The following is a 54,915-nucleotide window of genomic DNA, read 5'->3' on the forward strand; positions in this document are numbered from 1 at the left end:
AGGAATAACATCGCCAGTGGCGGCAAAGCCCTGATGCAGAGACAGTGCGGCCTGATGTGCAGCCTTCTGACTGGCAATGTACACCGCATCCACGCTGTCGCTCGAAGCCGCATTGATATCGTCGAGCATCGATTGCTGGTCCGGCATCAAAATAGGCGGTCGCACCGTCAGCTTCGCCTGCGCCGCAGCATCTTTGAGCTTAGCGGTCGAGCCTTGATGCGCTTTTATCATCATCTGGGCAAAGTTGCGGATCTTGGGATTTTGCGTTTTTTCCAAGACCGCCTTTGACGATTCAGTCTCGAACAGGTCGCCAGCGCCAGCCTGCGCCAGATAATCAGACGAGCTCTGGGACGAGATGGCTGAAACTGGTGGGGCGGGAGCCATCGCGTTGTTGGCCGCGGCTGCGTTTCGGGACCCAGAGTCGCCCATTCCTGCCGCGGTTGGCTTTTCATTGCAGGCGGCCAGCAGCAGAGCTGGCATTATGCCCAAGCCCAGGAATTTGGTGGATGACATTTTCTCTCTCTCCTTATTCCTCCGGCGCAAAGTCCATGCCCGGCTTCAGAACGATCTTCGTCACTTCATTCTGCTTGTCGTGAAACAGCTTGTAACCCTCGGCTGCCTGCTCGAGCGGCATGCGATGGCTGATCAGAAAGGTAGTGTCGATTTTCTCTTCCATGATCGCATTGAGGAGGGCAGGCATGTAATGCTGCACATGGGTCTGGCCGGTCTTCAGCGTCAGCCCCTTTTCCATGAAGGCGCCCAGCGGGAACTTGTCGACGAAACCGCCATAGACAGCCGGCATCGAAACACGGCCGCCCTTGCGACAGGCGAGGATCGCTTGCCGTATCGAATGCGTTCGGTCCGTGCCGGTGAAGGTAGATACCTTGATCTGGTCCCAGACATTATCAGCAAAAAAGCCATGAGCTTCGAGACCTACAGAGTCGATGCAGGCATCCGGACCGATACCGCCGGTCATCTCCATCAGCGCTTCATAGGTCTTGGATTTTTCGAAATTGATTGTCTCTGCCCCAAACTTGCGGGCCAGTTCCAGCCGATGGGGGAAATGGTCGATGGCGATGACCCGCTCGGCCCCCATCAGGAAGGCGGACTGGACAGCGAACAAGCCGACCGGACCACAGCCCCAGACCGCGACCGTATCGCCCGGCTCGATCTGAGCATTTTCAGCCGCCATCCAGCCGGTGGGCAGGATGTCGGATAAGAACAGCACTTTGTCGTCCTCGATGCCATCGGGGATGACGATCGGCCCGACGTCGGAGAAAGGCACGCGGACATACTCCGCCTGGCCGCCGGCATAGCCGCCGGTCATGTGGCTGTAGCCGAACAGGCCGGACATGGGCTGGCCATAGGCGGCTTGCGCGATATCCTGATTGTCAGCGGGCAGTCCATTGTCACATGCTGAGTATTGATGTTTGGTGCAATGGAAGCATGAGCCACAGGCAATGGTAAATGGTACGACGACCCGCTGACCTTTGATCAGCGTCGATTTGGAGCCGGTCTCGACGACTTCCCCCATAAATTCATGACCTAATATGTCGCCGGCCTTCATCGTGGGAATATAGCCGTCATAAAGATGAAGGTCCGATCCGCAGATGGCGGTAGAGCTGATCTTGATGATAGCGTCGCGAGGATTAAGGATTTCAGGATCGTCCACGGTATCGACCCGAACGTCGTGCTTCCCGTGCCATCTCAAAGCGCGCATCACTCATTCTCCTCGGCAAATTGTGCCTGGGTTCGGGCGCCGGTCGCGATCTCCCCAGTCTCCATCAACTGCTTGAAGCGGCGCAGGTCGCGCCTAGCCTGGATAGAAGGTTCACGCTGGAAAAGCTTTGCAACGACTTTGCCGATGAGACCAACTGGCGGATCATAGAGAATGGTCGCGGTAACCCATGTGCCACGCTCACCGGGCGCGTCGCGGAAGTCGATACGACCGCTATTGGGAACGTCTGCACCTTCCTCCGAGGCCCAGGCCAGAACCTCGCCGGGCACATCCTGGGTGATCGCCGCAGTCCACTCGACCGTTTTACCGGCAGGAGCCTTCACCACCCAATGATAGCGGCTGTCGCCCAGATCCTCGATCCGCTCGACGTTCTCCATGAACGACGAGAGATTTTCGAGCGCACGCCAATAGTCGTAAAGCTCCTGGCGCGGACGATTAATGGTGACGGTTTTGCTGGAGAGATTGTCGCCCTTCACATCCACCAGCGAGAGGGGCATATCCTCCAGTCCGTCGCCGTGCTTGGATGTGCTCAATGGCGCTTCATCATGCGCCGGCGTCCTGCTGTCGCCCACTTTTATCTCCTTGTCTGGATGTTTCGGCGAACCATCGGCCCCTCCTTGCCGTTCCACCATTTCCAACTAAAACGCGCCAAAGCGCCGCTTTACTAATCTGTGTAAGTCGCTTCTTTGGGGGCCCGGTCATGCAGAGCGAACAAAGCTGGGTAGCCGGTTTGCTTAGTCCACAGCGACCGCGTCCCATGATCGACATGTGCCAACGAGGCGTTTTTATTGGCGAACCACCGGCTAATTGTCAGCTTTCAGGCGGAGGAGCATTCACCCCAATCGCGTCGAGGAAAACCATATCCTCGGGCTCAATCATTATTGCGTGGCCATTTTTACCGCTGTCGACAGGTCATGTTCGATATCCGTTGACGAAAACTCACCGGTCGAAGGCAGCGGCCGTCTTTGCTCGCCTGGCCTGCGGCCTACCAATAGATCGAATATGGATGCGGCCGCGAACAGGGGATAGCGCCGCAGAGCCCAGAGCCCAGAGCCCAGGCCCCAGAGCCCAGAGCCCAGAGCCCAGAGCCCAGAGCCCAGGGCGCCCAGACGACCAGATCGCAGCCACACCAAGTGCGGCAAGATCAAGTCCATGACTTAGCCCGCGGTTCCATATGATGGCGGAACGCGCAGGGGTAGGCAGCAAAACTGCCGCAGCAAAGACCTCGCGGACACCAACGAAACGGAGCAGCCCGACCTGGCTGATTATTTTGACCAAGTGCGCTGGCAATGTGTTTGCTAGCAAGAAATTCAGCCGCTCCAAGAGCAATGCGAAATGCCGAGCCCAAGCCTCAACTTCGCGTCTTCATGACTTGGGTCTCTGCCATATGCCGCGCCGGGCCACACGTTCGGCACGGTCTGCAAAGCGGCGGGATGCAGCCGATTTGAGAAACGAGCGCCACGCGGCAGAAGTGCCCGGTCCCACCACCTCGTCGCTGCCTGGGCCACAGCTACCTTTTCATTCGCCACTTGTTCGGCTTGGTCGGCAGATACCAAATTTGCGCTTAGCGCGGAGCTGTCCTTATCGTTGGAAGCGATTTTGTCGCATTCCCTAATATGCCTCGATCCCCCGGCGCGTTTGTCGATCATGTCGAGATTTTTCAGTCGCTCGATTTTTCCCTACGGCCTGTCAGCATGTTTTCCAACCGCAGCCTTTGAATCGGGCGACTGTACGGCTCGCACCATTTTGGCGAGACCTTTGATGATATTCTTCTCGGTAAAACAAGTCGCGGAGCATATAGTGGAAAAGTCGTCGTTGATGACGACATCAGTGGTTTGTAAGAGGTCAAGGGGAACGAGCCGCTTTTCACGGCGCCTTCCGGATAAGCTCGGCGATTGCAAGCTCGGCCCTCAGGTGGCCGCACGGCGGACCTGGGGATTGCGGGATTAGACAGGGGGCCTGATTGTCGGCGCCCTGTGCAGGATCCTGCTCGAGATGTTGTTTCGACTTCATCGAACCGGCTCTGCTTGAAACTTTCACCACGCGCGTGCTCAGCGTGGGGATAATGGCCGACCGACCAGGCGGCTGCGGAGGCCTGGTTACATAGGTTGGCCCGTGCCGCGTCATGTCGACGCTCTGTATCCTCATCCTAATACACTAGGATAGCCAATAAAGCGCATCATTCGATCAAGTCACCCGCGCGAAGAGCCGCCACCTGTCGCAACAAATCGGGGTCGGGGATTCTGAGCCATCTTCCCTCAAGCTCGACCTGACCGCGGGCGCGCATACCCTGGATCGTCCGGTTCACATGCACTGACGTAAGACCAGTCAGGTCAGCAATTTCCGTTTGAGTCAGGTTGAAAGCACATTGCTGGCCATAGGCGAGGCCAGCCCGGCGCATCCGCTCGTGAATTTCAAGAAACAGATAGGCGATGCGTTCGCCTGCTGAGCGACGGCCCAATGTTAGAAGCCAGCGTTGCTGACGCCTTTCGACCATCGACAACGCCCGCCAGAATTCGCGCTCTTGTGCATCGCTGCCACCGGCGAGCCGGTTGGATAGAGGGATAGCTTTGATCGTGGTGAGTGTCAGGACTTCCTTGGGCTGATCCGAGCCGATGATCCAGCGCGGGTCGCAGATGTCACCTGGGAGGTAAAGACTGATGATCTGTCGACGACCGTCAGGCAGCAAAGCATAATGGCAGGCCCATCCCTCTTGGATCCGAAATATCGCTTCTTGAGCCATCTGGATGAATTGGTGTGGCTTGAATGATACGACCGCACGGACTGGCTCAAACTGAACAGACATTTCTATCCCCTGCTGCCCCGCTGGGATCACCATCAATGGTCAGATTAAGCGCGCAATAACCTATGTTGGAAGGGCGGCACTGTTGCGATGAATGGGAATATTATTCGGACCGACACGTTGGGCCAAGCTCAATACTAAAATGGATTAGCAAAAGGGCCTATTGCCTGGAACCAGGACAAGTTTCGTCCTCTTGTTCCTTAGATAGGAAAAGAAAGGAAGAAATCATGGTAGCGCCATGGCGTCGTCCAGACGACGGCGAACGGAAGCAACCCAAGCACACTGATAAAGGCGCCGAGGGCACGAGGAAGAAGGACAGTACCGAAGGAAGCAGCAACGTCAATCCGCTGGCGCCTCCGATCAATGTCGAACCGGGCAGCTGAGCCATGCACATGCTTAAAGGGCCAACTGATCCTACGTCCAGAATCCTCCCGGCCGATAGCAAATATGTTTGCGTCGATCGATATGATGAAGCGGAGTATTGGCGACGCGTTTTCGGAGTGACCCGGGATGAACTTGAGCGGGCGGTGGAAGCGGTGGGGCACGGCCATGCTGCGGTATCAGCTTTTCTCCAACATGTCTGAACGGGCCCGTGGGGGTGCTAAGAGCGCCTTCGGTCTAGCGGCATATCGATCCAGACGATGACTATAAGAACAGCCAGTGAGCCTGCGAGCTAGCTGTCCTTGGCAGCGAGGTAGGCTTCTCTGCTTCACACGCATTCAGTCGCTCGGGCGCGGCGATAGGCCAAACGCATGTCACAATATTGCTTCAGGAAATCTCTGCCTGCCGAGATTGAATTATGTCATGCTTCTTCGTCGATGAACGTTTCTAGTCGAACCGAATACATAGCGGGTTTCGGCCTGGGCTGGCGCTCTCACATCAGCTTGCCGCCCCAAGCTGCTCGCTGCCGAGTTTGTCGGCATTGTCCCACCGTTGATCGGCCCCAGCGTCTGGTCAACGCGAAGCCGCCAAATCAAGACGCAACAATCGACTTGGAGTCAGAACTACCGCGTTCTATTATCTCCTAAATCATGGCAGCCCCTCAATCGCTTACGCGTGAGAAGCTAGCGTCCATTCTAGATTACGGCGGACGCAGGCGTCCGGCATTTGAGTTGGCGGAAGGGAAAGGCCGGATCGCTGCCAAATGCCGCAGGAGTGATGGCCGGCTTACCTTGCCGCCAGTTTGTCACATAAGTCGGATCGTCGGAGCTGTTCCACTTGGCCGCGAACACTTCTGGCGGCTTTTATTGGCAGAAAAATATGGGACGAGCCCCAGCCAGGCGATGAAGTATGTGCGAGACGAGCTTTGAAAAAATGATCTGCCTATGCATGGATCACCATCGCCATCTTGCGCTCTCGATTGTAGGCCACCGGAACTTCGGCTGGCACGCCTATGTGAAAGAAACTCGGAGCCATTGCGAGCAAGTTGCCGGCCTTGCCGAATATTCCCTGGCGAGGTTGTCGGTGCTGAGCTCTCTATTCCATCAACTGATTGAGCTGGCTCGAAACGGCTTTGAAGGCCGGCAGTGCGAACTCCTTCAACTGCCATGGCAGGTGCTGGGATTCAAATTTCTATACCTCGGCTCGCCGGCTGGAAAGAGGGTGACGATTGCATTGAAGTGAAAATCGATGCGCTCATTCGCCTGAGGGGAGGTGCCGATGCCGAAAAGCTAATCGCTTACATTGATGCACGCCATCTGCATGGAAATGGCCAGGCCGAGCTTTATGAGTTTGACGATGAAAATGCCTGTTATCAACCGTGAGCGCGGATATCCGCTTCGTGCCTGATGCTGGTTGCGGCTCTCGCAAGAGAATAGTCATTTGAAATTTGGGTCATGGCTCATATGAATAAGTCCGCGACGTTTCGGCGACATGATGCGTTATGCACGGCATACGCTCGGTTGGGACAATGCATGACAATTGCAGCAAATGACAAATGGCCATTTTCCAAGGCCGATATGGCGAGATGTATACGCGAACGCGACTGGTCCGACACGCTGCTCGGGCCGATCGATCAGTGGCCGGCCCTTTTGCGCTCCACCGTGGAAATGCTGCTCAGTCACGGCTTTCCCATGATCATCTTATGGGGCCCGGATCTGCTGCAGATCTACAATGACGGCTATGCTGATCTCATGGTGGACAAACATCCTTGGGGCCTTGGCATTGCCAATCCGATATGCTGGCCCGAAGTCTGGCACATCAACGAGCCGATTTATGCTCGCGTGTTTGCTGGCGAAACCGTTACCATCGAAAACGGCCTATATCCGTTAGTCCGTCGTGGCGTTCGACAGGACATTTGGCTCAGCCTGACCTACAGCCCGGTTCTAGACACAGATGGAACAGTAGCGGGAGTCTTGGTCACGATCGTGGAGACGACTCGGCGCGTTCTCGCTGAAGCAGCCCTGGAAGAGCGCTCTCAGCAACTCAATATGGTTGTCGCAGAATTGCAGCATCGTGTGCGCAACATTCTCACGGTCGTAAGGTCGATATTCTCCCGAACCGTCGAGACGGGTACGGATTTTGAGGAGATCGCGGGTCACTTCAGGGGACGCCTCGACGCGCTGGCCCGCGTGCAGGTGATCGTGACGCAGAGCGCTGACGGAACTGCCGACTTTGAGAATCTTTTGCGTGACGAACTCGTCAGCGTCGGCGTTCAGGAGGGCCCCAATCTGGAAATCATCGGCCAGGACGTGCAGATGCCTGCCGAGATTTTCGAAACCATGGGCCTTGCAGTCCACGAACTGACCACGAATGCCGTCAAATATGGCGCTTTCAGGACAGAGACCGGAAAGCTAACGGTGACTTGGCAAATCGAGTCCGGCGGCGACGCTACGCCGATGTTGTCCTTTCTTTGGAAGGAAGAAGGTGTGCCGGCTGTGGGATTGGCTCCGCGGCACGAAGGCTTTGGACGCGAATTAATCGAGGAGGCGATCCCCTATCGACTGGGTGGCTCAGCATGCTTGGAATTTCTTCCGGGCGGCATACAATGTTCGATCAAGGTGCCGCTACCGGGCAAAAGTTGCGGGCAACAGACTGCGTTCGAGCATCGGTCATGAGCGGCATACTGGGAAGTAGACACATCCTCATCGTCGAAGACGACTATTTTATCGCATCTGATCTCAAGAAGATTCTTTTGGCTGAGGGCGCCAACGTTGTTGGACCGGTCGGTGATCTGTTCGGCGCAACGCGTCTGGCTGAGAGTGAAAAGATTGACATCGCGGTCTTAGACGTGAACCTGCGCGGCAGCAACTCCTATACCCTGGCAGACAGCCTCGCCAAACGCGCGATCCCGCATATGTTTCTCACAGGCTATGATGGCTGGTCTATGCCAGAAAAATATCGGCACACGCCGCGTCTCTCAAAGCCCTTTTGCGTGACGCAGGTCGTCAAGATGATCGAGGAGCTGCTTGAGACGAGAAGTTGATGGTGGGCGCACCTTTTTCGCGAAATATCGCTCCTGCCACAATATTGCGGTTAAAAACGGCACAACTTGATCGACGTTCATTTCGGCGGCCGTTGTGATCCTTCGGACTGATCGAGAAGCGTGGCAGCGAGAGTCAGTCTCAAGCCCAGGCAAGGGTTGGCAGTGTCAATCCTCGCGCGCAACATGCCCGACCTGCTCCGTAAATGGAAACCGCAAGCTGCAGCGGAAGCCCTCGGGATCAAAGCTGATTGTTACCTCGGCTTTCAACTCATATCCTAGAACCTGCCGGAGCAGTTCCATCCCAAACCCTTCGCGGACAGGTTCACGGGTTGTCCGCTGAGATTCTTCCTCCCAGTTGAAAGTCAGCCAAGGATTTGTGTCCTCGGTCACCCACCAACGGACCGATACCCGTCCGACTGGATCGAGATCGCCATGCTCAAGCGCATTGATCGTCAGCTCGTGAATGGCCATTGCCATCACCTGGCCGGCGCGCGGCTGAAATTCGACGTCCCTGCCGAGGAGCGAGACTCTTTCGCCTTCGGATACGCCGTAGTGCGCCAGTTCATCGGCCAGCAGATGGTGCAAGCTCACCGATCCGTTATCGTCAGCAGCAGCCTGAGCTCGCATAAGTGCATCGAGACGATCTTCCAGGTGCCCGACATAAGCATCAAAGTCCCGTTCGGTCTCGGCGGTGCGGCGAATAATCGTACGCAGCATAGCAACCGTGCTTCGCAACCGATGGCGCAACTCGCCTGGCGCGTCTCGCGTGTCCAAGAGTCGTCGCAAACGGCGATTGTCAGCCTCAAGCTCGGAAATACGCAACTGATCCTCGAGCCGATCTGTCATGTTCCCACCTCATATCCTTGCGCCCCCTCAGCCTCAACGGTTGCAGGAGAGCGGCTCGTCGAGCGATCTAAGTGAAGATAGGTCGGGTCGAACAAGGCCAAATCTCTTAGGCCAACTAGATCATGGATCATGAGACGCCGGCCTTTAAGGGAAATCAGCCCGGTCTCCCTCAGTATCTTCAAGGAACGGTTCACATGGACTGAGGTGAGGCCTAACATATCGCTCATATCGGTTTGGGTGATCAACAATTCATAGCCCTCGTTATCGGCTTGGCCGATAATCATGAGACGTACGTGAAGCTCACAGAAGAGATGTGCGACACGTTCCGCGGCCGAGCGGCGGCCGAGACTGACAAGCCGCTCTTGGTCAATGCTCGATGCCATGAGCAAATCCCACCAGAACGCTTCTCTCAAACTCGGACTCGATCGCGCTGCCGCCGCGACTGCGTCAAGCGAGGCAAGCGCAATCTTGGTTGGGGTTAAGGCGGCAAAAGTACTGTCTGGAAACCGAGGTAGGATCCCGAACGGTTCGCACAAATCACCTGGGATAAAAAGGCCTGTGATCTGCCGTTTACCGTTCTCCAACAAGCGGTATCGGCATGCCCACCCTTCAAGGATGATGGGCAAGTAACGGCAGGCACGGTCTTGTGAAGCGATGTCGCGCTGCGATTTTACATCTCGTACATGCTTGCAAAGATCTGCCAATATTTGCTTGTCGTTGAGCGTGAGTGACGCACCGTGTTGCAGCTTTGTGAAAAACGGTTCGGATACGGAACGAATTTGCACTGTAGCCGAGCCCTCCTTGATTCCCTGTTGTGAGCTGTGCACGGCCACTGTCGCCGTTAGCTAACTTCTGGTAGTGGTTCGCCAGCTGAAGCGAATTAACATTTGTTTGCCATAGGGGCGATTGCCAAGCTCGGACAAAAACTGATCGGTCCGCGCTGATCGAAGATGCGCCGATTGGAGTAGGCATTGCCTAGTTCACTGGCAATCATGGCCCCATAGAAGCTAAATCAAGTTAAAAAGACTCTCGATCACGGTTTCTAAAAACCGATATTCTTGTTGCGCGTGGCAAGTCAGTGACTAAATGTCATGCTGAAGCCGGCAAGTGCTTTACAGCTTGATCAATTTTTCGATCTATGTAGCGCCGCTTTAAGGGCGCTCCCGCAAGTATGTCGGCTTGGGGACGACTTCGGCGCGGCGCGAGCTAGGTGCGGGGAATTCAGGAAAGTCCGCAGGAAAGTTTGTGCGTATTGATGTTCAAGGGGCGACGGAGGCGGAGGGCATCGTGCGTCTGCCGGCGTGCCAACGCTTCTTTCCACTCCTACGCGAGCAAGGCGAACGATCCGGCGGTTGCCAAGGACATCACACAAGGGTGACGGGCCGGCGTCCCCCATTTTTTGAAACGGGCAGGCGGTGTCGCGCTGGTCAACGTCCCGATTTTGCTTTCCATATCAGTTCCCCGCCGTTGCGTGACGACAGAGGAGCTTGCCGAGATACTTTTGTTGCGCATGGCACCCTTTGCGGCGAGACCGGCGAGGCGATCGCATCTTTGTCAACGTGGTCATGTGCGCTCTCATTCCTGAGCGCGTTATTATGTTACTTCCGGTCAGAGGCAATCGGAGTGCGTCATCGGAACGCCCGCTTGACGACCAAGGTTGGACACTCACAGCGGTCGCGTTTTGCGCAGGGACCTCCCAGAAGCTTGCATGAACTATGGGACCGTGAAGATTGGGGTACCGTTTCTCGCTCCTTTCCCCACGGATTAACGGCACCCTGATATTCCCATCCGCCTGCACGAACCGCGCAGGATCATTCGTTACCCTCGTCCGCTTCAAGGCTGCTCGCGATCATTGCCGCCAGCGTTTCTTCGGCACGCCGTCGCGCGGTTTCTTCTTTCGCGCTCAGGTCGTGCCTGATCCAGATCGGAGCGCGTGCGAGGACCGCTAACACGCGGGTCATGACATTCGTCTTCATACCGAGGCCGGCCTGCTTTCTGCGTCCTGGCGCGGGTTCATATGCAGGGAGGTGGTTTGCAGCGGTGCGGTCCGCAAGCTGCGGGCGAACATATCTATTGCCTCGTCGAGCGAGGGCAGCAGCTTTCCCCCGTTGCTGTGCAGCGCTACGTTGGTCGGCCGTTTCGCGCGCCAGCCGGCTGCCGCGCCTGTGACGTCGTCGATCAGCGCAGGGTCGAGCCCAGTGGCCCGTGCTATTCGTCGCGCGAAGTCGGCCCATGACAAACCTTCTCCATGGGTGACGTGTCGAACTCCCCGCGCGCCGTCGATCGCCAAGTCTAGCACGGCGTCGCACAAGGAAGGGACATAGGTTGGACTAACGACATGATCACGCACGGCAGCAAACCGGCGGCCGCGCGACAGTGTATCCACGACATGCACGGCGAAATTTTGAGAATCGAAAGGGGAGAAGAAGGCGGCTGTCCGTACAACGAGATGGGAGCCCGGCAGCGTCCGGATCGCCGCCTCAGCCAGTGCCTTGCTGCGACCGTAAACGTTGAGCGGCGCAGCCACATCGTCTTCCGTCAAGGCGCGGCCCAGAAGCCCGTCGAACAGCAGGTCCGTTGAGAATGTGACTGTTGCAACGTCGCGATCTGCACAAGCACGGGCTAGCCGCGCTGCACCGTCGGCATTGACGGCCAGGCATGTTTGCGCATCATCTTCCGCCTCATCGACACGTACCCATCCCGCTGCGTTGATGACAAGCCATGGGCGATAATGCTCGAGCGCACCAATAATGGATCCCATGTCCAGCAGGTTGAGATCGGACCGACCGCTCATCGCGTGAAAAATATTTCGCTCCGCACAGGCCCGACCCATCGCCTGACCCAAGGTGCCGGTTGCACCGACGATTAAGACTGGCGGCAGGGCGCTAACGGACCGCAGCGAGCGAGTAAGGTCATGCTCGCGGGCCGAGGCCGGTCGGAAAATCCTCCCTTGCGTAAGCCGCGCCTCGCGGCGCCACCAGCCCTCGCCTTGAAGGACGACATGGTCGGGCGGTCCCGCTGTGGCGAGCGAACGCAGCAAACTACAGATGGCGGTCGGGCGTGGAATGTCTGCGCGACCGTCATAGGCGCCCGGTTCATAGGCGCCGCGCGCAGTCAAAAGGGTGTTCCAGCCCTGGCTTCCGAACAGCGCCCAGCTTGTTATCGCCCTGATGTCGATGCCTTGGGCGCGCAGGGCTTGGGCGTCATCCCAGGCAGCCTTCGTCCATCGCATCTGCTCCTCGCGCGTGCATCCATTATGAGCTTCAGTGACGGCAAGCGGCAGGCCGTAGCGCTCCCACGCCTCACGCAAGGCACCGCCGAAGCCGCCAGCACCCGGCTCGAGCACCCGGACTGCCTCGGTATCGACAAAAGCGCGTTGATCATTGCCGCCGCGCAGCTCGGCCGGATAGCGTCGAACGCGGTGATCCAGGAAACGATCGCTGGTCAGATAATGGTTGATGCCAATGATATCTGGGGGGCATGGGTCGTCGGCGATGGCCTCGAGACGACCGCGAAGCCCCATAGCGGCGAGGCGGTCGTGGAGGGGATGATCTTCGTTCACGCGCCCCAGCAGCAGATCCCACCCCATCCACCGGCGCTGATTGTCGAACGCCGCCTGCTCACGCATCGCCGCCGTGGCATAGGTCCTACCGAGATCGTCGGTTTGGATCAGTTGGGCTTGGGGATTGATGGCCCGGATTTGCCGCATCGCCAGGCGTGTGCCGTCAACCTGATTGAGGAGCGCGAGCCAGAAAGCGCGCTCGTCGCGAAGGTGTGGATACCAGTGGCCGTAAAGGCAGGAGAAGCGAGCTGTAGTGCAGGGCTCGTTCACCGGTGTCCACGCTTCCACCCACGGATAGCGCTCCGCCGCAGCCCGGGCGTGGCGCGCGAGGCCGGAGGCGAAATCTTCGCGCAAAAGGTTCGTATAGCGGGGGCCGCTGCCGTGGTGGATGAGGCCAACGATCGGGCGAATGCCCCTGTCGCGCAGGCCGGCCATGCGGCGATCGCTCCAGGACCAATCGCGCTTATCCGGATGCTCGGGGGCGACGCGTTCCCATAATATTGGATAGCGAACCGCCTTGGCACCGGTCTGTGCTATGAGGTCGAGGTCAGCGTCGCGATCATGATGACCAGTCAGGCGTAATTGGTCCGCGAAGCGGTCGCCAATGCGATTGACCGTACATTCCGGACCCGCCCAAAGTTCCAACATTGGCCTTCCTCCTATCGGCCGTCGCCGCGTGGCTAAACGCAGATTGTCCCCCGCACTGATATCATAGCCGTAAATATTAGAAAATAATCGAATACGCATAATGATATATGTTTCGTGAAAATAACTTGGGCGAGTTTTTCATGATAGTTATCGGAACCTATGAACAAATACGAATTTATACCTTTTTTAGATCGGAAAGATGTTCATGGTAGACCGCATGTCGATCCAAGATTTTTCGCATAAAAGCGGAAGCGGCAATATTATGCTGATCTGCTTCAGCCATTTGCGGTGGGATTTTGTCTATCAGCGGCCTCAGCATCTGATGAGCCGGTTCGCGCGAGGTGCCCAGGTTGTGTTCTGGGAGGAGCCAGCTGTGATGTCCGCTGAGCGGCCGCACCTCGCCATCCGCCGCTGCGAAACGAGTGGGGTGACCATTGCTACTCCCATATTTCCGCCCGCGTTCGACCTATCGACCCAGACGGCGACCCTTGCAGCCCTCCTTGAAGAGTTCATAGATCGTTTACCGGCGACCAGCGCCCTTGTGCGCTGGTACTATACCCCGATGATGTTGCCTTTTTCTCAGCAGATCGGCGCTGATTGCGTAGTCTATGACTGCATGGATGAGCTGGCCAACTTCAAGGGGGCCCCGCCGGAGCTTCTGTCGCTGGAACAACAGCTGCTAGACGAGGCTGATCTAGTGTTTACCGGTGGGTATAGCCTCTATGAGGCGAAAAGGGATCTTCATCCGTCGGTCCATCCTTTTCCTTCTAGCGTGGACGTTCATCATTTTGCAAAAGCGCGCCTCGAAGGGATCGATCCGCCGGACCAGGTCGGTCTGCCGGGCCCCCGGCTGGGCTATTACGGCGTCGTCGATGAGCGGATGGACCTGAGCCTACTTGCTCACCTCGCGGATGCCCGCCCGCAATGGTCCGTCGTCATCGTCGGGCCGGTAGTCAAGATCAGCGCAGACGACCTGCCACGCCGTCCCAACATCCATTATGTCGGCGGCAAGTCCTATGCTGCGCTGCCGGACTATCTGCGCGGCTGGGACGTCGCATTGATGCCGTTCGCCATCAATGATGCAACGCGCTTCATCAGTCCCACAAAGACACCTGAATATCTCGCTGCCGGCCGACCCGTCGTTTCCACCCCGATCAAGGATGTCATGCGCCATTATGGCGATTTGCAAGCTGTGCAGATCGCGGGTGACCCGGCAGCTTTTACTGAAGCGTGCGACCGCGCGCTCACACTTTCGCGTGGCAGGCGCGGCTGGCTGGAGCCAGTCGATCGGATGCTTGCGGGTCAATCGTGGGACGATACATTCCTCGCGATGGAGGCGTTGATCTGCCATACCCTCGACACCGCCAACTTGATCCAGCCTATAGTGTCGCCTACGGTATGGCCAGCGGAACGCCCCAAGCCCTATGACGTGATGGTGATTGGCGCCGGCTTCGCCGGGGCAGTCATGGCCGAACGACTGGCAGCGCACGGAGGCAAGCGCGTTCTGGTCGTGGATCGGCGGCCGCATGTTGCGGGCAATGCATTTGATCGGGTCGATGACGCCGGCGTGCTCATTCATCAATATGGCCCGCATATCTTCCATACCAATGCGCCTGATATTGTTGATTATCTTTCGCGTTTCACTGCCTGGCGCCCTTATGAGCATCGCGTGCTTGCCAGCGTGAACGGCATGCTGTTGCCGATGCCCATCAATAGGACCACTTTGACCCGCCTCTATGGGGTGGACTTGCGGACGGAAGAAGAGGCTGCCGCCTTTTTGCGCCAGCGTGCCGAGCCGGTAGAAACGATACGCACGTCCGCCGATGTGGTGATCTCGGCAGTCGGCAGGGATCTTTATGAGACCTTTTTCCAAGGATATACACGAAAGCAATGGGGAATGGATCCTAGCGAGCTCGACAGGGCGGTGACAGCCCGTGTGCCTACCCGCACCAATGTTGATGATCGCTATTTCACCGACAGCTTCCAGGCGATGCCGGCCAACGGCTACACCGCCATGTTCGCAGCCATGCTGGATCATCCCAATATCGATTTGTTGCTGGGGGTAGATTATCGCGACGCTCGAGAGGCGTATCCTCACAACCATCTGGTTTTCACCGGGCCGATCGACGAGTATTTCGGCTATTGTTACGGCAAGCTGCCTTATCGGTCTTTGCAGTTCCGTCACGAGACGCTGAACAAGGAGTTTTTCCAGCCGGTCGCCGTAGTTAACTACCCCTGCGAAGCGGTGCCCTACACACGCGTGACAGAATATAAGCATCTGACCGGCCAAGTTTCTCCCCTAACCAGCATAAGTTATGAATATCCGGTTGCCGAGGGCGATCCATACTACCCCATCCCGCGCGCGGAAAATCAGGCGTTGTTCAAGCGCTATGAGGCATTGGCACTTGCGCGGCAGGATGTGACCTTCGTCGGGCGGCTCGCGACCTATCGCTATTACAATATGGACCAGGTTGTGGGACAGGCTCTGGCAACTTATCGCAAGCGTTTTACTGATCCGATGCGGGTCCAGCCGCAGCCCGGCGCCCCTCCGATCCCGGCCGAATGACGTGCGCCACTCCGAGGTCGGTGCCACATTTCTCCTAAGAAATTCCGATCATGACCGAAGACGCCAATCATGTGAGGCTATCGTGGACGGCCAGCAAGGCTACCATGATGTGCCAGATCGCGGATGTAGAATTCACGCACATAGCGGAAGGTGGCGGCCGCCGCACGGACGTCATCTGCCGCATGGCCGCGGGAGCCGAGCGGCTGCGCCAGCTATTTCTTGAACGCATCGTCAGGTCGGAAAATCCTACATAGTTGGCTGCCCCTGCATTGAGGCAGCGGCGTACCCCCAAATGACGACCTGCCGTGGCTAGTTGCAATAAAAACGCAGTCCACTTCCCCGCTGCCGCCGCAGCAGCAGCGCGGGCAGATATCTCGCCTGTCGCTTTGGCGTTAGACGCGCCTTCATGGCCGAGCTTCCGTGGTGGCGAGGCGCGACTTAATCTTCTGCTTAGGGTGCGGCGCCACATCCGCGTGATAGGCCTGTTAAGATCCAACTCATAGCCGTGTTAATGGATTTAACCCGCGGGCGAGCCCTTGGTGGGCGGCGCAATATCATCGTCCCCTTCAGCCTTTTTGGGGGTCGTGGGCGCGGCATCGCTCCCGCCTGCGGGGTCGCTGTCGAAATCCTCGGGGTTACCGCCACCTCCGGCTCCCGCGCCCGAGCCCTTCACTTCTCCACTTCCTTCGGGTGGCCTCCGCCCGCGATTTTTTCCGCCTTGGTCGGTGTCGTTGGTCATGTGGATACCTTCCGCGTTTGTGGGGCCACGCAACATAAGGAGTGACCGCAACCATAACGTGGCATTGTGCTGTCTAGCTCCGCGAGCGGCGGCGCGAAGGCCATTTTCAAAGTGGCATAGGTTAGGTTTTTGACCGGAAAGTTCGGCAATACGGACGGAAAGTAACGCAGGATAGAACATTGCGAAGAGGTCGGGGCGCAAAACAGGTTCAGAAGGAGCCGGTAATTTCCCGGAGAATATCGTGACCGCCCGATCAAAGACAATCTCGGCGCCTGTCGAGGAGTTGCCCACGATGCCGGGTAACACCGCCATCCAGAACTTCACGATCAATTTTGGCCCCCAGCATCCGGCCGCCCACGGCGTGTTACGGTTGATTCTGGAGCTAGACGGCGAAGTGGTCGAGCGTGTCGATCCGCATATCGGCCTCTTGCATCGTGGCACGGAGAAGCTGATCGAGCATAAGACCTACCTCCAGGCACTGCCTTATTTTGACCGGCTCGATTATGTGTCGCCGATGTGCCAGGAACACAGCTACGTCTTGGCGGTCGAGAAGTTGCTCAATCTGGAAGTGCCTGCGCGCGGTCAGTATTTGCGCGTGTTGTTCGCAGAGCTGACGAGGATCAAGAATCATCTTCTGTCGATCGGCGCGCATATCATGGACGTTGGCGCAATGACACCCAACCTCTGGCTGCTTGAACTGCGCGAACAGCTACTGGGCTTCTACGAGCGGGTCTCGGGTGCGCGTATGCATGCAGCTTGGTTCCGGCCGGGCGGCGTGCATCAGGATGCGCCGCCCAGCCTTTTGGAGGATATCGGGAAGTGGCTGGATAGCTACCCGTCGATGTTCGAGGATGCCGTTGGGCTGGCCCAGAACAATCCTATCTTCAAAGTCCGCAATGTCGACATCGGCGCAGTTGGAAAGGAAGATGCCCTGCGCTGGGGATTTTCCGGGCCGGTGCTCCGGGCCAGCGGCGTTCCATGGGACCTGCGTCGCAGTCAGCCCTATGATGTTTATAATCAAATGGATTTTGAGGTTCCGGTCGGCGACAATGGCGACTGCTATGACCGTTTCCTAGTCCGGGTGGAAGAAGTGCGGCAGTCCGCCCGCATCATGCGGCAGTGCTTGAGCGCCATGCCGGGCGGTCCTGTGTCGAGCGACAACCGGAAGGTTGTGCCTCCGCTGCGTGGTGACATGAAACGGTCGATGGAAGCGCTGATCCACCACTTCAAGCTTTATACCGAAGGTTTCCACGTGCCCGCCGGGGAAGTCTATGTTGCAACCGAGAGTCCCAAGGGCGAATTTGGCGTCTACCTGGTCGCAGACGGCACGGACTCCCCTTATCGGTGCAAGATTCGTCCCACAGGATTCAGCCATCTTCAGGCAATGGAATTCCTTGCGCGGGGTCACATGCTGGCGGACGTCACCGCGATCCTGGGCTCGCTCGACATCGTATTCGGGGAAATCGACCGCTAGGTCAGCTATTTGTTTGGCAATGCTTTCATCCTCGACAGTCTTCTCGACCAAACGGAGGGTATGAAAGTTGATTTCCAATTGTCCCCGGACCGCAGGGCTGATCAGCTTTGGAGTTCGCTGCTCGCCGCGATGGGCCGCACGTTGCCAACCCCGGGCTGGGCGTACCCTCGTACAGATTGTGAATGCCGCGGGGATGATCCCCTCGCCAAACTGGTGCTCGCAGAAGCGATGCTTCTGTTTGAGCTTCCCTCCTTTGCGCAAACGCTGCGTCCGTCCCTCTTTCCGAGGCCAAGATGCGGCCGACCGCGTATGATTGGGGCGCGCAGAGCGATCTTTGCGAAATCGATGCAAGCCGGGCCGCGCGGCAGAAGTTTCAGATGATGGCGGTCCGCCCATTCGCGCACATGACAAATCATCATAAAATGACCACATCGGCCACCATGAAATCCGCATCAGCGGTCGCTATGCCCCAAAATGCCTCCAGCGCCCGACCCCCCCCAACCGCAGCTTCCATTGCCGAAGTGAGGCAGTGCCTCGATCACCTGTATCTTGGCCTGCAGGTAGGTTCTCATCGAGCTGCGCTCGATCCACAAAGAGCTTGCAGCTAACGGACATCGGCCACCTCTAAGCTTTTCTGCCAAAGCCGACGTGCCGTCATCGAGCTATATCTTGGCGCCGCCAACGAGGTCAAAGTGCCTGATCATCACCTCTTTGATGACCTTCCCTCACTTCCAAAGGGGCTCGCGACCAGATGCGCACGCAACATGCAGAGGCAATCGCCGATCGTTTCTGACGCCGCCTCTGCGGAAACCAGCGATTGCGACCAGCCGGCGATACCGCTTGAAACCTGCGGCAAGCGGGTATTGCCACCATTGGGCGGGAAGGCGATTTTTCGTATTAACTTCTGCAAAAAAAATCATTGAATTCAGCCTGACTTGGCCGTGCCGTCGACATCCTTGTCGACGTCCTTTTTGGGAGAGGCCGATTTCTTGCCACGGGCATTATTGCCACCTCCGCGACCGGTGCCAGTACTTCCATGTGCGCCGTCTCCGCCTTTGGCGGTAACCGCGCCGGGATTGCCGCCAGCGCCCTTTTGAGCCATCAGATTTCTCCTATTCGAGCAGTCAGTTAGCTTGACTTCGGCTTGTTTTTCCAGACAACCCCGGTGCTGCGGTGGGTGTGTCAGATGCGTTTACGGCGCCTCGCGTGCTTGTTTCGCCATCCGTTATTGTGCTGCCACTTCCCTGAGCGGGTGCACCGTCTGGGACCACGCCCTGAGTTGTATTGCTGGGGGCGAAGGTTTCGTCGCCGGCGTTGCTCTGGTTTGCCGGAGCGCACCCGAACAGCCCTATGCACAAAATAACAGGCGATAGTCTCATAGCTGGTCCCTTCTAACACTTGTGGCGTAACAGATAATGGCGCGGAAATATTCATGAAATGAATTATGTTAATCATATGTTATTTCTACCTAACGGAAGGTAGATTGTGGGAGGGGTATATATAAAATCGGCGGATGATACTTATACATGGTGAAACCAGAGGAGAAATAATAGAGGCACGTGCGGAATATAAGAATTTCTTCATCTTGGAACTCGCCCACGGTTGCGGATGCGCTCGTTTCGATCACAGCGTACTAAAGAAATTTCATCCTGCGGGTGAACGACCGGCGTATCGCCGGGCTTTGCCCTCGAAAGGTTCGGGGTTCTGCGGCGAACTGCCGAGACTTAAGACCTGATCGAGCCTGTGTGCCAAGGCGTCTCGGGCAAAGGCGATGCCGTTAGCCATCATAATATGGACTTTGCTCCATGATCCATGTTGTGGGGCAGGTGCTTTGTGCCTTGCGACTGGGCGTAATCTGGAGAGGATATGGTTCATGGCTGCGGCCAAAAGCGAGGTGCAAGTGCGTATTCATCACCTAAACTGCGGCACCGACTGCCCCTTAGGCGGCCGATTGTTCGATGGAGTCAGCAAGGGATTGACGGGGCGATTGGTCTGCCACTGTTTGTTGATCGAGAGCGATCAACATGGCCTTATACTGGTCGATACCGGCTATGGGCTGCAGGACGTGGCCTGCCCGCACGCTCCACCGTCTGCACGCATTACGCGAACAATGCGTACGATCCTCAATATTAGGCTCCGTGAAGAGGAGACAGCCTGCCGCCAGGTAGAGCGGCTGGGATATCGTTGCGAGGACGTTCAGCATATCGTTCTGACCCATCTCGACTTCGACCATGCCGGGGGACTGGATGACTTTCCGCAGGCGCGGATCCATCTGATGGGCGCGGAATATGACGCCGCGATCGGTCCCCGACACGGCTTTGTAACGCGCAATCGCTATCGGCCGGCGCAATGGGGGACAGCCGACCGCTGGCGGCGCTATGGCGCTAGGGGAGAGAAATGGTTCGGTTTTGGAGCGGTGCGAGATCTAGAAGGGCTGCCGCCGGAAATTCTTTTGGTTCCGCTACCCGGCCATACCTGGGGACACGCCGGTGTTGCCATTCATCGAGCGGGGGGATGGCTGCTCCATGCCGGTGACGCCTATTTTTATCGCGGCGAAATGCGCGAGGCAACCCGGCGATGCCCTGCAGGATCGCGCGCGTATCAAATGATGATGGAGGTGGATCGAAAGGCCAGACTGGAAAACCAACAAAGGCTCCGGCACCTCTCGATAGCCCATCACGACGATGTCCGAATCCTTTGTGCGCACGATCGTACCGAATTTGATCGGGCGATTGAGGGGCGCCTGCTTTGATTGAGGGCCGAAAACGAGCATGCCTAATGTGCGCCTGCTTGTTGCAAGGATCAGCGTGAAGGATCAACGGACGCGCCGCAAGACAACGATCAGCCAAATCGAAAATGCGCTTCGTCCCTAACATGCTTTGTTGGCATAGCCGGGGCCTTTGGGCCGGCAGCGCGTTTGGTCCGGCATGCCGTCGAGAGGAGCTCCCATGCTTGACCAACATCCAAGGACGATTTTTAGCGGTGCAACGCCCGCGGGAGCCTGCTGGCGCGCCGGCTGCCTCCTGACACTCTCTTCCTGCAGTCCCGAAGCACAAGGCGAAAATGGTCTTGCGCCCCTTAGTTCCAACCAACAGCAGGCGATCAATGAAGCGAGCGATGATGGTGCCACCAACACCATGGTCGATCCAGGCGGCCCAAGTGCCAGTGGCAATGGCAGGCAGCCGTGACGGCCGCTCTGCCCGCGTCCGCGTGGCTGCTGACGCTTGTCGCCAGCAGCGCCCTCGCCGCTTGCGATCAAACCAATGGCGACGGACCCGCCAATGGCAGCGCGACCGTTGCAAAACATTATGTGGGCCCCAAGCCTGAAGGGGTTTCTAGCCCCAATGATGCGGTAACTACGACATTCTACATCCCTCAGGCCGCGATCGGGGATATGTTCGAGATTGAAGCGGGAGAGATCGCTTCAGTACGGGCGCGATCTGGCGAGGTTAAAGCCTTCGCCCGCCGGATGGTGTCAGATCATCGCAAGAGCAGCGAAATTTTGCGCCGCTTCGTTGCCGAACATCCTGTCAATATTGCTATACCTTCCAATATTGATCCGCGTCGTGGCGCAATGCTCGCCAATCTTAACCAGGCGGGAGCGCGCGAGTTTGACGCAGTCTATATCGGAGAACAGGCTGCCGCTCATCAGGAAGCCTATAATCTTCATAGCAGCTATAGTCGAAGAGGCGATTATCCTGAGTTGAAAGCGGTTGCGGCGAAGATCGCGGATCTTGTCGCCGAGCATCGACGTCATGTCGAAGTGCTGGATGCAAAATTCGGCCCAGAAGCCCAGTCTATCCCCGCAGGAAAATAGGAAGGGTAGGGGCCACCTAAAGGAGAAACTGCTGATGCGAAAAGAAATTTTTGTCGCCGCGATCTTAGTCCAGCTTGTGGGATGCGGCAGGCCGCCTCCGTCTGTCGGACCAGAAAATGCGCAGAACCTTTCCATAAACCGCGCCGATGATGCGCCTGCCGGATCGCAAAATGTCCCGCCGCCCAAAAGCGGCTCGGGCAAGGTTCCGCCCAACTTTGAGCGAAAGGATCGAGCTACGGATGATTGAGGGCGGAGCCAAAACCATTATTACGCCCCAGCGCACTCGGCGATCCAAATGGTCGGGGCCCGCGTCTCAAGCCAGTCTTTAGGCCGCCCTGTTCTATTGCGGCGCCAGCTGGCGCCGCTGCGGCAACATGTAATCGCGAAACCACTTATGGCGGTCGAGACTGAATAGCGGCGGGGCAGTTTCTATTGCATATCACGCATTTCTCGATCTTTCTTGAAGGCGGTACATGGCTCCCGACAGACCTGCCTTCCTTGGGCGGCGAGCGATGCCGCTCATTTGCTTTTGCTCTTGGCGTGTGCGCCCTGCGCGTCAAATTGCTGCATCGCTAAGCAGATCGATTATCGGGGCTTCATTTCTGATAGCGTAACCGACAAAAGATGAGCACTAGTGGTGGGAGCAATGTTGCACGCCTGGCCTTTGTGGCGCTGACTGGGGCGACGCCTTTCTCTCAATTTCATTTAGCTTCTCAAGGACGGTGCGCGCGCATCGGTCCACACCAACGGATATAGCCGCGGAATGGCCGCTGCCACGGCGAGGGTGGGGAAACCCTGCAATTTTCCGCAAGAGCATCCGACCCAAAAAGCGCCTATGACGTCATAGCGTCAAGAGGGCCGGGTGATCATGAGCCACAATATACCCAGAACCGATGCAAAGGCCGGAAAGCCGAACGCAAACCAGAGCCGGAACAGGCGATGATAGGCTTTAGGGAGCGGTGCGCCATTGGCGGCAGCGGCCTTTGCAAGGTCGCGCATCCGCATTTGCATCCAGACAACCGGTAGCCAGAACAGTCCGGTCACAACATAAAGAAGCAAAGAGAGGACGATCCAAGTTTCCTTCACGGAGTAGCCGACTTCGCGCATCAGCAGCCAACCGGTCAGCGGCTGGATCAGCACGGCACTTGCGGTGAAGAGAAAATCTGCGATGACGACGATCCGCGCAACGCCCGCAATCAACGCTGGCTTTCCGGACAGATGGGCCAGCAGCATGAAGAATGCAATTCCTGCGCCGGTGCCCAACAAGACCGTGGCGCCGATGACATGCGCATATTTGAGAAGGAAATAGCTAGTCATCGTTCTTCAAGGATAGCTAGAAGCATGAAGTTGAGGCAGAGGATCGGCCAGATTTTTATCATCGGTCCAAGCGGGTCTGCCCACAAACGCGGCAGGACGATGGTTCCCGCCACAAGGTAGAACAAGGTGATCGTGACCGCGCCGATTAGCCCCAGTCTCGTGGTCGGCCGGTACAATATGGCAAGCCCGACTGCGATATCGGCAAGCGCGCCAGCTAAAACGGATGGCTCGCTGAGCTGTGCTGCCCCACTTTCCTGCATGTAGGACAACCCTATATCCCACCCGATTGTGAGTGAAATGACGCCGGTCATGACCCAGAACAGCGCGAACACGACAATCGCGAGGGGACGCAGAAAATAAAGGCGCGCGAACCACCGCTCCTGCACGGAGGCGGGGTCTGCTGCGAGCGTCCGCTCCAGCGACCGTGGAGCGATAGCCGTAACTCTGTTCCAAGCAGCGGGTTCGCCCTCTGCGCCGCGAGACATTTCTTTCATGCCAGTCGAGCGCATCGGCGGTCGCCATCCCATGTAGCCAGCGAGGTCGCCGAGCTTAGATCCAACCCGCATCGCCATTGACGAAACGGGTAAAAGCCTCGCCGGCTGCCACCCCAGCCACGCGCGATATCGCGCAACTATTTCATCGAAGGCGAGCGGCCGCGGCCCCGCCAGATCAATTGCTATGTGACCGCCGGAATTCGGGCGAAGCAGACGAATGACGGTTTCCGTCACGTCATCCAGCTGAACCAGCGAGACCCTGCCTGCCTGAGGCAGGCGCAACGATATCGGCAGGGAAGCGAGGCCGCGAAAAAGCGCGCTGCCGCCATAAGCATTCCTGCCCACGACCACCGAAGGACGCAGTATAACCCAATCGAGCTTGCTTGCGCCAAGGATGCGCTCAATTTGGCCTTTGCTTTCGGAGAATTCGCTCACCGCATCCTGATCGGCGTTGAGCGCGGAAAAGTGGATCACGCGGAAAATGCCGAGGCGCTCGCACGCTTCGTACAGCGCCGCCGGCGCTGTCACGTGAACGGCGCTGGTCGAGTCCCTGGCTCCGTCCTGCAGTACACCTGCACAATTAATAACCGCGTCAACGCCAGACAAAGCATCAAACCAATTTTCGGGGCTTGTCGCTGTACGAAGGTCAAGACGGATGCATCGGTCTAAAGGCAATCTGGCCACCGCGTTGGGATCGCGCACGACACCGGTGACGAAATAACCTTCTTGCTTCAGCCGGACAAGGAGTGGGACGCCGATGAAACCGCTGGCCCCAAGCACGAGAATGGTTCGGCATCGGTGCGTAGAACTCTCGAAACCAGGCGAAGTTGGGCTAATTTTCGGATACATATTAGCGAAATGCTGAGCACAGATTTCCGTTCAGTAGCCTCTTCATCATTCGAGTGGATGCATAACCCATGTTATCCAATATTTAATGTCATCATAGGTTGATCATGACACCTTGAGCTCGGCGGCCGCTGATCTCGTCTATCGCCTCTAGTTTCCTCGCAGTCAGCATGTAGTTCATCTTCAGCCTGCGCGCCGTCGCCGCTCTGGCAGATATTTGAGTTGCCAGAGAAAATGCTTGATTGCCCGGCTTCAGCGACTCTCGCCCCTTGATGATGATGAGCGTCGCGTCAGCGGAGCTCCGCCCGAACAGTCAGCGGCGTTTGTGACGAATTGTGAGCTGCTTTTAAGCCCGGCCAGTTCGACAGGCCCCGTCTGGTAACGCATTCAGTATCGCCCCCGGAGGCGGCGATTAGATGCCCGGCCGGAAGGCGGCATCCGATACCGTTGCGGAAGATCTTATTGTGCAGCGCCTTCGCCGCCTATGGTTAGACGCCATGGCGGTCCTTTTATGGCGACATCGACTTCAAGCCGCTAAGCCCCCGCGCTTTGCGTACCAACTTTAGGGGCGGCCCGGTGTGTGACACAGGCGGCGTCCTATTCTGCTTGCTCAGTCGCTTTCAGGTTTCGAGCCGCGCGGTCAATTTCTGCGCGACGCGACCTTGACTTGCGATCCGACATAACGCTCGGCATTTCGCTGCTGTTGCGACGCCCCCAGCATCACGCCTCGACCTGCCTTGATCTCCTGAAGGAGTGTGAGGGCCGTAGAAGGTGGCGGTGGCCGCAACGTTGGAGCTGGATGCGCCTCTGGGCCCAACCCCTGATATTATTTGGCTTCGCTGCCGCCCCGTTGGGAGATATCTGGACCGATGAGCCGGCGCTAGCCTGATCTCGAGCCGCCAAAAGGACAGATGCCGGGTCGTCGGCCATCGCCGACATTATGCCCCGACGATCATTGGGCACCGCTCCCGCCGGTGCCAGGCGCGCCGATTCCCGGCATGGCGTTGGATGAGCCGGCATCGCCGGCCGCGTTGATCGCATCCTACTGGTTCGTTACACCCGGGATTGGCCCGTTGTCCTCCCGGGCGGCAGGACTGCAGGCGTCGCCGAGGAGCGCAGTCACTGCCAAACCTATGTGCCGGCTTCGACGAAGCTTCTTAATTGGTGAGGACATGTTCCCCTCCTTGATGACGGTCGATAAATGCGTGAGGAGGCGGGAAGTGACATTGCCCCGCGCCAACATCTGTTACTGCTTAACCGGAATGACAGCCTCCTCATATGAAGGGACTGTGAGATCAATCATATGTGCTTTTCAGCTGGGACACATTACATCGCACGACAGGTGAAATGCTGCTCGCTTCATCAGGCTGGCGAATTGATGCCGGGTCTGATGTGGGACCGCAGTATAGAAAATCTTTAAAAATTTTATGCCGGCAGGCCTCCGGTTGCAGCCACGCCATTATTTGCATCCGGCCGCTATTGCGGGCTGGTGCTCCACTCGTGAAGCCAGGTGTTCTACGGCGATCCCGAAGCTGCGCGGGCACAACTTGGATCGAGCTGAGGCAAAGCCTTTAGGGATTGCTAGCTCAAGCGGGCCGGCCATATTCCTGTGTTCAGCAGTGCGGAAATGATCGTCAGGGTCGGCCCGAACAACTCGGGCCGAGCTGATTTTTTGGCGCTCACGACGTTCGCATGGCTGGCGTACGCCCGCCCTCATTGTGTTTGCGGTCGGACTTTTCATGGTTCGCGGCAACGCGCTAAGGTTCAGTATAGGAAAGGCTGCCATGCAGCGAGTGACCAGTATTGCGACACAAGTCGGGAAAATCAGATTGCTCCACGAAAGGACCAAGTGCTGGAGTGACAAGCTGGCCGCGGCATCGAGGGATGGAAAACGTACGGGCCGGGCGCGCGGTTGCGCACCGACCCGCAAGGCTGCCGCAGCAGCGGTCATCAGTCCATTTGTTGGCGGACCGACGCCTTAGCATGATAGCGCGCGGCCATCTCACCATGCGCCGCCGCAGCAGCCGGGTGAGCACCCCGCTTCATGGCTTCCTTTGCTTTGCGGCCTTCCTCGCGAGCGCGCCGCGAATAATATTGGGTGTCATCTTCGCTGTTCATGTGGCCCTCCATGATGAGCAGCTCTATCGTAAATCCGCTCAAGGCAGATCGAATTCATCTGTGTTAACTCGCTTGCTAATATCGACATCACATAGGTTGGCATGTGCATCGGAATTCAGCCCGCGCCTGTTGATTCACGGACGCCACGAGCTTGCATGGCCCCGGCAATGGCGCCGTTGTTTCACCTGGCGAGGGATTACCCCAAGGCGATGTCCAGCACCATCATCAAGCATAGGCCCCCGATTAGGCAGAGTTGAGCGCGATCAAAAGGCTCGCTGCCCAGCGTCGGTACGATCTGGCTCATGGTAACGCTCAACATCGCGCCCGCTGCTAGGCACAATGCCCAGGGTAGCAGCAGGGTGAAATGCGCGACCAGTAGTGCGCCGATCGTCCCCGCAATCGGTTCTACCAGCCCAGATAGCACCCCACCGGCGAAAGCGGTGAATGGCCGATAGCGAAGGGCGAGGGCTCCGGCCACGGCAAAGCCCTCGGGAACATTCTGGATGCCGATGCCGAGCGCGGTCGCGCTGCCCTGCGCATAGGCGCCGTCGCCGAAGCTGACGCCTACGGCCAGTCCCTCGGGCAGATTGTGCAATGTGATAGCCAGAACGAACAACCATAGTTGGCGATGCGGCAGCTCGCCCAGCGAGAGGTCATCGCGATGGTCCGGTAGGCATCGGGCGAGCCAGATGATCATTCCAGCGCCCATCATGACCGACCCGGCGACCAGAATAGCCGCCTGCCACGTTGGCGTGCCGAACACCTCCAGCCTGCCGAGCGCCGGCACAATGAGCGAAAAGAAGGACGCGGCGAGCATCACGCCCGCCGCGAAGCCTAGCATCATGCCTTGATGGCGTGTCGCTGAACGGCCCACGCCCAGGATTGGCAGCGCGCCGATCCCGGTCGCCAGCCCGGCGAGCAGGCTGCCGAGGGAGCCGGCAAGAACCGGCGTCCAGGCCAGAATCAATGGCTCGCCTGCTCGTTTTCGCTGCGTCTGGCGAGGAACTTCTGGATGACGACTGGCAGCGTTTCGTCGAGAAAGGCAACCATCGCCAGTTCTTCGCGAAGGCTCTCCTCCAGCTTGGGGATTGCGGCTTCGAACCCCCCTAGTGTCGCCATCTGGATCAGCGCCTTGTAGGTGGCCACTTCGAAGTTCTCGAATGCGTAATTGGCAAGGCTGTTCTTGATGATCTCGTCAGGAGCAAGCGCGTGGGAGAGAGCGGCCACGCTGCCGGACAGCTTCATCGCGGCGTCCTTGATCGCGGATGGGCTGTCAGCCATGCTCTCAAGGATGGAATCGAGGCGATCGATCTGCCGCTCAGTCTCTCCGCGATGACTGCGCAGTTTCGCTTCCACTTCGGCGTAATGGGCTAGATGCTCGATCTGGCGATCCATGATGCCAAGCGCCTGATGCTCAACCGCATGGGCGTCGCGCAGACCAACGATGAACATGTGGCGTACGGTGTCATGGTCCATCACTGGCCTCCATTTTCGATGGACTGTTCACGCGACATGGCGCGCGCTTCGTCCATGTCTGCAGCGCCGCCTAAATCCTCGTCACTAAGCCTGCCGGCACCGGGCCCGCCGCCTAGATCCGCCCCGGTCGTGGGGCTCGCGTTCGGATCGGAAGCTAGCCGGCCGGTCATGGCTGCGAAATCGGCCATGTCGCGCTCGTTAAGCTGGACAGACGCCTGGCCGTCGCCGCCGTCGACCGGCAGGTTGCCCGCAATGTCGTCGATCCGTTCCCACTGCTCGCCCTCATTCCAGGGGCCCACGACGTCACCTTCACCTTGGGAAGCATTGACATAGGTGCTGGCAAAGGCGGTGAGGCCGGGCAGTTTGCCAGGTGGAAAGTTGTTGGCGATCGAGTAAAGAGCCTTCTCGAAGCTTTTCTGGTGCGCCACCTCGCGTGTCATCAGAAAGCCGAGCGCGTCTTTGATCCCGGCGTCGTCCGTCAGGTTGATGAGGCGTTCATAGACAATCTTCGCGCGGCTTTCGGCGGCGATGTTGGAGCGCAGGTCACAGGTCGGGTCACCCCGGCTGTCGACATAGGCGGCGGTCCATGGCACGCCCGACGAGTTGGTGAGGGACGGCCCGCCGCCGTAGAGAATCGACTGGGTATGGCTGTTACCGCCCTGGTTGAGCGAAAGATAAAGCTCGGCTTCCTCCATGGACGCTTCGCTGATCGCGCTCTTCGCGCCTTTGTTCAGCATAGCTACAATCGATCCGATCACTTCGAGATGGCTCAGTTCCTCCGTTGCGATGTCGAGCAACATGTCCTTACGGCCAGGGTCGTCCTCCGCCAGCCCCTGTGTGAAATACCGCATCGCCGCCGCCAACTCGCCGTCGGGGCCGCCGAACTGCTCTAACAGAAAGGATGCAAGCACTGGATTGGGTTCTGATACGCGCACCGTATATTGCAGGCGCTTGTTATGCATGAACATCTTGTTCTTCTCCTAAGGATGGCAGAGATTTGGGTCAGCGGTTGGACGTGTCGGATCTGCCGCCGCTGGCGCGGTCATCATGGCCGCTTTGGGCGCTGTAGTAGAGGAGGGCGGTGAGTCCGCCGGCGACTAACACAGTCAATCCCACGCCCAATGTTGCCACCAGCACCACGGCCGGTCGCAGCGGCGCATCGATTGCCCAAAGATAAAAAAGGGCGAGGGCGACCGCAGCGCCAGCCGTGACTATGGACAAGCCGATGAGCAGCCGCAGCGTCCTGATGGCGGAAGGGGAAGCATCGTCCATTATCACATCCTTAACGGATAGCCTAAGTTCATTTAACAGCAATTACGATCTTGCAAAGAATAATGTTCCAATCTGATTGTTTAATCATGAAATTGTATATCACATGTTAGTGATTGCATATTGGATTTATTAAATTGTATGATTGATGTATGTCCATTTTATTGAAGGATAACATGTTTTGGTATTGACCTCGTGTTGAGCTAGAGCGTCATTGTTATTTTGAAAAGCGGGACAGGTGGCGAGCTCGGGAGATTGACATTCTTTGCCTGCCGACTGCTGCGTCTCAAAAACGCACGGTCAAAAGCTGTCCCCGTTACCGTCTTAGTGGCATCAAACACGTCCCCATGTATCGCGTGGCAGTGTAGTGAAAAATGGCAATGGGCTGGCGCGAGGACGCGGCTGATTGAAGCCTACGATGCAGCTGCTCTGCGGTAGCAGGGTAAGCCTTCGGGAAGGCCGACCCGCATCGCTACTTCAATGAGCCTGGGACGGTCGCCACCAGCGCCAATGATAATGCCACATAGGCGGTCAAAGCTTGATGATCGCGAACCCAACAGTATGATTCCTATCGATGACGGCGCAGCAGGTGGCTTGCGTCCCTGTTGTGGCTGGGGCGTCTATTCTGCGTCGCCGTACATTATGGCGGCTGGCAACCAACTGTGTCGCTTTGACCTACCGTGCCTGCCGCAGCGGCGGGAATGCGACACAGAGAGATCATTGAGCTCGCGCTGCCCCTGGGGGCTGCCCCATCGTTTGCAATGTCTCTATCTCAAAACGCGCCAGCACGCGATATCTTGGCTTGCGCTTTTGTCGCGGCGCCCTGGCCCGTTCATGTGTGATGGTCGCGCAGTGCTGACGCTATACCACCCCTGGGGCACCCGCGCTCGGGTTCGTGCTAGAGCGCATTGACGGTTGCCTGGTTTGCACTTCAGCTCAACAGGTTCGGCCGGCGCAGAAGAAGTGCTTGCGCCAGCATGATCAGCTTGGGATCGGAGTAATGATTAGCCAGAAGGTCGCGAGACAGGGCAGCGAGCGTGATTTCCTTCACGACGATGTTTTCGGCCTCGGCAGCAAGGCCTCCGCCACTGCCTATGCGATCCTTGGTTGAATAATGCCCTATAAAAAGGTGCAGACGCTCGGTCGACAATGCGGGCATGGTCCAAACGCGTCCGACCGGCTCCAACCCATTAAGGCGCACACCGCCCTCTTCCAGCGCTTCGATGCGCGCACAGTCTTCAGGCGGCCTGCCTTCTAGATTGCCCGCGATTGCCTCCAGGATCGGCGGCTCGCCGGTTGCCAGTATGGGGGCGCGCGGCAGGGAAATCACGAGAGCCATCCGTCGCTCTGGGTCATAGGGCAGGACAGCGGCTGCGTCGCCATGTTCTTCCACATGACGCTCAACCTCGGTTCCACACGGCATGCGGACGCACAACCGGCGCAACTTGTACCAGCCATCATAGACCAGCGTGTCCGCGACGATGCGGGCGCTCGTCATTATGCATGCGCCGCGTAGATGCTGTCGAGAAGCCCGGCCACAATCGCCAAGCTTTCGCATTCGGGATCGAAGGCGGGGGAGTGGACGAGCCGTCGCGCCCAAGCGGCGGCCATCTGTCCGCCCCAAGGGTCGCCTGGGATGGTCATCGTTTGACTGGTCGTGCCGGAGAATTGGGTGGCCGCGAAATCATAGAAGGAGCCGCCAACATTGTCGAAACTCGCTCCTCCTTTCTCGCCGAAGAACCGCGCCGAGAAGATCGCATCCTGACCGGCATGGAGGTGCCAGGACGTCGCTATGCGCATAACGGTGCCGCCAGCAAGGCGCACCGTTGCAATGCCATAGTCCTCGACCTGTCGCTTGCGGTCCATGAGGCGACGGCTCTTGCTGAAGAGATCGGCGCTGACCCATTCCACCTCCGGGAAGTCAAGCACCCATAAGGCAAGATCGACGAGATGGGTGCCCAAATCTGTCATGCAGCCTCCGCCTGAGAGGAGGGGATCGTAGAACCACGGCTTGTCGGGGCCAAAGGCGTTGTGGAAGACGAGATCTACGGCGTGCACATGACCAAGTTGACCCGTGCGGACCAGATCGCGGATCGCCCCCATTCCAGCCGTGCCGCGATAGGAGAGGTCGACGCCTAGCAGCCGATCGGCGGCTCGCGCGGCCGCGATCACACCTTCGACCTCTGCCCGGTTGCGCCCGAGCGGCTTCTGACAGAAGACCGGGATGCCTTGTTCGAGGGCGCGAATGGACTGTTCGGCGTGGAGGGCGCTTGGAGTGGCGATGACGAGGCCATCGAGCCGCTGTTTGAGCAGAGCATCGAGGGCCTCACAGCGCGCCGCGCCGGGCGCCAGCAGGCCCGCCTGCAAGACATTCTCGGGCGCTGGGTCGGCGATCGCGGCGACTTCGATCAACCCCGTCGCCGCCATCGCCTCCATGCGGGTGCGCCCGATCCAACCAACGCCCAGAAAGCCGATACGCGGCCGCTCGAGCGTCGGAGCGGGCAGGGCATGCGCGCTCATAGGAGGATTGCCGCTTTGACGAAGCCCTCCGGCTTGTCGCGCGTCGCGTCGAGCGCCTGGTCAAGCTGGTCGAGGCGATAGCGGTGCGTAACCAGACGGGTGGGGTCAAGCATGCCTTGCGCTATGGCCGTCACCGCCTCGCGCATGCCCTGTACGTAGATGAGCGGATCGCGCTCATGCGCGTTGACGACGTCGATGCCGCGCCAGTTCCACAGCCACATATTAACCTGACGTGGGCCGTCTTGATGATAGCCCGCGATGATCAGCCGCCCCCGCTCGGCGGTGAGTTCAGCGGCAAGATCGAGTGGCCACTGCTTTCCTACGGCCTCGATCACGCGCTCGCAGAAGTTGCCCCCGGTCAGGTCGTGGACCCGGTCGATGATGGCTCGATGATTGTCCATCGCTATCAATGCGGCCGCGCCGTGATCGCGCGCCAGTGCCAGCGAGGACATGCGGCGCGAAATAGCAATTACGCGGGCGCCGGCGTTGGTAGCAAGGCGCGTCAGGATTGCGCCCAGGAAGCCAATGCCGACGATGGCCACCGTCTGCCCAGAGCGGATGTCGGACCGGTGGAAGATATTGAAGGCACAGCCCAGCGCCTCGCCGGGGAACGCGATGCCCTCAAGCGCATCCGGGAGCTTCACCACTGATGCCGCATCCGCCAGATCATATTCGGCATAGGCGGCATAAGAAAGTGCGGCCACTCGATCTCCCGGAGTAAAAGCTGTCACGCCCTCGCCAAGCGCTTCGACAATGCCCCACCCCTCATGGCCCAACGCTCCGGCTGCCAGCGGATATTGTTGCCATTCCGGCCCGGCCCATGGCGTAAGATTCGAGGCGCAGACGCCACATCCTTCCAGCCGGATGCGGACCTGCTCCGTCCCCGGCTCGGGTCGAGCCACCGTCTGGAGGCGGATCGTGCCTGGAGCAATGACGACCGCCGCGCGCATAGTCTCCGCAGTCGTCGGCCGTTCGATTGCAACTGTCTTGCTCATTCTGCCGCCACCACCATCTTGGACGTGCTCCCGATGAACTGCTCCACCGCCTCATGCGCCTGATCGTCAGGCATCTGGCGCGGGGGATGCTTGCAGAAATATGCCGCGGCTGGATGGATCGGGCCTCCCAATCCTCTGTCTAGCGCCAGCTTAGCGCAGCGGATCATATCGATAGCGACGCCCGCGCTGTTAGGGCTGTCCTCCACCGAAAGGCGCATTTCCAGGTTCATCGGTACGCCGCCAAACAATTGCCCTTCCATGCGCAGGAAGCAGACCTTGTTGTCGTTCTGCCATGCCACATAGTCGCTGGGTCCAATATGGATGTTTTCGTCGGCAAGGCGGGCATCCGCCACCGACTGCACCGCTTCAGTCTTGGATATCTTCTTGGATGCAAGGCGTGTCCGGTTCGACATATTGAGGAAATCCGTATTTCCGCCGGTATTGAGCTGATAGGTCCGCTCGAGCTTGACACCGCGCTTGGCGAACAAGTCAGTTAGGACGCGATGCACAATGGTCGCGCCCAGCTGGGCTTTGATGTCGTCGCCGATGATCGGGACGCCCGCAGTACGGAATCGCTCAGCCCACACGGGATCGCTGGCAATGAAAACAGGAATGGCGTTGACGAAGGCGACGCCGGCCTCCAGCGCGCACTCAGCGTAGAATTCCGTCGCCTGCTGTGATCCGACAGGCAGATAGTTGATCAGCACATCGACCTTCGCCGCGCGCAGCCGCGCGACGACGGACCTGTGGTTGGCCTGCGCTCGGTCGGCGGGCAGGAAGGTCCGGTCGCACGGATACTCGCCCATATGCTCGGCAACTCCGTCGAGGACACAGCCCATCTCCACGATCGTGCCGGTGGACGCGACGTCGGGGCAGAAAAGCTCCGTGCAGTTTGGTTTGGCAAGAATAGCTTCCGCGACGTCCCGGTCGACCTTGCGCCGGTCAATATCCCATGCGGCAGCGACGCGGATGTCGAAGGGCCGATAGCCGCCGATCTCCCAGTGCATAAGTCCGCAATGGTCGTTGTTCTTGGCCCTGTAGTACGCAAGGCCTTGCACCAGCGAGCTGGCGCAGTTGCCTACCCCGACAATGCCAATGTTGATATTTGGCGACATGATAGCCTCCTCAAGCCATGCGCAAGGCGGGCAGCGCGGGCTCCGCCGGTGCGTAACGTTCAATCATCCAGGCGCAGAAATCGGCAAATGCTTGCGGGTCATGGACGGCGCTGCTGTGGTGCGGAGCGATCCCCAGATGCTCGGGCGTGAAGCAGAAGGTGGCGGTGACCTCGAAATCGGCTAGCGCCTCCATCTGCCGGTCGAACCAGTCGACAGCGTTCGGGCGAAAACTGTCCGCCCAGCTGATTCCGGTCCGCAGGTGCCGCACGCCCAACCGCTTCATCCAGGCGACCGCGTCGTCCAGGCGCGGATCCTCAAAGTGGAACCATTGCATCAGCCCCATATCTCTGGCGACCTTAGCATAGTCGTCAATTGCGGGCTTGGGCGTGCCGTCCGCTCGGATCAGTCCCATGTAGAAATGACGGTAGTAGCTGGAGCCCTCCGCCTCGCGGTGCCGGGTGGTCGCGCCCCACTCGAGGGGCAGGTCGAAGAGGCTGTACCAGTAGACCCGTGGCACCCGCCCGATAAGCAGCTGCGCGGTACGGTTGAGGCCAAAGACCTGCACTTCTTCCGCCCCAAAGGAACCGACTCCGACCTCCGTCACCCATACCGGCTTGTCTGGGATAACAGCCTCGATCTCGGCAATCTTGTCGGGCCAGGCGTGAATCGGCCACAGATTCCAGTCGAGCGGGAAGCCGTGAACAGCCACTACATCTACCGCATCCAGCGCGTTATGGCCACGCATGCGATCAATCCAGTGCGGATCGATGGGTGACATGCCTCCCAACACGCGGATCACCGCCGGATTGGCCTTCTTAATTGCGGTGCCCGCGCGGATCACCATATCGGCATAACGCGACCAGTCGGGATCTATCTCCGGGTCCCAGTGCGACTTGTTATTCGGTTCGTTCCAGATCATCGCGGCTTCAATCATGGCTTCGCCTCCCTGGCTGGGTAGACCGCCGCGCCGTCCATCAAATCCGCGAAGGGGACGGGCGCCAAGCGGCAGAGATAGACTTCTGCTTCAGGCTGCGCCTCTATCGCGAAGCCTGCTGCGCGGATCATCGCCTGTGAGCAGGCGGCATTGGGCGCCCACCAGTTGGTCCAGTCATTAGCAAACTTGCGTTCGATGAAATGCATCTTGGGGTAAGCGGGATTGTCGAAATAGCTGGGCGGCCGAGATGTGCCAGGGACATGAAACGGGTGGTCCTCCGGCACAAGCAGCACGTCCGATGCGCCCTGCTGCATCGTCTGGAACAGCAAAATGTCGCCCGCCACGTGCTCGCGGATGAGGTCGAGCGCCAGCAAAGGATGGCGCAGATGATAGAGCACGCCCATGAAGATCACGAGATCAAAGCGGCGACCAAGTGATGCGACGTCGTAAACCGAAAGGTTGCGGAAGCTGATGCCTCCCATCTCCAACGCGTCTACGGCGAACCGCGCTTGGTCAAGATAGCGTTCGTCCGTGTCGATACCCACGACTTCGGCTGCGCCGCGTCGTTTCATTTCGATCGAATAGAAGCCTGCGTTGCAGCCGATGTCGAGTACGCTCTTGCCTGAAAGGTCGGCGGGAAGGGCGTGGGCGAAGCGTGCGAATTTGAAAGCGGGATAATCGCCCAGGAAATGGTCGGGCGCTGTCTCCACTGCGCCAATTCGCAGATTCTGAAACCATGGCCCAAGTGCCTCTATCCTGTGGCGAAGAGCAAATGCGTCTTTGAGGTTGTTCGTCGCCGTCTTCATGCAGGCACCTCGTTAATGCGGGCTATGCAGGCCCCATGTTCGCCGATCTTGATTGTGCTGATCGAGCCGGGGCCGACGTCGAAACGGAGGATGTTGTCGAGATTAAGGCCTAGAAAATGTGCCAGCACGCCGCGAATTACGTCGCAATGGGTGACGAATAGAATCGTCGTGCCCCGACTAGCGCGAGCGGCAGCCACGACATATGAGACGGCGCGTCCGACTGATTGGGCCATCGTTTCGCCGCCCGGCGCAGAGGCGGTCGAGCGGCTGTGGTTCCACATAGCCCAGCGCGGATCGGCGTTCAGATCGGCGAAGGCGAGTCCGCTCCATTCGCCAAAATCAATCTCATCGAGGGCATCCGCACGGACAACCTCGGCCTCATGAAGCGCGGCAATGATATGAGCCGTCTCAAGCGTCCTTGATTGGGGACTGGCGTGCACTGAGAAAGGGGCCGCGAGACCGTGCCATGTGCCCACGCGCGAGGCTTGACGCCGCCCTGACTCGGTCAGGGCGGCAGTACCCGAGCGTCCACTCAACCTCTGGCCGAACTCGGCATGCTCGCCATGCCGGATCAGGTGAATGCAGGTCTCATTCGAGGACGGGGAGGGTGGCATCATCAACATAGATGATGCTTAACAAGTTTTGTTGAAAAAATGTTCCATCAATATGGCGATGGTAACAGGATAATGTAAATTAAACGAGCGCAAAAACTAACACACATCATGTAAAAACCGACAATTATAACATACTTTGTGTAAATGTATCATGTATGTAATTGATATTACTTCCTATTGATAGGAATCATATAGGTTCAACTTAGGAACAAGGCTGCTGAAGAAGATGTTCCTAAGCCTATCGCCGGCCTCGGGGCAGGTGTGAGCCATGCTCGGTTTGGGGACTGATTGGGAAGGAGCGGCCGTGGAAAAGATATTGGTGACGGGCGGAGCAGGCTTCATCGGTCGCAGCGTGTGCCGAGAACTGCTGCATCGCGGGTACCAGGTCCGCGTGCTCGACAGCCTGATCGAGCAGGTCCATGGTGATAACGGACGCCCGGAGGACCTAGACCCGGCTATCGAATTGATCCAGGCCGACGTGCGCAATGGCGATGCGGTCGAACGCGCGCTTAAGGATATCGACAGCGTGGTCCATCTCGCGGCCGAAGTCGGTGTCGGCCAATCCATGTACGAAGTCGAGCGTTATACGTCAGTCAACGATTTTGGGACCTCCGTTCTATTCGAGCGGCTGATCGGCCGTCCCGTTCGCCGGGTCGTGACAGCATCGTCGATGAGCATCTACGGCGAGGGTCTGTACCGCAGTTGCGATGGCCAGCTTGTGCAGGATGCCGAGCGCGGCGTTGTCCGGGATAAACAGCGTCAATGGGAACCGCTTGATGCAAGGGGCCGGCCGCTTACGCCAGTCGCGACGCCTGAATGGAAGCGGCCGAGCCTCACCTCCATCTATGCGCTAGGCAAATATGTGCAGGAGCGTACCACCCACATCATGACCACTCCGTACGGCATGGAAGGCGTGTGTCTGCGTCTATTCAACGTCTACGGTCCAGGGCAGGCACTGTCCAACCCCTATACCGGCGTGCTCGCTATCTTCGCCTCGCGTCTGCTTAACGGGCAGCGTCCGATGATCTTCGAGGATGGCGAGCAGCGGCGCGACTTCGTGCATGTCAGCGATGTGGCTCGCGCTTTCGCCGACGCACTGGAACTGCCGCAGGCAGCCGGCGGCACCTTTAACATCGGATCGGGCGAGGACCGATCGGTCACCCAGGTCGCGCAGGCGCTGGCACGCGCCATGGGACGCAACCTCGTCGAGCCTGACATCGTCGGGAAGGCGCGGACTGGCGATATCCGCCATTGCTTCTGCGACACCAGCCGGGCTGACGACGTTTTGGGGTTTAGGGCACGCCAGGACTTTGAGACCGGGCTGGCCGAACTCGCCGAATGGGTCGCCAGCCAGACGGCTTATGACCGGGTGGCAGAAGCCTGCGGGGAACTGGAAGCGCGGGGCTTGGTCGCATGATTGGAACCGATTCTCGACCCGTCCTAATAACTGGTGGCGCAGGCTTCATCGGCTGCAACATCGCCGACCGGTTGGCGGGAGAGGGGCACGAGATTATCATTTACGATTCCCTCGCTCGGCCGGGAGTGGAGCGCAATCTTGCCTGGTTGGAGGAGCGTCATGGCGCGCGCATCGCAGCGGTGCTGGCGGACATCCGGGACGAGGACCGCTTGTGCCAGGCGGTGAAGTCCGCCAAGGCGGTGTTCCATATGGCCGCGCAGGTCGCCGTGACAACGAGCTTGGCGGAGCCGCGCTTGGATTTCGAGGTGAATGCGCTTGGCACGCTTAATCTTTTGGAAGCTGCCCGCCGTTGCCCCATCCCGCCGCCGATCGTCTTTGCCTCGACCAACAAGGTCTATGGTGAACTGGAGGATATTGCGCTCGGGCAGACCAGCCAGGGCTATCTGCCCGTCGACCCGGCCATCGCTCGCAACGGCATAGACGAGAGCAGGCGGCTCGACTTCCATACTCCTTATGGATGTTCCAAGGGAGCTGCCGACCAATATGTGCTCGATTACGGTCGTAGCTTCGATGTGCCCACCGCCGTGCTGCGGATGAGCTGTATCTACGGCCAGCGTCAGATGGGGACGGAGGACCAGGGCTGGGTCGCCCATTTCCTGATCCGGGCGCTCGATGGCGACCCGATCACGCTGTACGGGGACGGATGGCAGGTTCGCGATATATTGGACGTGGCCGACGCCGTCGAAGGATATCTAGCTGTCTGGCGCAATATCGATCGACTTCGCGGCCGCGCCTTCAATCTGGGAGGGGGTAGCAGCAATGCTATAAGCCTGCGGACCCTGCTCTCTTATATTAGCGACCACCTCGGCTGCCCCGTCAGGATCGAGACATCGGCCTGGCGCGCGGGGGACCAGCGCTTTTTCGTGGCGGACAGCCGGGTGCTGCGTGAAGCGGCGGGCCTGGACAGTTTCAAGCCATGGCGTCAGGGGGTTGCAGACCTTGCGGCGTGGCTGAAGGAGGATCGGGCATCCCTCGGCCCGATCGGGGCCACCCCTATTGCCCAGAGGGCATGGTGATGGCCTGCCGACATCTGTTGCTGACGACGGACGCAGTGGGAGGCGTCTGGCAATATTCGATCGACCTGGCAGAGGCGCTGCAACCCTTGGGCTATGAAACAACGCTCGCTGTTCTGGGCCCGCCGCCGTCCTCGGCGCAGCGCGCGCGCGCCGGCAAGCTGCGTCTGATCGAGACCGGCCTAGACTTGGAATGGCTCGCCAGCGGCCCAGGAGCCGTCCTGGTTACCCAGCGCGAGCTTGCAACCCTAGCGGGCGATCTGCGCGCGGATGCCGTTCAGTTGCATAGTCCCGCGCTCATTGGCGCGAACCGATTTCCCTGCCCGGTCGTGGCGATGCTGCACAGCTGCGTCGCAACTTGGTGGACAGCGGTGCGCGGTGGACCCATGCCGGCTGACTTCGCCTGGCGCACCGACTTGGTGCGGCAGGGCCTGGCGCGCGCGACTATGGGCGTGGCGCCCAGTGCCGCCTTCGCGCAGGCGGCGATGCTTCACTATGGCGCGGCGCCGCAGGTCGTCTACAACGGACGCGCGCTGGTCGCCCGTCCTTCACCGATGCAGGATTTCGTCTTTACCGCCGGCCGTTTGTGGGACGAGGCCAAAAATGTTCGGCAACTCGCTCGCGCAGCTGCCGGTATCCCCGTGCCGTTCAAGGCGGCTGGGCCGGTGCGATCGCCGCAGGGTGATGTGACCGGCTTCGACACGCTGCATCTGCTGGGCACCCTCGACGAGGCGGCGTTGGCTCGGGCGCTAGGTGCCCGGCCGGTTTTCGCTTCAGCCGCACTATACGAACCTTTCGGCTTGTCGGTGCTGGAGGCAGCTTCGGCCGGATGTGCGCTCGTCCTGTCGGACATCCCGACTTTCCGTGAACTGTGGGGAGGTGCGGCAGTCTTCGTCGCCCCTGATGACGCCAAAGGGTTCTGCGCCGCGATCACCAGCCTGATCGAGGATCGCGCCAAACGCGTGGCGATGGGGGAGGTGGCACGCGACCGTGCCCGGCGCTACTCGCCTGCCGCAATGGCACAGGGCATGGCAACCCTCCACGCTCGCGCGCAGGAACGGAACGCGGCATGAGGATCGTCTATTTCACACATTCTCTGCTATCATGCTGGAATCATGGAAATGCCCATTTCCTGCGCGGCGTGCTGCGCGAACTCGGTGCGTTGGGCCATGAGGTGGTGGCGCTAGAACCTTTGGACAGCTGGAGCCTGAGCAATCTGACGGGAGACCATGGGGAGGCGGGGCTCGAAGCGTTTCGCAAGGCCTATCCCCAGCTGCATCCGCAGGTCTACAGCAGGGATGCCGATCTTTTCTCGCTGCTCCACGGTGCGGACGTCGTGATCGTGCACGAATGGAATGAGCCCGCGCTCGTGGCGGCGATCGGGCTGGTGCGCAGAGGCAGCGATTTCAAGCTTTTGTTCCACGACACGCACCACAGAGCCGTCTCGGACCCGGAGGCGATCCGTGCCTTCGACCTAACCGATTATGATGGCGTGTTGGCCTTCGGCGAGGCACTGAGCGAGGTCTACCGCCGCTGGGGCTGGGGGGAGCGGGTCTGGACCTGGCACGAGGCGGCAGATTTACGCCACTTTCATCCGCCGGCGCAGGAAGGCGAGCGCAAGGGCCTTGTCTGGATCGGAAACTGGGGGGACGGGGAGCGCACGTCGGAGCTGGAGCATTTCCTATTCCGTCCTGCTGAGCAGGCGGAGCTGCCGCTCGACATCTACGGCGTCCGCTACCCGACCGAAGCGCTGGCGATGCTGGAGCGACATGGCGCGCGCTACCATGGCTGGGCTGCCAACGCCGCGGCTCCGAGCATCTTCTCCCGCTATCTAGCGACCGTCCATGTCCCTCGGCGTTATTACACGCGAATGCTGCCCGGCATCCCGACGATCCGCGTTTTCGAGGCGCTGGCCTGCGGTGTGCCGCTTGTCTGCTCGCCATGGGAGGACAGCGAAGGGTTGTTTCGGCCGGGCAAGGATTTCCTTGTCGCCAAGGATAGCAGAGAGATGTTCGAACATCTGCGAGCTATCGCCGCCGACGCCGACTTACGTGACGCCCTCGTGCGCAGCGGACTTGAGACAGTGTGGAACCGGCACGGCTGTGCGCATCGCGCCCGCGAGCTGCTAGCCATCGTTGACACGCTGTCGTGCTCTCCCGCCATCTCTGAGGAACACGTCGCATGAAGATCGCCTTCTACGGCTCGAGCCTGCTTTCGTCTTACTGGAACGGCGCTGCGACTTATTATCGCGGTATATTGCGCGAGCTGGCCGCATATGGCCACCAGATCAGCTTCTACGAGCCCGATGCATTTGAACGGCAGCAGCATCGCGATATTGATCCGCCGGCTTGGGCGCGCGTGGTGGTCTATCCCGCGACGCCGGACGCCGTGCTGCGCGTGATGGACGAAGCGGCCTATGCCGACGTGGTCGTTAAGGCGAGCGGTGTCGGCATGTTCGACGATGAACTGCTAGAGGGCGTGATGAAGCGGGCGGCGCCTCACGCACTGCGAATATTCTGGGACGTCGATGCTGCGGCCACGCTGGACGAAATGCGCTGCGACGCGGATCATTCGCTCCGCCGCGCTCTGCCTGGGCTCGATCTCATACTGACCTATGGCGGCGGCGACCCGGTCGTGGATGCCTATCGCGACCTTGGCGCGCGGGAATGCATTCCGGTTTACAACGCCCTCGATCCAGAAAGCCATTTTCCTGTCGCGCCCGACGCCCGATTCGACTGCGACCTTGCCTTCCTCGGCAACCGATTGCCCGACAGGGAAGCACGGGTCGAGGAGTTCTTCCTGCGGCCCGCCGCTCTCCTTGCCGATCGCCGTTTCTTGATTGGAGGCAGCGGCTGGGCGGACAAGGCGATGTCGCGCAATGTTGCCCGGCGCGGCCATGTCTACACGGCCGAACATAATGCTTTCAATTCTACGCCGCTAGCCGTTCTCAACGTCGCGCGGGACAGCATGGCAAAAATGGGTTTCTCACCAGCGACCCGGTTGTTCGAGGCTGCAGGCGCGGCGGCCTGCCTCATCACGGACGCCTGGGAAGGGATCGAACGATTCTTGACCCCCGATCGGGAGGTGTTGGTCGCCCGCGACGGCCAGGATGTGGCTGAGCATCTTACCGCCATGACCCCTCAGCGGGCTCGAGCTGTCGGACAGGCAGCGCTAGAGCGCATTCGTCGCGAACACAGCTATGCCCTGCGGGGTGCGCAGGTCGACGCCATCCTGCAAGACAATGTTGCCGGTCGTCAGGCGATGGCGGTGAGGACATGAAACTTGTCGTCCTCGGCCTGAGCCTTTCTTCTTCCTGGGGCAATGGCCATGCCACCACTTTTCGAGCGTTGCTTTCAGCCTTTGCCCGGCGCGGGCACGACATCCTGTTTCTCGAACGGAACATGCCCTGGTATGCCGCGCACCGAGACATGCCATCGCCTGATTTTTGCCGACTTGCTTTCTATGAGGACCTGCCCGGTCTCGATCGCTGGCGCGGCGAAATCGCAGCGGCTGATGCCGTGATAGTGGGTTCCTATGTGCCCCAAGGCATCGAAGTGGGACATTATGTGCAGGATCATGCATGGGGTGTTCGTGCCTTCTACGACATCGATACCCCCGTGACCCTTGCAGCGCTTAGCAAGGGCCAGTGCGAATATCTGACGCCGGACCTTGTTAAGGGCTATGGTCTTTATTGTTCCTTCACCGGCGGCCCGGCCCTCGATCTGCTGGAGCGCGAATACGGCTCTCCTATGGCGCGAGCGCTCTATTGCTCGGTCGATGTCACCGCCTATCGGCCCCTGTCGATACCATTGCGGTGGGATCTCTCCTATCTTGGAACCTACAGTCCAGACCGTCAGCCGACTCTCGAAAAGTTGCTGATCGAACCGGCGCGGCTGATGCGCGAAAGGCGCTTTGTCGTCGCCGGTCCGCAATATCCATCCGATATCGACTGGCCAGCCAATGTGGAGCGGATTGAGCATCTGTCGCCCGCCGACCACGCCGCATTCTATTGTGCCTCGCGCTACACGCTCAACGTCACCCGCGCGGACATGATAGCGGCGGGATGGTCGCCCTCGGTCCGGCTCTTCGAGGCCGCCGCATGCGGCACGCCAATCATCACGGATATCTGGCCGGGGTTGGCCGATCTTTTTACGCCCAATCGCGAAATCCTTTTCGCCGACAAGGGCGAGCAGATCGTCGCCTATCTCGACGATCCTCGTCCGCATATCGGAGAGGCAGGTCGAACGCGCATCCTGTCATCTCATGGTGCCGATCATCGGGCGCAGGAACTTGAAAGCTTTCTGCGGGAAGCAGGCGTCGCTCACGCTGCCCCTGCGATCGTCGCGGCACAATAGGATGAGGAGAAGAACGCCGATGAAACAGTCAGCCATTGTCGCTCTGGTTGCCGGCGGAGCGGGCTTTATCGGATCCCATCTCTGCCGCGCACTGCTCGACCGGGGATTCGAGGTCATCTGCCTCGACAATCTTCAGACTGCGCGCCAGATCAATCTCGTCTCGCTCGAAGGCGCGCGCGGCTTCACCTTCATCCATGCCGACATCGTCGATCCGCTGCCTGACTCAGTGACGCGCCGCCGGGACATCGGCCGCATCTACAACCTGGCTTGCGCGGCATCGCCGCCGCAATATCAGGCCGATCCCGAGCATACAATGCTGACAAGCGTGGTGGGGACTGATCGCCTGCTTAGGCTTGCCGAGCAGACTCGCGCGCGCTTCTTGCTAACGTCGACCAGCGAGGTCTATGGCGATCCAGAGGCCCATCCTCAACGCGAGGAGTATCGAGGCTGGGTAAACTGCACCGGGCCGCGCGCCTGCTATGATGAGGGCAAGAGGGCCGCGGAAGCGATCGCTTTTGACTTTGGGCGGCTCGGCCGGGCCGATGTGCGGGTTGCGCGCATTTTCAACACATATGGCCCCAACATGCATCCCGATGACGGCCGCGTAATTTCTAACCTGCTCTGTCAGGCGCTGTCGGGCGAGGACATCACCATCTATGGCGACGGGTCACAGACCCGCAGCTTCTGTTTCGTGTCCGATATGGTGGACGGGTTGATGCAATTGATGGAAGCAGACGGAATTGAGCTGGCACCAGTCAATCTCGGCAATCCGGAAGAGTTTACGATACTGCAACTCCTAGAAAGGGTCGTGGCGCAGACGCGCAGTACATCGCGCGTGAGCTACAAGAGTCTTCCCATTGACGATCCACGCCGCCGCCGGCCCGACATCGGACGCGCGCGCGATCTGCTTGGTTGGACCCCCCGTGTCTCGCTGGAGGAAGGCTTGCGGATCACCTGCGATTTCTTCGCTACCGAGCTGCGCAGCGGAGGGGACGACATCCGCCGGCTAGGCGGAGACAACAGGCAGATTGCAGCGGAGTGACTATAGTGGCCATGGCCCGCCATCATATTCAAGATTGCTCCGCACGAAGCCGGCCTTGGGCCCATCGCAGTCTTCTGGAAATATTCTCGACCCGCGAGTGGCCAGCATTACGTCCTCGCGCATGCCGCGCATGATCGGATTCATGAGCATCTGCGTCATCCCACAAAATGGGCCGGCCGCATCTGCATCATCGCAAGCCTGTAGTCATCCCGGCGCCCGAGGTCCGCTCGCTTCGAAAAAAATGCCCAGCTCGCAAGATAGATTGGTGGCGTATATCCACGCGTGGAGGCGGCCAATTTGACGATCCGTCGCCGCAGCCGATGGGGCGCTGCCTCACGGCTGTCCAAGGTAACAACTGCGCCCTGTCTCGCTTGGTGGGCATGGAGCTTGGCAGCACAGTCCGGGCGAACGGAACAAGGGCCTGAAGAAAGCTCAAAGGCCTCTGGCGCCCCCAGGAGTCGCTGCGAAGCTCGATGGGTCATCGCTGGAAGCTGGCTATATCTCCAGGGCGGGTTGAAGGAAGGCACAATGCCTATGCGTGGCCGCCATGCGAGGCTGCAGATGGATTTTGTGCAGGGTGGCAACATGTTCGGCGATGATGCCGCGCGGCGCGAAACGCTTTGCCGTGCACAGCTGCAGGCTCAAGAAACTCCTGACTCTTTTGGTACTCCACGTACGCATCTTTGAACAGGTTGACCGGACAGTGCGTGGTTGCCGCTGCGGGCTATCACATGGCAGCGGGTACGGCCTTTCTTAATGTCGGTTTGACGTTCTCGCTGCGAGCCGTGCAGCTTATCAGACGTGTGTCTTTCTTAGTCCAGCAAGAGACAACATATGTCAGTTTGCTGATCCGCCATTGCGCTACCATGGCGGCAGGGGGTTTTGACAGGGGATAGTCCATGTTGAGCCAGATCGTATCGGAGGAGGATCTTGCCTTTTTCCGGCCGCATGAGTTTCTCGTGCGCGAGAGTCAGAAACCAAAGCGTCTGTTCCAGCTGCTCGAGGGTTGGGCATGTCGGTATCGGATGTTGCCGGACGGGCGGCGCCAGATCACCGCGCTTTATCTGCCGGGCGATTTTTGCGAGCCACATTGGGCGCTCGGCCGGCCCGCCTCACAATCCATCGTTGCTCTGACGAACATCCGGGCGCGCAGCTCGCCATGCGAAGTGCCCACTTCAGTCGGCGGTCATAATCAGCAAGAGGGCTTCTGGAACGACCTGTTAGACGGATGGGAACGCCAGTCCAGTTGGCTTGTCACCTTAGGCCGCCGCACTGCTCTTGAGCGCCTATCGCATCTGCTCCTCGAATTGTTCGCGCGAATGCGCCAGTCGGGCCTCACCTATGGGTCTCAATGCGCGCTTCCTCTAACGCAGATGGACATCGCGGATCTGACGGGTCTGACGCCGGTCCATGTGAACCGAACCCTACAGACGATGCGCAGCAAGGGGCTGGTGGAATTACAGTCCAAGTGGCTTCGGATTCCGGACATGGATGCCCTCAGGCAGGCCGCGGCCATGTCGACAGATAGCTTTCTGTGATCCAGCCGATGCCGCCCGTTCACAAAATCGATCTGGCATATTTCAGATCCTGTCGGTCGGCCCGGCTCAATTTTTAAAGATATTGCCCGATGAAACGTCCCGTGGGCCCTCACTCTGCGGATGCGGCTGTTGTTGGGAAGTTGCACAAGAGCTAGATTGACTGCTGCGCGATGTTCAAAGGAATATGGCCACTCCCCTTTTTGTTGAGCTTCAGCCTAGGGAGACGTGCCGCCGGTTGGGCATCTGCGTTGAAGTTGCCGCCGCAGCCTGATCGCCCCTGCCGAGAGGAAGCCCACGAAAATCAGGCCTTTCTGTGCCGAGCGTAAAGCAGCGCAGCAACAATTGCAGCGGACCCGATCCCAATCGCAGCGCTAACTACGGTGCCGCCTGAGGACGACTGCTTCCCCGTACCTACTTCGCGGCTGTCTGCCGGGTCCGGATAAGCCCCGATATTTTCTGGGAGCGGTGCCGGATGGAGAGGGTAAGGCGGTCTGCTGGCCGGTGGTACCGATGGCTTGTGGGTCATGTGTTCTCTCTTTCTTAATCTTCCTCCAACGATCTTTTGTGACGGAGGTTGCCACCCATGGCTTGTGCTGGACCGAACCGGCAATTTCGCTCCTTCCCGCGCGCTGTTGATCGCGCCTTGCAGTCCGGCCGCTGCTTGGCGCTTGGGCGCGCCTGGAATAAATTTTGGAACGACCGCAACTTCCTGGCCGGTGCCAGCGAAACTCAATGAGGAAGGCTGGTGCATCACGGCCTCCCGCCCGAAATGAGTAGGAGTAAGCCAAATGAAGTTCCCACAGAAAATTGCCGGCATGTTTGCCGGTGTGATGATGATTGCTTGCGTGTCTACGCCTGCCATAGCTGCCCTTCCTCAGGGCGCGAAGGCTCCCGATTTCAAACTCAGTGCGGCCCTGGGGGGCAAGCCTTTTAACTTCTCGCTCGGCGACACGCGTCGCAAGGGCCCCGTCGTGCTCTACTTCTTCCCGGCAGCCTTCACCAAGGGATGCACGATCGAGGCACATATGTTTGCCGAAGCGACCGACGACTTCAAGGCGCTTGGTGCTACCGTCGTCGGCGTCACTGCCGGGGCAGTGGATAGGGTCGCCGAATTCTCCAAGTCCGAATGCCGTGACAAGTTTGCCGTCGCTGCAGATTCCGGCGCCAAGGTGGCTGCGCAATATGAGACGGTCATGAAGTTGCCGAACCAGACGCTGTCGGAGCGCACGTCTTTCGTCATCGCCCCGGACGGCAAGATTCTGCTCAGCTACACCGACATGAATCCGCAGGAGCATATCGCCAAGGCAATGGCTGCTGTGCGCGCCTGGAAGGCAAAGCATAGCTGATCGTCCCAGACCCAATCGCTCCCTTGCATCACGGGGTTCCCATGTTGTTCGCTATACTTTCCGCATTTGCTGGCGGCCTCATCCTCAATCTCATGCCATGCGTCTTCCCTGTCATATCGCTCAAGGCCTTCGGGCTCGTGCGCCAAGGGGGCGATCAGGTCCGGCTGCGACAGGAGGGTATGGCCTTCTTTGTCGGCTCACTGCTCGCCATGCTTGCACTTGCTGGCGTATTGCTGGCGCTTCGGGCCGCCGGCCAAGGCGTGGGCTGGGGGTTCCAGCTCCAATCCCCGATCATCGTTACGCTGTTGATATTGGTCATCCTTGCTTCCTCGCTTAATCTTTTCGGCCTTTTTGAGTTCGGCGTCGGATTGCAGCGTGCCGGGCAGCAGATGGATACCAAGCAAGGGTTGTTAGGGGCTGCGCTTACCGGCGCCCTTGCCATCGTTCTGGCAACGCCGTGCGCGGGGCCGTTCATGGCCGGAGCGCTTGGCTATGCGCTCGTTCAACCGCCCCTGGCCGGCCTTGCGGTATTTGCAGCGCTCGGCGCCGGGGTCGCTGCACCATTCACATTATTGTCCTTCAGCCCGGCGCTCGCACGTCGCCTGCCGCGCCCGGGGCCCTGGATGTCCACCCTCAAGCATGTGCTGGCTTTTCCTATGCTTGCTGCTGCGGCTTGGTTGGTATGGGTGCTTGCCCAGCAAACCGGTCCGTCGGGACTTGCATTGATCCTCGGCTGCGCTGTTGGTCTGGCTTTTGTAGGCTGGATCTATGGAATGGCGCAAAAGCGGGGCTACATGGGGCAATCAACTGCCGTCTTCCATATTGTCGCAGGCGCGGGTGTTGTGGCGATCGGTACGGCGATCCTGTTGCCCGATAGCGCCATCCGGTCCCCTGTGCCGGCGGCATCCGCTTTGGCAACCATTGCTGATCCAGCTGAAGCAAATCCTGCCGAGGTACGTCCGGTCGCGTGGTCGGCCAAGCGGACCCAAGTGGAACGCGCTGCAGGACGGCCGATCTTCGTCGATTTCTCGGCAGCTTGGTGCGCGACATGTCAGGTCAACGAAAAAGCTGTCCTTTCAACCAAGGCGTTCAAGAATGCCATCGCTCGAACCAGGACCGTGTATATGGTGGCAGACTCGACAAATTATGATCCCGCGATCGAAAAGGCGATGAATGATCTTGGCCGTACAGGCCTACCCCTTTATCTCGTCTATCCAGCCGGTGGTGGCGACCCAGTGGTGCTGCCACAGGTTCTGAGCCAGGACATTGCCATCAAGGCTCTCGAAGCCGCAGCACGCGGAAAGGCTTGAGGTCAATGTTTCGATATTGCCTCCGTCGGGCGCGCGCATAGCCACTGTGCGAAACGAAATCCCTCATGAGCGGGACTGGCCGGCGCTGATGCGCCGGGCACAGGATGGGGACCAGGCGGCTTACCGCCTCGTTTTGCTGGCCATACTGCCCGTGATACGCGCCTTCGCGAGACGCCGGATCTTTGATGAGATACTTCTCGAGGACGTGGTTCAAGAGACACTGCTTACGGTCCACAAATTGCGGCACACCTATGACCCGCAACGCCCGCTCCTGCCGTGGCTCGCGACTATCACCTTCGCGCGTGCAATCGACGCCACGCGCAGAACAGTAAGGCTGCAGCGCCGTGAGGCTGCAGATGAAGACGCCATGACTTCAGCCGTCGACGACAGCTGGAATGAGCAGATCGAAGCCCTGGCGAATGACAATGAAGTTGGACGGCTTCTGAGCCGACTACCTGACCGGCAGAGAATGGCTGTTGAAATGGTCAAAATTCGCGAGATGAGCCTGGATGAAGCTGCAGCCGAAACTCGCACATCGGTTTCAGCAATTAAATCCTTGCTGCACCGGGCTATTTCAAGTCTTCGTGAAAATGGGAGCCAATAATGGCAGACCACGAAAAACTGATTGATGATTTATGTGCCAGTGCCACCCCGGTGAAGAGGGTCGCGCCGGTGTGGAAAAGGCTACTCTGGCTGTTGCCCATGATGCTGGGGCTTGCCTGCCTTAGCGTAATATCCTTCAGAATTGCTGCGGGAGGTTGGTCGTTCCCATCGGGCAGCAGAGACATGGTCAATGCCATCTTATGCCTGTCCCTGGGCGCGGCAAGCTTGGCGCAGGCGCTGGCGATAGGCGTCCCGGGACTGGTTTGGCGAGGCCGCAGGCTGCTGCTGATGGGTACCGCAGCCTGGCTTGCGATGACGGGGGTCGGATTGGAGACACCATCCGGTCAGGCCATCGTTCCAGACGATCAGCCATTTTGTTTTGCCTTCCTGTTGGCTGCCGGCCTTCCCATGGCAACTACCGCGATTTTCGCGCTTCGTAGAACCCGTTCGCTCGAACCTGTTCGTGCACTTGTCGCTGCAGGAATGGGGGTCGGATTTCTTTCCTTCGGATTGCTCGCCTTTTGCCATCCGGGAGGTGTCTCAGCGAGCGATTTCATCACGCATATAATGGCCGCTCTAGTCATAGGGCTTTTAACATTGGCTGTCGGTCGAAAAATTGTTTCGGTGTGATTGTTCCCGTCCACGCGCGCGAACCTCAATCCGAAGCTTGGTCGCACTTTGCCGCTGGCAGGTCGGTTGGTTGACCGACAGCCTCCGCCAAATTCGATCTTAGCGCGCTATGCTAGTTTGTTATAAGATGCCATTGACGTGTCGGCGTTCGGGACGTCTGGGTAAAGCCAGCTTGGTGATGCCTTAGCAACACGCCGTTGATGACCAACTTTGTGGCTTTTCAGCGCACGCTTTTTATCCCGTCAGTCTCAGGCAAGACGGGGGTGGCGGCACAACCTATCGGAGTGGGGGCAAGGTCTACGCCGCCTTGCAATGCGGCGAAAATTTCGCCTGGATCGGTCTATCACGTGGTGGGCGTGGATCATCGATTTTGGTACGCTTTCAAAGCAATGGACGTCGGGCTGAAGGCCGACGAGAATGAGCCGCTGCTTCTTGGGCTTGGCGGATGGCGTCCTGAGCGTGAGGAGAAATCTCGAACGCCCAGCGCGTTCGCTATGTCTTTTTTGAGAATGCGACGATAGTCACATAGTCTAAGTCGATGGCATGTAAGGTAGATACGGGTCGACTGATCAGGTTACCGCCATGAACCAGGGCCCATTTCCAAGATCCTGAGACTTCCTCTTGAGCGCGAACAGCATCTAAGAATTTATTTCCTTGTCGCTCTCCATATCCTTGCGGCAAGGTTGAGCGCGCGAAACAGTGCCGCGACGGTTGGGCATCTGAATGTCGTGGTCGCTGTGATCGGACGCATGCTTGCGGCGCGGAAGCAGACGTTCAACCAAAGTCGCTGCCCCAAGCAGCAGAAGGGCGAGGACAGTCCCAGCCAACACAAGAAGATACTGACCCGCTCCGGCCGTAATCCCTACAGCTGCTGCCATCCAAAGACTTGCCGCTGTTGTCATATTGCGTACATCGCCCCCGCGTACGAAGATCAGGCCGCCCGCTATGAAGCCGATCGCTTGCGCAAGTCCCTGTATGACGCGTACTGGATCACCCTCGCCATGATGCTCGACCAGCTCGAGCGCAGACAAGGTAAGCATGCTGGAACTGAGCGAAACCAGGCCATGCGTTCGCAGGCCCGCATCATGGCCTCGCCGCTCGCGTTCGAAACCAAGTGCCAAACCAAGTGCGGTTGCAAGACCCAGCCTTGCCAAGGTGGTTGTCAGATCGTCTTCAAGCATTGTGGCCTCCGGAGCGGAATGTCACGACGTGGTATATATAGTGAAGAAGAATAGCCGCAATAACGACCGTGACCGCTATCTCCAGATACCGGTCGATAGCGCCGAATCCGCGTCCCAACCAGTGGCCAATAGCCGCGAGTATGCCGTTCCAAGCCGTCGCACCGATGCTCGTGAGCGTCACAAACCTGCACAAATTTGTAACGAAAAAGCCTGTTGGAATGGATGTGAGAGGGCGAAGACTTGGAATGACTTGGGCAACCGGAATCCCCTAGCTGCGATGTCGGTCGAGCGAGCGACCAATATGGTCGACATCGGCCGCTGAGAGTGTGAGCCAGCGCCCATGGCTGTCGGCCCAGCGTCTCAATCTCTGCGCGTCGCATTATTGGCCATCCACCACCAGAAGAAGGCCCCAGCGGTCGTGCGGATCGGCCCTGTGAGAATGACCAGGAGAATGTCGAGTCCACCATCTGCACCCGAACATCCCGCGAGGCATGATCACTTCGGAGGGTATCGGAGGAAAGATATTCTCCATTGTCATCAGGAGGGCGATAACAAAATGTCCGAGCTCCCCGACAAGTCCAGTGATGCACTGCGTCATGGCCGTATCTCAGATATTGGGCATTTGCTGTGCATGGGGTACCTGCAGCGCCAGCCATGACTCACAAAAATTGCATTGCGACGAGATCAGGCGAGCTTGAGCCCCTCCTGGTTCATTCGGAGCGTAAGATCCTGGCTATCTTCTTTTGCCAAGGCAGCCTTCAGCCGTGGGAAAAGATCATGCTCTTCCTCGTGCATATGGGCTTGAATGTGCTTACGAAAATTCGCCAACTTGGCCTGAAAGGCGCTATTGTCGTTCACAAGGTCATTGAGCTCATAAAGATATTGTTTCACATAGCCATGCTCAGCATTGAGCGTGTCCGCCTCTGCCACTAACCCGTGTTCGCGCATGGCCGGATAGATCGCATTCTCCTCCTCCAACGCGTGTTTGCCTAGGGCATGTTTGAGCTGCGTAAGAAGCATCGTTCGCTTGGTTGAAGCATTTTCGCCTGTCTGGGCCAGACCGTCGAACAGTTTGAGCGCCATTTTATGCTCGAGCGCGAGCGCGACGTCCCAATCGCCAGCTAATGCGCTTGGCGCCTGAACAGCAAGCTTTCGCCCAAACATAGCAAGGACCGCCAGGCTGGCACCAATGCCGATATGTTTGAGCGACACCGAATGATTATGCGTTGCCATGGTTCTCTCCTATGCTGTTTCTTCCTCAACCGTATTGGGGCGAAGCTGTTCCCGTGGCGCAGAGATGGCCGCTTGCGCTTAAGCATGGTCAACCTGCTGATCGGCGCCAAATGGGGGTTTGTGCCAGCCGAACATATGGACCAATCTGCAGCCGATTTGTTCTGGTCCTTTCGCTCGAGGCCAGAGCGAGCCTGTCGCAGCGAGGGGCTATCTGACCAACACAGGTTAAGCGCGAAACGCCTGGGTTAGTTTCGTCGGAACACGCACGTCATTGGCAGGTTGCTGACCTTAAGCGCGGCGAGGGTGTGTCTGCGATCGATGCGCTGAGCACCAGCGCGCTCTTTTGGATACTCAGGATTTCAAGGAGATGATTATGGCGGACCTGACCAGCGTCGTTGAGCATATGGAGATCATCGGAGCCGATGGCGTCCACATTGGAACCGTAGACCGGGTCGAGGGCGACCGGATAAAAATGATAAAGGCCGATAGCGGTTCTCATGACGACCATCATCATTTCATTTCGACCGGCCTCGTGGCCGTAGTGGAAAATGGTCAGGTGCGACTTTCGGCAAACGCCGATGCCGCCGTCCTGCTTGAGGAGGAACAGGACGGGGGGGCCATAATGGACGAGGATGGATTAGCAAATGGAGAGACGGGGTAAGCAATGACGGACATGGTAGGCAGGTGCCATGAGGACGAACGCGTCCTCATGGCGCACGAGCAACTGATGCGGAACTGGCAGACAGCTTTCAGTGCAGAGATTGAAAATCCATCGCTCTTCGGACACTCGTTCATTGAGGCGATGGAGCGGCAAGTTAGCTCGTCGGCATTTGATCCACAGGTGGCCTCGTGACAAAGTCTCCCAAGGCCGGCGATCATGTGTCGTGGAAGAGCCATGGCGGCCAGGCAGATGGAACCGTCGTGAAGAAAGTTACAAAGCCCTTGCATATCAAAGGACACAAGGTAGCCGCCTCTCGAGATAACCCGGAATTCATCGTGGAAACGAGAGGGGCAACCGCGCTGCGCATAAGCCTGAGGCTCTCACCAAGCAGAAACCCTGAGCGAGCAAAGTCATAGTCGAAAGGATTTCCATTATGCATGACCAAGACCCTCCGTCCTCGCGGAAAAAGGAAAAAGCCGGCTGGCTCATTGCAGTAATTGTGATCCTTGTTGCATTTTTAATCTTCGTGGGCCGCAATTTCTGGCACGGCGAGGAACTTCAGGAAGATCAGTCGGTCGGGGACAATCTGGCTACCGAACATAGTGGGCCGTCTTACAATCAAAAGCCATGAGGGGATCGCCCGCACCGCAAGTAGCAGGAGGAATACCCATCGATGTCCCTTTGGAGGCCGGGAAAACCATTATGTTCCTCGGCGGCGAAGCCTGACCATATCTAATCTTCGTGCGGGAGCGATTGCTGAGCGCGTGCCATCTCCTCTAACATGCGCGCGCGCATCGCATATTGCTGGGCCATTTCCCAATGAAGGCGCTTGGCAAGCGGGCTTCTGATTCTCTTGGCGGTAGCCAGTTCTTGAAGTTCACGCTGCCGAAAATAGGCCGCGTCGTCAGGACTGTTCATCCTCATCATCCCTTATTCCTTAACCGGAATGCTGTGGCTTCGGCACAGAGATTTCCATTACATGGATCAAGAAGCAGCGTTCATGGGCCAAGATATTCTGATTCACGCAATCGTCCGGAAACAAAAAATTGGCGCTTCTCATAACCTAGGTGAGCAACCTTCCTGCAAAGGGCCGGACACGACTTCGTTCTCTTGTGTTGAAGCAACAGGACAGGAGGAGTGCGACCATGCCGCGCGGAGACAAGTCGAGCTATACGGACAAGCAGAAGCGTAAAGCCGGGCATATTGAAGAAGGCTATGAGGAGCGGGGCGTCGGCCGCAAAGAAGCCGAGCGCCGCGCCTGGGCTACTGTAAACAAGGAATCAGGCGGCGGCAACAAATCTGGATCCGGCCGTGGCAGGGCAGAAAAGCATGATTCCGCCCGAAAGGGTGGACGGATCGGCGGAGCGAGCCAAAGCCATGAGAAGCGGTCTCAAGCCGCCAAGAAAGGGTGGGAAACGCGTCGCAAGCGGGCAAATGGCTGATGTCTATTCAAAAGATGATATCACTCCATCCTGATGTCGGACAGGATTTCAATCCGCTTCTGGCTACTGCGGCACGTCATGCGATGTTCTGCGCGGAGATGTGTGTTTCCTGCGCAGACGCGTGCGTCGCGGAAAAGATGGATATGGCGCAGTGTATCCGGTCTTGCTTGGATTGCGCAGATGTCTGTGCCGCAACAGGCCGGGTCGCTGTGCGGCGTACGGGGCTCAATATCGAGGTTGTTGGGATTATGCTCGAAAGCTGCGCGCGTATTTGTGAGCTGTGTGCGGCAGAATGCCGTCGCCACGAGCATGAGCATTGCAAACTTTGCGCCGATATGTGCCGCGAATGTGCGGCAGACTGTCGTGCCGCGCTTCCAACCGTCCTATGAGGACGATCCGCGCTACTTGGGGAAGCCGAAAAGGTCGTGGCCTGGTGCCGGAAACCGATGAACTACTGGCAATAGCCATTTTCACGCAAAGGCGGCCTCCAGCGCGCTACGCAACTGCTTGGGAGTGGAAGGCTTGCTGCAGATTTGAGAGCCGGGATAACGATCAAGAAGATCTGAGACATCAGCATGGCCTGAGTGGAAAATTATCGGCACTTTGGCAATATGGAGACGATCAGCTACCGGAAACACCTCGCCGTCCTTCAAACGTACATCGAGGATCGCGCAATGCGGCATGCAGCGATCGAGGGCTTCACTGGTCTCGGCGACGGACGCATAGGGACCGTCGAACTGATAGCCGGAATCTTCAACGATGGTTTCCAGGTCAAGCGCGACGAAAAATTCATCTTCAACGATCATAACGGTAGGCACGGCTACTCCAGGATAGTTTCCGGCAGTTTCAGGACCAGATGAAGGTCATAAACCCCCATCTCCTGTTTTAGCTCCCCTTCCAGCTGCCTGACCGACGTATTGATCAGCACAGTGCCAAAACCTCCTTTATTTCGGGGTGGAAGGG

60 protein-coding genes (2 of these 60 cut by a window edge) are annotated in these 54,915 nt (G+C 58.7%); 31 read left to right on the forward strand and 29 right to left on the reverse strand.

What is annotated here, in order from left to right; all coding sequences use genetic code 11:
- The 4 genes from JQK15_RS15910 to JQK15_RS15925 all read right to left on the reverse strand — a co-directional run.
- Positions 1-513 carry the 5' portion of a DUF4142 domain-containing protein gene (locus JQK15_RS15910; protein ID WP_214866385.1) on the reverse strand. 75 nt of this gene lie to the left of the window's left edge, so 513 of the gene's 588 nt are visible here — the first part of the coding sequence; its start codon is at positions 511-513; its stop codon lies off the left edge, out of view.
- 13 nt (positions 514-526) lie between these two features.
- The gene (locus JQK15_RS15915; RefSeq protein WP_214866386.1) at positions 527-1,720 is read right to left on the reverse strand and encodes a zinc-dependent alcohol dehydrogenase; all 1,194 of its coding nucleotides are present in this window, start codon (positions 1,718-1,720) and stop codon (positions 527-529) included.
- Positions 1,720-2,235: an SRPBCC family protein gene (locus JQK15_RS15920; RefSeq protein WP_251007808.1), complete on the reverse strand. Its 516-nt coding sequence runs from the start codon at positions 2,233-2,235 to the stop codon at positions 1,720-1,722. The genes JQK15_RS15915 and JQK15_RS15920 overlap by 1 nt, the downstream gene beginning before the upstream one ends.
- Positions 2,236-3,917: 1,682 nt before the next feature.
- On the reverse strand, positions 3,918-4,577 hold the full coding sequence (locus JQK15_RS15925; RefSeq protein WP_251007791.1) for a Crp/Fnr family transcriptional regulator: 660 nt from the start codon (positions 4,575-4,577) through the stop codon (positions 3,918-3,920).
- 191 nt (positions 4,578-4,768) lie between these two features.
- Here JQK15_RS15925 and JQK15_RS15930 point away from each other — a divergent pair, with 191 nt between their 5' ends.
- The 6 genes from JQK15_RS15930 (at position 4,769) to JQK15_RS15955 (ending at position 7,965) form a co-directional block, all read left to right on the forward strand.
- Positions 4,769-4,924: a hypothetical protein gene (locus JQK15_RS15930; RefSeq protein WP_214866387.1), complete on the forward strand. Its 156-nt coding sequence runs from the start codon at positions 4,769-4,771 to the stop codon at positions 4,922-4,924.
- A gap of 9 nt (positions 4,925-4,933) precedes the next feature.
- A complete protein-coding gene (locus JQK15_RS15935; protein WP_214866482.1) occupies positions 4,934-5,125 on the forward strand; it encodes a DUF3606 domain-containing protein in 192 nt (63 codons plus the stop codon).
- 745 nt (positions 5,126-5,870) lie between these two features.
- The gene (locus JQK15_RS15940; RefSeq protein ID WP_214866388.1) at positions 5,871-6,164 is read left to right on the forward strand and encodes a hypothetical protein; all 294 of its coding nucleotides are present in this window, start codon (positions 5,871-5,873) and stop codon (positions 6,162-6,164) included.
- A complete protein-coding gene (locus JQK15_RS15945) occupies positions 6,161-6,304 on the forward strand; it encodes a hypothetical protein (RefSeq protein WP_214866389.1) in 144 nt (47 codons plus the stop codon). The genes JQK15_RS15940 and JQK15_RS15945 overlap by 4 nt, the downstream gene beginning before the upstream one ends.
- Before the next feature lie 150 nt (positions 6,305-6,454).
- Positions 6,455-7,597, forward strand: a complete 1,143-nt coding sequence (locus JQK15_RS15950) for a sensor histidine kinase (RefSeq protein WP_214866390.1) — start codon at positions 6,455-6,457, stop codon at positions 7,595-7,597.
- A complete protein-coding gene (locus tag JQK15_RS15955; RefSeq protein ID WP_214866391.1) occupies positions 7,594-7,965 on the forward strand; it encodes a response regulator in 372 nt (123 codons plus the stop codon). Before JQK15_RS15950 ends, JQK15_RS15955 begins: the two co-directional genes overlap by 4 nt.
- A gap of 165 nt (positions 7,966-8,130) precedes the next feature.
- Here the strand turns inward: JQK15_RS15955 and JQK15_RS15960 are convergent, their stop codons facing one another.
- The 4 genes from JQK15_RS15960 to JQK15_RS15975 form a co-directional block, all read right to left on the reverse strand.
- The gene (locus tag JQK15_RS15960) at positions 8,131-8,811 is read right to left on the reverse strand and encodes a sensor histidine kinase (protein WP_214866392.1); all 681 of its coding nucleotides are present in this window, start codon (positions 8,809-8,811) and stop codon (positions 8,131-8,133) included.
- Positions 8,808-9,596: a Crp/Fnr family transcriptional regulator gene (locus JQK15_RS27465; RefSeq protein WP_214866393.1), complete on the reverse strand. Its 789-nt coding sequence runs from the start codon at positions 9,594-9,596 to the stop codon at positions 8,808-8,810. The genes JQK15_RS15960 and JQK15_RS27465 overlap by 4 nt, the downstream gene beginning before the upstream one ends.
- Positions 9,597-10,622: 1,026 nt before the next feature.
- Complete coding sequence (locus JQK15_RS15970) at positions 10,623-10,787, reverse strand: DUF6771 family protein (RefSeq protein ID WP_214866394.1); 165 nt, start codon at positions 10,785-10,787, stop codon at positions 10,623-10,625.
- Positions 10,784-13,021 (reverse strand): SDR family oxidoreductase, encoded by a 2,238-nt coding sequence (locus JQK15_RS15975; RefSeq protein ID WP_251007792.1) that lies wholly within the window; start codon positions 13,019-13,021, stop codon positions 10,784-10,786. Before JQK15_RS15975 ends, JQK15_RS15970 begins: the two co-directional genes overlap by 4 nt.
- A gap of 205 nt (positions 13,022-13,226) precedes the next feature.
- On the opposite strand from JQK15_RS15975, the gene glf reads away from it, so the two are divergent.
- A complete protein-coding gene (gene glf, locus JQK15_RS15980; protein WP_251007793.1) occupies positions 13,227-15,587 on the forward strand; it encodes a UDP-galactopyranose mutase in 2,361 nt (786 codons plus the stop codon).
- Positions 15,588-15,637: 50 nt separating this feature from the next.
- On the forward strand, positions 15,638-15,841 hold the full coding sequence (locus tag JQK15_RS15985) for a hypothetical protein (protein WP_214866395.1): 204 nt from the start codon (positions 15,638-15,640) through the stop codon (positions 15,839-15,841).
- Positions 15,842-16,104: 263 nt separating this feature from the next.
- On the opposite strand, the gene JQK15_RS15990 is transcribed toward JQK15_RS15985, so the two are convergent.
- The gene (locus JQK15_RS15990) at positions 16,105-16,656 is read right to left on the reverse strand and encodes a hypothetical protein (RefSeq protein WP_214866396.1); all 552 of its coding nucleotides are present in this window, start codon (positions 16,654-16,656) and stop codon (positions 16,105-16,107) included.
- On the opposite strand from JQK15_RS15990, the gene JQK15_RS15995 reads away from it, so the two are divergent.
- Positions 16,619-17,800, forward strand: coding sequence for an NADH-quinone oxidoreductase subunit D (locus JQK15_RS15995; RefSeq protein ID WP_214866397.1), 1,182 nt, complete (start codon positions 16,619-16,621; stop codon positions 17,798-17,800). The two genes, JQK15_RS15990 and JQK15_RS15995, sit on opposite strands and share 38 nt — an antisense overlap.
- Positions 17,801-18,725: 925 nt before the next feature.
- On the opposite strand, the gene JQK15_RS16000 is transcribed toward JQK15_RS15995, so the two are convergent.
- The gene (locus JQK15_RS16000) at positions 18,726-18,902 is read right to left on the reverse strand and encodes a hypothetical protein (protein ID WP_214866398.1); all 177 of its coding nucleotides are present in this window, start codon (positions 18,900-18,902) and stop codon (positions 18,726-18,728) included.
- A 771-nt stretch (positions 18,903-19,673) separates the two neighbouring features.
- Between JQK15_RS16000 and JQK15_RS16005 the strand changes: the two genes are divergently transcribed.
- The 4 genes from JQK15_RS16005 to JQK15_RS16020 all read left to right on the forward strand — a co-directional run bounded on the left by JQK15_RS16005 (position 19,674) and on the right by JQK15_RS16020 (position 21,864).
- Positions 19,674-20,552, forward strand: coding sequence for an MBL fold metallo-hydrolase (locus tag JQK15_RS16005; RefSeq protein WP_251007794.1), 879 nt, complete (start codon positions 19,674-19,676; stop codon positions 20,550-20,552).
- A 196-nt stretch (positions 20,553-20,748) separates the two neighbouring features.
- Positions 20,749-20,988: a hypothetical protein gene (locus JQK15_RS16010; protein WP_214866488.1), complete on the forward strand. Its 240-nt coding sequence runs from the start codon at positions 20,749-20,751 to the stop codon at positions 20,986-20,988.
- On the forward strand, positions 20,985-21,617 hold the full coding sequence (locus tag JQK15_RS16015) for a DUF4142 domain-containing protein (RefSeq protein WP_214866399.1): 633 nt from the start codon (positions 20,985-20,987) through the stop codon (positions 21,615-21,617). The genes JQK15_RS16010 and JQK15_RS16015 overlap by 4 nt, the downstream gene beginning before the upstream one ends.
- 34 nt (positions 21,618-21,651) lie before the next feature.
- On the forward strand, positions 21,652-21,864 hold the full coding sequence (locus JQK15_RS16020; protein ID WP_214866489.1) for a hypothetical protein: 213 nt from the start codon (positions 21,652-21,654) through the stop codon (positions 21,862-21,864).
- Between the two features lie 602 nt (positions 21,865-22,466).
- On the opposite strand, the gene JQK15_RS16025 is transcribed toward JQK15_RS16020, so the two are convergent.
- From JQK15_RS16025 to JQK15_RS16090, 14 genes are all read right to left on the reverse strand, one after another.
- On the reverse strand, positions 22,467-22,934 hold the full coding sequence (locus JQK15_RS16025; protein ID WP_214866400.1) for a DUF2269 family protein: 468 nt from the start codon (positions 22,932-22,934) through the stop codon (positions 22,467-22,469).
- Positions 22,931-24,277: an SDR family oxidoreductase gene (locus tag JQK15_RS16030; protein ID WP_214866401.1), complete on the reverse strand. Its 1,347-nt coding sequence runs from the start codon at positions 24,275-24,277 to the stop codon at positions 22,931-22,933. The genes JQK15_RS16025 and JQK15_RS16030 overlap by 4 nt, the downstream gene beginning before the upstream one ends.
- Positions 24,278-26,224: 1,947 nt before the next feature.
- Complete coding sequence (locus JQK15_RS16035) at positions 26,225-26,392, reverse strand: hypothetical protein (protein ID WP_214866402.1); 168 nt, start codon at positions 26,390-26,392, stop codon at positions 26,225-26,227.
- Positions 26,393-26,588: 196 nt separating this feature from the next.
- On the reverse strand, positions 26,589-27,359 hold the full coding sequence (locus JQK15_RS16040; protein WP_214866403.1) for a ZIP family metal transporter: 771 nt from the start codon (positions 27,357-27,359) through the stop codon (positions 26,589-26,591).
- On the reverse strand, positions 27,356-27,868 hold the full coding sequence (locus JQK15_RS16045) for a DUF892 family protein (protein ID WP_214866404.1): 513 nt from the start codon (positions 27,866-27,868) through the stop codon (positions 27,356-27,358). Before JQK15_RS16045 ends, JQK15_RS16040 begins: the two co-directional genes overlap by 4 nt.
- The gene (locus JQK15_RS16050) at positions 27,868-28,836 is read right to left on the reverse strand and encodes a manganese catalase family protein (RefSeq protein ID WP_214866405.1); all 969 of its coding nucleotides are present in this window, start codon (positions 28,834-28,836) and stop codon (positions 27,868-27,870) included. Before JQK15_RS16050 ends, JQK15_RS16045 begins: the two co-directional genes overlap by 1 nt.
- Positions 28,837-28,870: 34 nt before the next feature.
- Entirely contained in the window at positions 28,871-29,140 is a 270-nt protein-coding gene (locus JQK15_RS16055; protein WP_214866406.1) for a hypothetical protein, read from the reverse strand.
- 928 nt (positions 29,141-30,068) lie between these two features.
- The gene (locus tag JQK15_RS16060; RefSeq protein ID WP_214866407.1) at positions 30,069-30,635 is read right to left on the reverse strand and encodes an NUDIX hydrolase; all 567 of its coding nucleotides are present in this window, start codon (positions 30,633-30,635) and stop codon (positions 30,069-30,071) included.
- Positions 30,635-31,657: a Gfo/Idh/MocA family protein gene (locus JQK15_RS16065; protein ID WP_214866408.1), complete on the reverse strand. Its 1,023-nt coding sequence runs from the start codon at positions 31,655-31,657 to the stop codon at positions 30,635-30,637. Before JQK15_RS16065 ends, JQK15_RS16060 begins: the two co-directional genes overlap by 1 nt.
- The gene (locus JQK15_RS16070; RefSeq protein ID WP_214866409.1) at positions 31,654-32,652 is read right to left on the reverse strand and encodes an MDR/zinc-dependent alcohol dehydrogenase-like family protein; all 999 of its coding nucleotides are present in this window, start codon (positions 32,650-32,652) and stop codon (positions 31,654-31,656) included. The genes JQK15_RS16065 and JQK15_RS16070 overlap by 4 nt, the downstream gene beginning before the upstream one ends.
- Positions 32,649-33,767 (reverse strand): inositol-3-phosphate synthase, encoded by a 1,119-nt coding sequence (locus tag JQK15_RS16075; protein ID WP_214866410.1) that lies wholly within the window; start codon positions 33,765-33,767, stop codon positions 32,649-32,651. Before JQK15_RS16075 ends, JQK15_RS16070 begins: the two co-directional genes overlap by 4 nt.
- 10 nt (positions 33,768-33,777) lie before the next feature.
- Positions 33,778-34,701 carry a glycoside hydrolase 5 family protein gene (locus JQK15_RS16080; protein WP_214866411.1) on the reverse strand — a complete coding sequence of 308 codons (924 nt, stop codon included), beginning with the start codon at positions 34,699-34,701 and terminating at the stop codon, positions 33,778-33,780.
- Complete coding sequence (locus JQK15_RS16085) at positions 34,698-35,507, reverse strand: TIGR04290 family methyltransferase (protein ID WP_214866412.1); 810 nt, start codon at positions 35,505-35,507, stop codon at positions 34,698-34,700. The genes JQK15_RS16080 and JQK15_RS16085 overlap by 4 nt, the downstream gene beginning before the upstream one ends.
- A complete protein-coding gene (locus tag JQK15_RS16090; RefSeq protein WP_214866413.1) occupies positions 35,504-36,130 on the reverse strand; it encodes a histidine phosphatase family protein in 627 nt (208 codons plus the stop codon). The genes JQK15_RS16085 and JQK15_RS16090 overlap by 4 nt, the downstream gene beginning before the upstream one ends.
- A 295-nt stretch (positions 36,131-36,425) precedes the next feature.
- On the opposite strand from JQK15_RS16090, the gene JQK15_RS16095 reads away from it, so the two are divergent.
- The 13 genes from JQK15_RS16095 to JQK15_RS16155 all read left to right on the forward strand — a co-directional run bounded on the left by JQK15_RS16095 (position 36,426) and on the right by JQK15_RS16155 (position 49,435).
- Positions 36,426-37,538, forward strand: coding sequence for an SDR family NAD(P)-dependent oxidoreductase (locus JQK15_RS16095; protein WP_214866414.1), 1,113 nt, complete (start codon positions 36,426-36,428; stop codon positions 37,536-37,538).
- A complete protein-coding gene (locus JQK15_RS16100; RefSeq protein ID WP_214866415.1) occupies positions 37,535-38,614 on the forward strand; it encodes an SDR family NAD(P)-dependent oxidoreductase in 1,080 nt (359 codons plus the stop codon). The genes JQK15_RS16095 and JQK15_RS16100 overlap by 4 nt, the downstream gene beginning before the upstream one ends.
- Positions 38,614-39,684, forward strand: coding sequence for a glycosyltransferase family 4 protein (locus tag JQK15_RS16105; RefSeq protein WP_214866416.1), 1,071 nt, complete (start codon positions 38,614-38,616; stop codon positions 39,682-39,684). The genes JQK15_RS16100 and JQK15_RS16105 overlap by 1 nt, the downstream gene beginning before the upstream one ends.
- The gene (locus JQK15_RS16110; RefSeq protein WP_214866417.1) at positions 39,681-40,796 is read left to right on the forward strand and encodes a CgeB family protein; all 1,116 of its coding nucleotides are present in this window, start codon (positions 39,681-39,683) and stop codon (positions 40,794-40,796) included. The genes JQK15_RS16105 and JQK15_RS16110 overlap by 4 nt, the downstream gene beginning before the upstream one ends.
- Positions 40,793-41,890: a CgeB family protein gene (locus tag JQK15_RS16115; RefSeq protein WP_214866418.1), complete on the forward strand. Its 1,098-nt coding sequence runs from the start codon at positions 40,793-40,795 to the stop codon at positions 41,888-41,890. The genes JQK15_RS16110 and JQK15_RS16115 overlap by 4 nt, the downstream gene beginning before the upstream one ends.
- A complete protein-coding gene (locus JQK15_RS16120) occupies positions 41,887-42,966 on the forward strand; it encodes a CgeB family protein (protein WP_214866419.1) in 1,080 nt (359 codons plus the stop codon). Before JQK15_RS16115 ends, JQK15_RS16120 begins: the two co-directional genes overlap by 4 nt.
- Before the next feature lie 19 nt (positions 42,967-42,985).
- A complete protein-coding gene (locus JQK15_RS16125; RefSeq protein ID WP_214866420.1) occupies positions 42,986-44,008 on the forward strand; it encodes a UDP-glucuronic acid decarboxylase family protein in 1,023 nt (340 codons plus the stop codon).
- A 528-nt stretch (positions 44,009-44,536) separates the two neighbouring features.
- A complete protein-coding gene (locus JQK15_RS16130; RefSeq protein ID WP_214866421.1) occupies positions 44,537-44,695 on the forward strand; it encodes a hypothetical protein in 159 nt (52 codons plus the stop codon).
- Between the two features lie 212 nt (positions 44,696-44,907).
- Positions 44,908-45,546 carry a Crp/Fnr family transcriptional regulator gene (locus JQK15_RS16135; RefSeq protein WP_214866422.1) on the forward strand — a complete coding sequence of 213 codons (639 nt, stop codon included), beginning with the start codon at positions 44,908-44,910 and terminating at the stop codon, positions 45,544-45,546.
- Positions 45,547-46,334: 788 nt separating this feature from the next.
- Positions 46,335-46,892 carry a peroxiredoxin gene (locus JQK15_RS16140; protein ID WP_214866423.1) on the forward strand — a complete coding sequence of 186 codons (558 nt, stop codon included), beginning with the start codon at positions 46,335-46,337 and terminating at the stop codon, positions 46,890-46,892.
- 41 nt (positions 46,893-46,933) lie between these two features.
- Entirely contained in the window at positions 46,934-48,202 is a 1,269-nt protein-coding gene (locus JQK15_RS16145; protein WP_214866424.1) for a protein-disulfide reductase DsbD family protein, read from the forward strand.
- An 88-nt stretch (positions 48,203-48,290) separates the two neighbouring features.
- Positions 48,291-48,806 (forward strand): sigma-70 family RNA polymerase sigma factor, encoded by a 516-nt coding sequence (locus JQK15_RS16150; RefSeq protein ID WP_214866425.1) that lies wholly within the window; start codon positions 48,291-48,293, stop codon positions 48,804-48,806.
- Positions 48,806-49,435 carry an NrsF family protein gene (locus tag JQK15_RS16155; protein ID WP_214866426.1) on the forward strand — a complete coding sequence of 210 codons (630 nt, stop codon included), beginning with the start codon at positions 48,806-48,808 and terminating at the stop codon, positions 49,433-49,435. Before JQK15_RS16150 ends, JQK15_RS16155 begins: the two co-directional genes overlap by 1 nt.
- 638 nt (positions 49,436-50,073) lie before the next feature.
- Here JQK15_RS16155 and JQK15_RS16160 read toward each other — a convergent pair.
- A complete protein-coding gene (locus JQK15_RS16160; protein ID WP_214866427.1) occupies positions 50,074-50,616 on the reverse strand; it encodes an MgtC/SapB family protein in 543 nt (180 codons plus the stop codon).
- A 684-nt stretch (positions 50,617-51,300) separates the two neighbouring features.
- Positions 51,301-51,849 carry a hemerythrin domain-containing protein gene (locus tag JQK15_RS16165; RefSeq protein ID WP_214866428.1) on the reverse strand — a complete coding sequence of 183 codons (549 nt, stop codon included), beginning with the start codon at positions 51,847-51,849 and terminating at the stop codon, positions 51,301-51,303.
- Between the two features lie 373 nt (positions 51,850-52,222).
- Here JQK15_RS16165 and JQK15_RS16170 point away from each other — a divergent pair, with 373 nt between their 5' ends.
- The 3 genes from JQK15_RS16170 to JQK15_RS16180 all read left to right on the forward strand — a co-directional run bounded on the left by JQK15_RS16170 (position 52,223) and on the right by JQK15_RS16180 (position 53,141).
- The gene (locus tag JQK15_RS16170; RefSeq protein ID WP_214866429.1) at positions 52,223-52,510 is read left to right on the forward strand and encodes a DUF2171 domain-containing protein; all 288 of its coding nucleotides are present in this window, start codon (positions 52,223-52,225) and stop codon (positions 52,508-52,510) included.
- A 260-nt stretch (positions 52,511-52,770) separates the two neighbouring features.
- Entirely contained in the window at positions 52,771-52,926 is a 156-nt protein-coding gene (locus JQK15_RS26915) for a hypothetical protein (RefSeq protein ID WP_353047212.1), read from the forward strand.
- A gap of 17 nt (positions 52,927-52,943) precedes the next feature.
- Entirely contained in the window at positions 52,944-53,141 is a 198-nt protein-coding gene (locus JQK15_RS16180; RefSeq protein ID WP_214866430.1) for a hypothetical protein, read from the forward strand.
- Positions 53,142-53,242: 101 nt separating this feature from the next.
- Here JQK15_RS16180 and JQK15_RS16185 read toward each other — a convergent pair whose 3' ends face one another.
- Entirely contained in the window at positions 53,243-53,428 is a 186-nt protein-coding gene (locus JQK15_RS16185; protein WP_214866431.1) for a hypothetical protein, read from the reverse strand.
- A 227-nt stretch (positions 53,429-53,655) separates the two neighbouring features.
- Between JQK15_RS16185 and JQK15_RS16190 the strand changes: the two genes are divergently transcribed.
- Both JQK15_RS16190 and JQK15_RS27680 read left to right on the forward strand, forming a co-directional pair.
- Entirely contained in the window at positions 53,656-53,952 is a 297-nt protein-coding gene (locus JQK15_RS16190) for a plasmid stabilization protein (protein ID WP_214866432.1), read from the forward strand.
- A gap of 14 nt (positions 53,953-53,966) precedes the next feature.
- Complete coding sequence (locus JQK15_RS27680; protein ID WP_502956826.1) at positions 53,967-54,341, forward strand: four-helix bundle copper-binding protein; 375 nt, start codon at positions 53,967-53,969, stop codon at positions 54,339-54,341.
- Between the two features lie 81 nt (positions 54,342-54,422).
- Here JQK15_RS27680 and JQK15_RS16200 read toward each other — a convergent pair whose 3' ends face one another.
- Positions 54,423-54,758 carry a response regulator gene (locus tag JQK15_RS16200; RefSeq protein ID WP_214866434.1) on the reverse strand — a complete coding sequence of 112 codons (336 nt, stop codon included), beginning with the start codon at positions 54,756-54,758 and terminating at the stop codon, positions 54,423-54,425.
- Between the two features lie 14 nt (positions 54,759-54,772).
- A protein-coding gene (locus JQK15_RS16205; protein WP_214866435.1) for a chemotaxis protein CheB crosses the window boundary here: on the reverse strand, positions 54,773-54,915 show its end. The gene runs 3,259 nt beyond the window's last position; 143 of the gene's 3,402 nt are visible here — the last part of the coding sequence; its start codon lies beyond the right edge, outside the window; the stop codon is at positions 54,773-54,775.

Source organism: Sphingobium sp. BHU LFT2, assembly GCF_018604485.1.
In the GTDB taxonomy this organism is placed as follows: Bacteria; Pseudomonadota; Alphaproteobacteria; order Sphingomonadales; family Sphingomonadaceae; genus Sphingobium; species Sphingobium yanoikuyae_A.

What these genes read in the sequence shown, in the direction of transcription:
- JQK15_RS15955 (WP_214866391.1), top strand. Translation starts at nt 7,594, where the DNA reads ATGAGCGGCATACTGGGAAGTAGACACATCCTCATCGTCGAAGACGAC.
- JQK15_RS15935 (WP_214866482.1), top strand. Translation starts at nt 4,934, where the DNA reads ATGCTTAAAGGGCCAACTGATCCTACGTCCAGAATCCTCCCGGCCGAT.
- JQK15_RS16050 (WP_214866405.1), bottom strand. Translation starts at nt 28,836, where the DNA reads ATGTTCATGCATAACAAGCGCCTGCAATATACGGTGCGCGTATCAGAA.
- JQK15_RS16075 (WP_214866410.1), bottom strand. Translation starts at nt 33,767, where the DNA reads ATGTCGCCAAATATCAACATTGGCATTGTCGGGGTAGGCAACTGCGCC.
- JQK15_RS27680 (WP_502956826.1), top strand. Translation starts at nt 53,967, where the DNA reads ATGATATCACTCCATCCTGATGTCGGACAGGATTTCAATCCGCTTCTG.
- JQK15_RS16180 (WP_214866430.1), top strand. Translation starts at nt 52,944, where the DNA reads ATGCATGACCAAGACCCTCCGTCCTCGCGGAAAAAGGAAAAAGCCGGC.
- JQK15_RS16005 (WP_251007794.1), top strand. Translation starts at nt 19,674, where the DNA reads ATGGCTGCGGCCAAAAGCGAGGTGCAAGTGCGTATTCATCACCTAAAC.
- JQK15_RS16135 (WP_214866422.1), top strand. Translation starts at nt 44,908, where the DNA reads ATGTTGAGCCAGATCGTATCGGAGGAGGATCTTGCCTTTTTCCGGCCG.
- JQK15_RS16065 (WP_214866408.1), bottom strand. Translation starts at nt 31,657, where the DNA reads ATGAGCGCGCATGCCCTGCCCGCTCCGACGCTCGAGCGGCCGCGTATC.
- JQK15_RS16025 (WP_214866400.1), bottom strand. Translation starts at nt 22,934, where the DNA reads ATGACTAGCTATTTCCTTCTCAAATATGCGCATGTCATCGGCGCCACG.
- JQK15_RS15985 (WP_214866395.1), top strand. Translation starts at nt 15,638, where the DNA reads ATGACCGAAGACGCCAATCATGTGAGGCTATCGTGGACGGCCAGCAAG.
- JQK15_RS16030 (WP_214866401.1), bottom strand. Translation starts at nt 24,277, where the DNA reads ATGTATCCGAAAATTAGCCCAACTTCGCCTGGTTTCGAGAGTTCTACG.
- JQK15_RS15940 (WP_214866388.1), top strand. Translation starts at nt 5,871, where the DNA reads ATGGATCACCATCGCCATCTTGCGCTCTCGATTGTAGGCCACCGGAAC.
- JQK15_RS15975 (WP_251007792.1), bottom strand. Translation starts at nt 13,021, where the DNA reads ATGTTGGAACTTTGGGCGGGTCCGGAATGTACGGTCAATCGCATTGGC.
- JQK15_RS16035 (WP_214866402.1), bottom strand. Translation starts at nt 26,392, where the DNA reads ATGAACAGCGAAGATGACACCCAATATTATTCGCGGCGCGCTCGCGAG.
- JQK15_RS16115 (WP_214866418.1), top strand. Translation starts at nt 40,793, where the DNA reads ATGAAGATCGCCTTCTACGGCTCGAGCCTGCTTTCGTCTTACTGGAAC.
- JQK15_RS15995 (WP_214866397.1), top strand. Translation starts at nt 16,619, where the DNA reads ATGCCGGGTAACACCGCCATCCAGAACTTCACGATCAATTTTGGCCCC.
- JQK15_RS16200 (WP_214866434.1), bottom strand. Translation starts at nt 54,758, where the DNA reads ATGATCGTTGAAGATGAATTTTTCGTCGCGCTTGACCTGGAAACCATC.
- JQK15_RS16045 (WP_214866404.1), bottom strand. Translation starts at nt 27,868, where the DNA reads ATGGACCATGACACCGTACGCCACATGTTCATCGTTGGTCTGCGCGAC.
- JQK15_RS16110 (WP_214866417.1), top strand. Translation starts at nt 39,681, where the DNA reads ATGAGGATCGTCTATTTCACACATTCTCTGCTATCATGCTGGAATCAT.
- JQK15_RS15960 (WP_214866392.1), bottom strand. Translation starts at nt 8,811, where the DNA reads ATGACAGATCGGCTCGAGGATCAGTTGCGTATTTCCGAGCTTGAGGCT.
- JQK15_RS16105 (WP_214866416.1), top strand. Translation starts at nt 38,614, where the DNA reads ATGGCCTGCCGACATCTGTTGCTGACGACGGACGCAGTGGGAGGCGTC.
- JQK15_RS15930 (WP_214866387.1), top strand. Translation starts at nt 4,769, where the DNA reads ATGGTAGCGCCATGGCGTCGTCCAGACGACGGCGAACGGAAGCAACCC.
- JQK15_RS16125 (WP_214866420.1), top strand. Translation starts at nt 42,986, where the DNA reads ATGAAACAGTCAGCCATTGTCGCTCTGGTTGCCGGCGGAGCGGGCTTT.
- JQK15_RS15920 (WP_251007808.1), bottom strand. Translation starts at nt 2,235, where the DNA reads ATGCCCCTCTCGCTGGTGGATGTGAAGGGCGACAATCTCTCCAGCAAA.
- JQK15_RS15915 (WP_214866386.1), bottom strand. Translation starts at nt 1,720, where the DNA reads ATGCGCGCTTTGAGATGGCACGGGAAGCACGACGTTCGGGTCGATACC.
- JQK15_RS16150 (WP_214866425.1), top strand. Translation starts at nt 48,291, where the DNA reads ATGCGCCGGGCACAGGATGGGGACCAGGCGGCTTACCGCCTCGTTTTG.
- JQK15_RS16085 (WP_214866412.1), bottom strand. Translation starts at nt 35,507, where the DNA reads ATGAAGACGGCGACGAACAACCTCAAAGACGCATTTGCTCTTCGCCAC.
- JQK15_RS16055 (WP_214866406.1), bottom strand. Translation starts at nt 29,140, where the DNA reads ATGGACGATGCTTCCCCTTCCGCCATCAGGACGCTGCGGCTGCTCATC.
- JQK15_RS16170 (WP_214866429.1), top strand. Translation starts at nt 52,223, where the DNA reads ATGGCGGACCTGACCAGCGTCGTTGAGCATATGGAGATCATCGGAGCC.
- JQK15_RS16080 (WP_214866411.1), bottom strand. Translation starts at nt 34,701, where the DNA reads ATGATTGAAGCCGCGATGATCTGGAACGAACCGAATAACAAGTCGCAC.
- JQK15_RS15950 (WP_214866390.1), top strand. Translation starts at nt 6,455, where the DNA reads ATGACAATTGCAGCAAATGACAAATGGCCATTTTCCAAGGCCGATATG.
- JQK15_RS15970 (WP_214866394.1), bottom strand. Translation starts at nt 10,787, where the DNA reads ATGAAGACGAATGTCATGACCCGCGTGTTAGCGGTCCTCGCACGCGCT.
- JQK15_RS16165 (WP_214866428.1), bottom strand. Translation starts at nt 51,849, where the DNA reads ATGGCAACGCATAATCATTCGGTGTCGCTCAAACATATCGGCATTGGT.
- JQK15_RS16070 (WP_214866409.1), bottom strand. Translation starts at nt 32,652, where the DNA reads ATGAGCAAGACAGTTGCAATCGAACGGCCGACGACTGCGGAGACTATG.
- JQK15_RS16140 (WP_214866423.1), top strand. Translation starts at nt 46,335, where the DNA reads ATGAAGTTCCCACAGAAAATTGCCGGCATGTTTGCCGGTGTGATGATG.
- JQK15_RS16120 (WP_214866419.1), top strand. Translation starts at nt 41,887, where the DNA reads ATGAAACTTGTCGTCCTCGGCCTGAGCCTTTCTTCTTCCTGGGGCAAT.
- JQK15_RS16100 (WP_214866415.1), top strand. Translation starts at nt 37,535, where the DNA reads ATGATTGGAACCGATTCTCGACCCGTCCTAATAACTGGTGGCGCAGGC.
- JQK15_RS15925 (WP_251007791.1), bottom strand. Translation starts at nt 4,577, where the DNA reads ATGGTGATCCCAGCGGGGCAGCAGGGGATAGAAATGTCTGTTCAGTTT.
- JQK15_RS16020 (WP_214866489.1), top strand. Translation starts at nt 21,652, where the DNA reads ATGCGAAAAGAAATTTTTGTCGCCGCGATCTTAGTCCAGCTTGTGGGA.
- JQK15_RS16010 (WP_214866488.1), top strand. Translation starts at nt 20,749, where the DNA reads ATGCTTGACCAACATCCAAGGACGATTTTTAGCGGTGCAACGCCCGCG.
- JQK15_RS16185 (WP_214866431.1), bottom strand. Translation starts at nt 53,428, where the DNA reads ATGAACAGTCCTGACGACGCGGCCTATTTTCGGCAGCGTGAACTTCAA.
- JQK15_RS16145 (WP_214866424.1), top strand. Translation starts at nt 46,934, where the DNA reads ATGTTGTTCGCTATACTTTCCGCATTTGCTGGCGGCCTCATCCTCAAT.
- JQK15_RS16190 (WP_214866432.1), top strand. Translation starts at nt 53,656, where the DNA reads ATGCCGCGCGGAGACAAGTCGAGCTATACGGACAAGCAGAAGCGTAAA.
- JQK15_RS16090 (WP_214866413.1), bottom strand. Translation starts at nt 36,130, where the DNA reads ATGTTGATGATGCCACCCTCCCCGTCCTCGAATGAGACCTGCATTCAC.
- JQK15_RS16000 (WP_214866398.1), bottom strand. Translation starts at nt 18,902, where the DNA reads ATGGCTCAAAAGGGCGCTGGCGGCAATCCCGGCGCGGTTACCGCCAAA.
- JQK15_RS16155 (WP_214866426.1), top strand. Translation starts at nt 48,806, where the DNA reads ATGGCAGACCACGAAAAACTGATTGATGATTTATGTGCCAGTGCCACC.
- JQK15_RS16130 (WP_214866421.1), top strand. Translation starts at nt 44,537, where the DNA reads ATGCCTATGCGTGGCCGCCATGCGAGGCTGCAGATGGATTTTGTGCAG.
- JQK15_RS16060 (WP_214866407.1), bottom strand. Translation starts at nt 30,635, where the DNA reads ATGACGAGCGCCCGCATCGTCGCGGACACGCTGGTCTATGATGGCTGG.
- JQK15_RS16160 (WP_214866427.1), bottom strand. Translation starts at nt 50,616, where the DNA reads ATGCTTGAAGACGATCTGACAACCACCTTGGCAAGGCTGGGTCTTGCA.
- glf (WP_251007793.1), top strand. Translation starts at nt 13,227, where the DNA reads ATGGTAGACCGCATGTCGATCCAAGATTTTTCGCATAAAAGCGGAAGC.